The sequence below is a fragment of the Dokdonella sp. genome (assembly GCF_035511235.1).
GTDB lineage: Bacteria > Pseudomonadota > Gammaproteobacteria > Xanthomonadales > Rhodanobacteraceae > Dokdonella.
The window spans coordinates 57,672-113,698 of the sequence record NZ_DATKFQ010000020.1 but is presented as its reverse complement, the minus strand read 5'-3'; the positions used below and the strand labels follow the sequence as shown (position 1 = coordinate 113,698).

The 56,027-nt window shown below is 69.9% G+C and carries 51 protein-coding genes, 1 tRNA gene, 1 other RNA gene and 2 riboswitches (2 of these 55 cut by a window edge); of the genes, 30 read left to right on the top strand and 23 right to left on the bottom strand.

What is annotated here, in order from left to right:
* Positions 1-413, bottom strand: the 5' portion of a protein-coding gene (locus tag VMR06_RS09830) for a YkvA family protein (RefSeq protein ID WP_325375696.1). It extends 115 nt beyond the left edge of the window; 413 of the gene's 528 nt are visible here — the first part of the coding sequence; it begins with the start codon at positions 411-413; its stop codon lies beyond the left edge, outside the window.
* 46 nt (positions 414-459) lie between these two features.
* Positions 460-2,325, bottom strand: a complete 1,866-nt coding sequence (locus VMR06_RS09825) for a sigma-54-dependent Fis family transcriptional regulator (protein WP_325375694.1) — start codon at positions 2,323-2,325, stop codon at positions 460-462.
* 237 nt (positions 2,326-2,562) lie between these two features.
* On the opposite strand from VMR06_RS09825, the gene adh reads away from it, so the two are divergent.
* The 3 genes from adh (at position 2,563) to VMR06_RS09810 (ending at position 6,235) form a co-directional block, all read left to right on the top strand.
* Positions 2,563-4,083 (top strand): aldehyde dehydrogenase, encoded by a 1,521-nt coding sequence (gene adh / locus VMR06_RS09820; RefSeq protein ID WP_325375692.1) that lies wholly within the window; start codon positions 2,563-2,565, stop codon positions 4,081-4,083.
* Positions 4,084-4,573: 490 nt separating this feature from the next.
* Positions 4,574-5,791 (top strand): porin, encoded by a 1,218-nt coding sequence (locus VMR06_RS09815; RefSeq protein ID WP_325375690.1) that lies wholly within the window; start codon positions 4,574-4,576, stop codon positions 5,789-5,791.
* Between the two features lie 60 nt (positions 5,792-5,851).
* Positions 5,852-6,235: a DUF779 domain-containing protein gene (locus tag VMR06_RS09810; RefSeq protein ID WP_325375688.1), complete on the top strand. Its 384-nt coding sequence runs from the start codon at positions 5,852-5,854 to the stop codon at positions 6,233-6,235.
* 31 nt (positions 6,236-6,266) lie between these two features.
* On the opposite strand, the gene VMR06_RS09805 is transcribed toward VMR06_RS09810, so the two are convergent.
* The 6 genes from VMR06_RS09805 to VMR06_RS09780 all read right to left on the bottom strand — a co-directional run bounded on the left by VMR06_RS09805 (position 6,267) and on the right by VMR06_RS09780 (position 12,983).
* A complete protein-coding gene (locus tag VMR06_RS09805) occupies positions 6,267-6,728 on the bottom strand; it encodes an NfeD family protein (RefSeq protein WP_325375686.1) in 462 nt (153 codons plus the stop codon).
* A 158-nt stretch (positions 6,729-6,886) separates the two neighbouring features.
* Positions 6,887-7,846, bottom strand: a complete 960-nt coding sequence (locus VMR06_RS09800) for an SPFH domain-containing protein (protein ID WP_325375684.1) — start codon at positions 7,844-7,846, stop codon at positions 6,887-6,889.
* 174 nt (positions 7,847-8,020) lie between these two features.
* Positions 8,021-9,331 carry a sensor histidine kinase gene (locus VMR06_RS09795; RefSeq protein ID WP_325375682.1) on the bottom strand — a complete coding sequence of 437 codons (1,311 nt, stop codon included), beginning with the start codon at positions 9,329-9,331 and terminating at the stop codon, positions 8,021-8,023.
* A complete protein-coding gene (locus VMR06_RS09790) occupies positions 9,306-10,595 on the bottom strand; it encodes a glutamate-5-semialdehyde dehydrogenase (RefSeq protein ID WP_325375680.1) in 1,290 nt (429 codons plus the stop codon). Before VMR06_RS09790 ends, VMR06_RS09795 begins: the two co-directional genes overlap by 26 nt.
* Complete coding sequence (gene proB / locus VMR06_RS09785) at positions 10,592-11,740, bottom strand: glutamate 5-kinase (RefSeq protein ID WP_325375678.1); 1,149 nt, start codon at positions 11,738-11,740, stop codon at positions 10,592-10,594. The genes VMR06_RS09790 and proB overlap by 4 nt, the downstream gene beginning before the upstream one ends.
* Before the next feature lie 112 nt (positions 11,741-11,852).
* Positions 11,853-12,983, bottom strand: a complete 1,131-nt coding sequence (locus VMR06_RS09780; protein ID WP_325375675.1) for a PQQ-dependent sugar dehydrogenase — start codon at positions 12,981-12,983, stop codon at positions 11,853-11,855.
* 180 nt (positions 12,984-13,163) lie between these two features.
* Here VMR06_RS09780 and VMR06_RS09775 point away from each other — a divergent pair, with 180 nt between their 5' ends.
* The 6 genes from VMR06_RS09775 (at position 13,164) to rpiA (ending at position 15,630) form a co-directional block, all read left to right on the top strand.
* Positions 13,164-13,382: a TIGR02449 family protein gene (locus VMR06_RS09775; RefSeq protein WP_325375673.1), complete on the top strand. Its 219-nt coding sequence runs from the start codon at positions 13,164-13,166 to the stop codon at positions 13,380-13,382.
* A gap of 6 nt (positions 13,383-13,388) precedes the next feature.
* Positions 13,389-13,685 carry a cell division protein ZapA gene (locus VMR06_RS09770; protein WP_325375670.1) on the top strand — a complete coding sequence of 99 codons (297 nt, stop codon included), beginning with the start codon at positions 13,389-13,391 and terminating at the stop codon, positions 13,683-13,685.
* Between the two features lie 7 nt (positions 13,686-13,692).
* Positions 13,693-13,882: non-coding RNA, 6S RNA (ssrS, locus tag VMR06_RS09765), on the top strand.
* 25 nt (positions 13,883-13,907) lie between these two features.
* Positions 13,908-14,516: a 5-formyltetrahydrofolate cyclo-ligase gene (locus VMR06_RS09760; protein WP_325375666.1), complete on the top strand. Its 609-nt coding sequence runs from the start codon at positions 13,908-13,910 to the stop codon at positions 14,514-14,516.
* Between the two features lie 14 nt (positions 14,517-14,530).
* Entirely contained in the window at positions 14,531-14,983 is a 453-nt protein-coding gene (locus VMR06_RS09755) for an EVE domain-containing protein (RefSeq protein ID WP_325375716.1), read from the top strand.
* The gene (gene rpiA, locus VMR06_RS09750) at positions 14,980-15,630 is read left to right on the top strand and encodes a ribose-5-phosphate isomerase RpiA (protein WP_325375663.1); all 651 of its coding nucleotides are present in this window, start codon (positions 14,980-14,982) and stop codon (positions 15,628-15,630) included. The genes VMR06_RS09755 and rpiA overlap by 4 nt, the downstream gene beginning before the upstream one ends.
* 37 nt (positions 15,631-15,667) lie before the next feature.
* Here rpiA and VMR06_RS09745 read toward each other — a convergent pair whose 3' ends face one another.
* A complete protein-coding gene (locus VMR06_RS09745; RefSeq protein ID WP_325375660.1) occupies positions 15,668-16,084 on the bottom strand; it encodes a rhodanese-like domain-containing protein in 417 nt (138 codons plus the stop codon).
* 120 nt (positions 16,085-16,204) lie between these two features.
* Here VMR06_RS09745 and mtnA point away from each other — a divergent pair, with 120 nt between their 5' ends.
* Positions 16,205-17,236, top strand: coding sequence for an S-methyl-5-thioribose-1-phosphate isomerase (gene mtnA, locus VMR06_RS09740; RefSeq protein ID WP_325375658.1), 1,032 nt, complete (start codon positions 16,205-16,207; stop codon positions 17,234-17,236).
* Between the two features lie 46 nt (positions 17,237-17,282).
* Positions 17,283-17,744, top strand: coding sequence for a GtrA family protein (locus tag VMR06_RS09735; protein ID WP_325375656.1), 462 nt, complete (start codon positions 17,283-17,285; stop codon positions 17,742-17,744).
* A 10-nt stretch (positions 17,745-17,754) separates the two neighbouring features.
* On the opposite strand, the gene VMR06_RS09730 is transcribed toward VMR06_RS09735, so the two are convergent.
* A complete protein-coding gene (locus VMR06_RS09730) occupies positions 17,755-18,219 on the bottom strand; it encodes a hypothetical protein (protein WP_325375654.1) in 465 nt (154 codons plus the stop codon).
* A gap of 89 nt (positions 18,220-18,308) precedes the next feature.
* Complete coding sequence (gene pyk / locus VMR06_RS09725; protein ID WP_325375652.1) at positions 18,309-19,775, bottom strand: pyruvate kinase; 1,467 nt, start codon at positions 19,773-19,775, stop codon at positions 18,309-18,311.
* 405 nt (positions 19,776-20,180) lie between these two features.
* On the opposite strand from pyk, the gene VMR06_RS09720 reads away from it, so the two are divergent.
* A complete protein-coding gene (locus VMR06_RS09720; RefSeq protein ID WP_325375649.1) occupies positions 20,181-20,885 on the top strand; it encodes a hypothetical protein in 705 nt (234 codons plus the stop codon).
* 370 nt (positions 20,886-21,255) lie between these two features.
* On the opposite strand, the gene VMR06_RS09715 is transcribed toward VMR06_RS09720, so the two are convergent.
* The 4 genes from VMR06_RS09715 to thiC all read right to left on the bottom strand — a co-directional run bounded on the left by VMR06_RS09715 (position 21,256) and on the right by thiC (position 26,280).
* Positions 21,256-21,918 (bottom strand): DsbA family oxidoreductase, encoded by a 663-nt coding sequence (locus VMR06_RS09715; RefSeq protein WP_325375647.1) that lies wholly within the window; start codon positions 21,916-21,918, stop codon positions 21,256-21,258.
* Positions 21,919-22,233: 315 nt separating this feature from the next.
* The gene (locus VMR06_RS09710; protein ID WP_325375645.1) at positions 22,234-23,235 is read right to left on the bottom strand and encodes a DUF2333 family protein; all 1,002 of its coding nucleotides are present in this window, start codon (positions 23,233-23,235) and stop codon (positions 22,234-22,236) included.
* Positions 23,236-23,589: 354 nt separating this feature from the next.
* Complete coding sequence (locus VMR06_RS09705; RefSeq protein ID WP_325375643.1) at positions 23,590-24,189, bottom strand: ferritin-like domain-containing protein; 600 nt, start codon at positions 24,187-24,189, stop codon at positions 23,590-23,592.
* 219 nt (positions 24,190-24,408) lie between these two features.
* Positions 24,409-26,280: a phosphomethylpyrimidine synthase ThiC gene (gene thiC / locus VMR06_RS09700; protein WP_325375641.1), complete on the bottom strand. Its 1,872-nt coding sequence runs from the start codon at positions 26,278-26,280 to the stop codon at positions 24,409-24,411.
* 91 nt (positions 26,281-26,371) lie between these two features.
* Positions 26,372-26,467, bottom strand: a riboswitch (TPP riboswitch).
* 104 nt (positions 26,468-26,571) lie between these two features.
* A riboswitch (S-adenosyl-L-homocysteine riboswitch) is annotated at positions 26,572-26,652 on the top strand.
* A 16-nt stretch (positions 26,653-26,668) separates the two neighbouring features.
* Between thiC and ahcY the strand changes: the two genes are divergently transcribed.
* The 5 genes from ahcY (at position 26,669) to VMR06_RS09675 (ending at position 32,424) form a co-directional block, all read left to right on the top strand.
* The gene (ahcY, locus tag VMR06_RS09695) at positions 26,669-28,108 is read left to right on the top strand and encodes an adenosylhomocysteinase (RefSeq protein WP_325375639.1); all 1,440 of its coding nucleotides are present in this window, start codon (positions 26,669-26,671) and stop codon (positions 28,106-28,108) included.
* A 295-nt stretch (positions 28,109-28,403) separates the two neighbouring features.
* On the top strand, positions 28,404-30,035 hold the full coding sequence (locus VMR06_RS09690; RefSeq protein WP_325375637.1) for a tetratricopeptide repeat protein: 1,632 nt from the start codon (positions 28,404-28,406) through the stop codon (positions 30,033-30,035).
* A gap of 8 nt (positions 30,036-30,043) precedes the next feature.
* Entirely contained in the window at positions 30,044-30,874 is an 831-nt protein-coding gene (gene metF / locus VMR06_RS09685; protein ID WP_325375635.1) for a methylenetetrahydrofolate reductase [NAD(P)H], read from the top strand.
* Positions 30,875-30,882: 8 nt separating this feature from the next.
* Positions 30,883-31,362 (top strand): hypothetical protein, encoded by a 480-nt coding sequence (locus VMR06_RS09680; RefSeq protein WP_325375633.1) that lies wholly within the window; start codon positions 30,883-30,885, stop codon positions 31,360-31,362.
* Between the two features lie 141 nt (positions 31,363-31,503).
* The gene (locus tag VMR06_RS09675) at positions 31,504-32,424 is read left to right on the top strand and encodes a branched-chain amino acid transaminase (RefSeq protein ID WP_325375631.1); all 921 of its coding nucleotides are present in this window, start codon (positions 31,504-31,506) and stop codon (positions 32,422-32,424) included.
* A gap of 146 nt (positions 32,425-32,570) precedes the next feature.
* Here the strand turns inward: VMR06_RS09675 and VMR06_RS09670 are convergent, their stop codons facing one another.
* The 6 genes from VMR06_RS09670 to rimK all read right to left on the bottom strand — a co-directional run bounded on the left by VMR06_RS09670 (position 32,571) and on the right by rimK (position 38,793).
* Positions 32,571-33,857 (bottom strand): HAMP domain-containing sensor histidine kinase, encoded by a 1,287-nt coding sequence (locus VMR06_RS09670; protein WP_325375629.1) that lies wholly within the window; start codon positions 33,855-33,857, stop codon positions 32,571-32,573.
* Positions 33,841-34,527: a response regulator transcription factor gene (locus VMR06_RS09665; protein ID WP_325375627.1), complete on the bottom strand. Its 687-nt coding sequence runs from the start codon at positions 34,525-34,527 to the stop codon at positions 33,841-33,843. Before VMR06_RS09665 ends, VMR06_RS09670 begins: the two co-directional genes overlap by 17 nt.
* A 283-nt stretch (positions 34,528-34,810) precedes the next feature.
* Positions 34,811-36,616: a M56 family metallopeptidase gene (locus tag VMR06_RS09660; RefSeq protein WP_325375625.1), complete on the bottom strand. Its 1,806-nt coding sequence runs from the start codon at positions 36,614-36,616 to the stop codon at positions 34,811-34,813.
* Positions 36,613-37,008 (bottom strand): BlaI/MecI/CopY family transcriptional regulator, encoded by a 396-nt coding sequence (locus VMR06_RS09655; protein WP_325375623.1) that lies wholly within the window; start codon positions 37,006-37,008, stop codon positions 36,613-36,615. The genes VMR06_RS09660 and VMR06_RS09655 overlap by 4 nt, the downstream gene beginning before the upstream one ends.
* A 167-nt stretch (positions 37,009-37,175) precedes the next feature.
* Positions 37,176-37,682: a hypothetical protein gene (locus VMR06_RS09650; protein WP_325375621.1), complete on the bottom strand. Its 507-nt coding sequence runs from the start codon at positions 37,680-37,682 to the stop codon at positions 37,176-37,178.
* A 199-nt stretch (positions 37,683-37,881) separates the two neighbouring features.
* Positions 37,882-38,793 (bottom strand): 30S ribosomal protein S6--L-glutamate ligase, encoded by a 912-nt coding sequence (gene rimK / locus VMR06_RS09645; protein WP_325375619.1) that lies wholly within the window; start codon positions 38,791-38,793, stop codon positions 37,882-37,884.
* Positions 38,794-39,203: 410 nt separating this feature from the next.
* Between rimK and VMR06_RS09640 the strand changes: the two genes are divergently transcribed.
* Positions 39,204-39,932 carry a DNA-formamidopyrimidine glycosylase family protein gene (locus VMR06_RS09640; protein ID WP_325375617.1) on the top strand — a complete coding sequence of 243 codons (729 nt, stop codon included), beginning with the start codon at positions 39,204-39,206 and terminating at the stop codon, positions 39,930-39,932.
* 86 nt (positions 39,933-40,018) lie between these two features.
* Here the strand turns inward: VMR06_RS09640 and VMR06_RS09635 are convergent, their stop codons facing one another.
* Complete coding sequence (locus VMR06_RS09635) at positions 40,019-41,416, bottom strand: serine hydrolase domain-containing protein (protein ID WP_325375616.1); 1,398 nt, start codon at positions 41,414-41,416, stop codon at positions 40,019-40,021.
* Between the two features lie 110 nt (positions 41,417-41,526).
* Here VMR06_RS09635 and VMR06_RS09630 point away from each other — a divergent pair, with 110 nt between their 5' ends.
* A complete protein-coding gene (locus tag VMR06_RS09630; RefSeq protein ID WP_325375614.1) occupies positions 41,527-42,045 on the top strand; it encodes a MarR family winged helix-turn-helix transcriptional regulator in 519 nt (172 codons plus the stop codon).
* 407 nt (positions 42,046-42,452) lie between these two features.
* Here the strand turns inward: VMR06_RS09630 and VMR06_RS09625 are convergent.
* Positions 42,453-42,526: transfer RNA gene (locus tag VMR06_RS09625), tRNA-Gly, on the bottom strand.
* A gap of 239 nt (positions 42,527-42,765) precedes the next feature.
* Between VMR06_RS09625 and VMR06_RS09620 the strand changes: the two genes are divergently transcribed.
* From VMR06_RS09620 to bamA, 11 genes are all read left to right on the top strand, one after another.
* Positions 42,766-45,096: a DUF6600 domain-containing protein gene (locus tag VMR06_RS09620; protein ID WP_325375612.1), complete on the top strand. Its 2,331-nt coding sequence runs from the start codon at positions 42,766-42,768 to the stop codon at positions 45,094-45,096.
* A gap of 103 nt (positions 45,097-45,199) precedes the next feature.
* Positions 45,200-45,400, top strand: coding sequence for a sulfur carrier protein ThiS (gene thiS, locus VMR06_RS09615; RefSeq protein ID WP_325375610.1), 201 nt, complete (start codon positions 45,200-45,202; stop codon positions 45,398-45,400).
* Between the two features lie 42 nt (positions 45,401-45,442).
* The gene (locus VMR06_RS09610) at positions 45,443-46,249 is read left to right on the top strand and encodes a thiazole synthase (RefSeq protein WP_325375608.1); all 807 of its coding nucleotides are present in this window, start codon (positions 45,443-45,445) and stop codon (positions 46,247-46,249) included.
* Positions 46,246-46,956 (top strand): tRNA (guanosine(46)-N7)-methyltransferase TrmB, encoded by a 711-nt coding sequence (trmB, locus tag VMR06_RS09605; protein WP_325375606.1) that lies wholly within the window; start codon positions 46,246-46,248, stop codon positions 46,954-46,956. The genes VMR06_RS09610 and trmB overlap by 4 nt, the downstream gene beginning before the upstream one ends.
* A 127-nt stretch (positions 46,957-47,083) precedes the next feature.
* On the top strand, positions 47,084-48,931 hold the full coding sequence (locus tag VMR06_RS09600) for an SLC13 family permease (protein ID WP_325375604.1): 1,848 nt from the start codon (positions 47,084-47,086) through the stop codon (positions 48,929-48,931).
* An 85-nt stretch (positions 48,932-49,016) separates the two neighbouring features.
* Complete coding sequence (frr, locus tag VMR06_RS09595) at positions 49,017-49,574, top strand: ribosome recycling factor (protein WP_325375602.1); 558 nt, start codon at positions 49,017-49,019, stop codon at positions 49,572-49,574.
* Between the two features lie 20 nt (positions 49,575-49,594).
* Complete coding sequence (uppS, locus tag VMR06_RS09590) at positions 49,595-50,335, top strand: polyprenyl diphosphate synthase (protein WP_325375600.1); 741 nt, start codon at positions 49,595-49,597, stop codon at positions 50,333-50,335.
* Entirely contained in the window at positions 50,332-51,168 is an 837-nt protein-coding gene (locus tag VMR06_RS09585) for a phosphatidate cytidylyltransferase (RefSeq protein ID WP_325375598.1), read from the top strand. The genes uppS and VMR06_RS09585 overlap by 4 nt, the downstream gene beginning before the upstream one ends.
* On the top strand, positions 51,165-52,343 hold the full coding sequence (locus VMR06_RS09580) for a 1-deoxy-D-xylulose-5-phosphate reductoisomerase (RefSeq protein WP_325375596.1): 1,179 nt from the start codon (positions 51,165-51,167) through the stop codon (positions 52,341-52,343). The genes VMR06_RS09585 and VMR06_RS09580 overlap by 4 nt, the downstream gene beginning before the upstream one ends.
* Before the next feature lie 8 nt (positions 52,344-52,351).
* Positions 52,352-53,698, top strand: a complete 1,347-nt coding sequence (gene rseP / locus VMR06_RS09575) for an RIP metalloprotease RseP (RefSeq protein ID WP_325375594.1) — start codon at positions 52,352-52,354, stop codon at positions 53,696-53,698.
* 81 nt (positions 53,699-53,779) lie between these two features.
* Positions 53,780-56,027, top strand: the 5' portion of a protein-coding gene (bamA, locus tag VMR06_RS09570; RefSeq protein WP_325375592.1) for an outer membrane protein assembly factor BamA. The gene runs 146 nt beyond the window's last position; 2,248 of the gene's 2,394 nt are visible here — the first part of the coding sequence; the start codon lies at positions 53,780-53,782; the stop codon falls past the right edge of the window.

The window sequence follows — 56,027 nt, the reverse complement described above, 5'->3', positions numbered from 1 at the left end:
CTCAGCGTGCGCCGCATCGAGCAGAAGCGCTCGTAGGCCGACAGCACGCGGCGCAGGCGGCGCACCAGCAGCTCGAGCACGATCGCATCGTCGAGCAGGCCGATGATCTGGATGTCGTCGGCGATCAGGTCTTCCGGATCGCTGAAGTAGGCCAGCGTCGCCAGCACCTCCTGGCGCTCGGGCGCCGGCAGCGCCCAGGCCTCGTCCTCGAGCATGACGATCAGGCGCTGCACATGGACCAGACGCTTGCGGATGTAGCTCGGCACCGAGCCGGCGCACAGGCCGTCCAGCGCGTGCTTGGCGCCGTCGATGACGTCCACTTCCTCGACCTGGGCGGCGGTCCGCCGCGAGGCCTCGAGCGCGTGCGCGAGCAGCTCCAGGTCGGCCGGTTCCAGTTCGATCGTGATGCGCATCGGATCAGCCTAGCCGCGCCGCCGAGCCTGCGTCAAAGGCGGATCGTCAGGGCCTGACGCGCCGGTACAGCGTGCTGCGGCTGACACCGAGCCGGCGCGCGGCGGCCGAAACGTTGCCGCCGCAGGCATCGAGTGCGTGCCGCATCGCCGCCTCGGTGAGCGCATGCAGATCGGCGTGGGCATCGGGACTCGCGGGCGGCTGCGGCGGCAGGCGCCGCAGCTCGGCCGGCAGGTGCTCGGGCTCGATCACGGCCGCCGGCGCGAGAATCCGCAGCGCGCGCAGGGTCCCGGTCAGCTGGCGGTAGTTGCCGGGCCAGGGCGCCGCGCACAGCACGTCCAGCGCAGCGTCGCCGATCGCGATGCCGGCCGCCTCGCCGCCGAGCTCGCGCCACAGCCGGCGGATCAGGCCGGCGCGGTCGTCCAGCTCGCGGACCGGCCGCAGCCGCAGCACGTGCTGGGCGATGCGGAAGTACAGATCGGCGCGGAAGCGGCCGGCCTCGACTTCGCTCTGCAGGTCGCGGTGGGTCGCGCAGATGATCGCAAAGTCGACCGGCACCGCCGGTCCGCCGCCGAGCGGCGAAACCGAGCGTTCCTGCAGCACGCGCAGGAAGCGGCTCTGCAAGGCCAGCGGCATGTCGCCGATCTCGTCGAGGAACAGCACGCCGCCATCCGCTTCGCGCAGCAGACCGGGCGCGCCTTCGCGGCGCGCGCCGGTGAACGCGCCGCCGACGTAGCCGAACAGCTCGGCCTCGATCAGGCCCTCCGGAAACGCCGCGCAGTTGATCGCGACCAGACGGCCGTCGCCGCGCCGGCTGCGCCGATGGATCTCGCGCGCGAAGACTTCCTTGCCGGTGCCGGTCTCGCCGATCAGCGCGAACGGCAGATCGGCGTCGAGCAGACGCAGCGCGAGCTCGAGCACGCGGCTCTGCTCGGCGTCGAACAGCGGTGCCGGCGGCGTGCGGACCGCAGCCGGCGCGGCGGTGCCGTGCGGCGCAGCCGCCATCGTCGCGCGCGTGCGCGAACCGCCGCTGCGCAGGCAGGCGTGCAGCGTGGTGCCGGCCTGGCTGCGCAGTTCGACCGGCTCTTCGCCGCGCGGCATCGGCGAGGCGAACAGCTCCGCGTAGCGGCGGCGGCCGAGCTCGTCCCAGGACAGGCCGGTCAGCGCCAGCGCGTGCCGGTTGGCGCCGACGATGCGATCGCCGTCGAACGCCAGCAGGCCCTCGCGCGGAGTGCCGATCAGGCCCGGCACGGCATGCAGGCGCACGACGTGGCCGCCGGCGAAGCTGTGCATGAACAGGCGGTGCTCGATCTGCTCGACCGCGAAGCGCACCATGCCGAGCGCATGCGTGTGATGGACCGAGGCCTCGCCGGACAGGTCGAGCACGCCGGCGAGCTGGCCGGTCGGATCGAGGATCGGCGCGGCCGAGCAGCTGAGCATGCGATGCGGCCGGAAGTAGTGTTCGCCGCCGCGCACCTCGACCGCGCGGCGCTCGACCAGCGCGGTGCCGATCGCATTGGTGCCGATCGCCGTCTCGCTCCACGGCACGCCGGGCCGCAGCGCGACGCGCGCGGCCTTGTCGAGGAAATCGGCATGGCCGAGCGCGTCGAGGATCACGCCATCCGGCGCGGTCAGTACGACGATGCTGCCGGTCGCGCGCGCGTCGGCGTAGAGCGCCTCGACCTCGGGCCGGCACAGCTGCTGCAGGCGCTCGTGGCGCTCCTTGAACTCGCCGAGCGCGGCGCCGGCGGCCGGCTCCACGTGCAGGCGTTCGTCGGCCGAGAGGCCGTGGTCGCGGCAGCGCCGCCACGACTGCAGGATCAGCTCCGGAACCAGGCCGTGCGGCAGCAGGCCGGCGTCGAAGAAGCGGCGGCGCGCGGTCTCGAGGGTGCCGGCGGAAGCGGGTCGTTTCATCGGGTGTCGCAATCTGCGACAGGTGTCCGGGCGGGTGTTCCGATAGACAACACATCGCCCGCGGCGGCGCAAGAGGCCGCCGACGGCGACACCTGCTGCGCCGCAGCGCGTACGACCCGTCGCGCTCGGCAGGGCACGCGCTGGGGTTTGACACGCTGCAGCACGGCGACTGCCAGCGGACGCATGGCACGTTCCCTGCTCCGTCGCTGTCCGTCATCCCGACCCGGCGAGAACCCCATGACCAAGCTCGAACTCCAGCAACTGACCCAGCGTCCGCCGTTCAAGGCGCGCTACGGCAACTTCATCGGCGGCCAGTGGCGCGATCCGATCAACGGCCGCTACTTCCAGAACGTCACGCCGGTCACCGGCCAGCCCTGCGGCGAGATTCCGCGTTCGGACAAGGACGACATCGAAGCCGCGCTCGACGCCGCCCACGCGGCCAAGGATGCCTGGGGCCGCAGCAGTGCCGCCGAGCGCGCCAACCTCCTCAACAAGATCGCCGACCGCATCGAGCAGAACCTGACCTTGCTCGCGCACGCCGAGACCTGGGACAACGGCAAGCCGATCCGCGAGACGCTCAACGCCGACCTGCCGCTGGCGGTGGATCACTTCCGCTATTTCGCCGGCGCGGTGCGCGCGCAGGAAGGCGGCATCAGCGAGATCGACCACGACACCGTCGCCTATCACTTCCACGAGCCGCTCGGTGTGGTCGGCCAGATCATCCCGTGGAATTTCCCGCTGCTGATGGCGGTGTGGAAGCTCGCGCCGGCACTGGCCGCCGGCAACTGCGTGGTGCTCAAGCCCGCCGAGCAGACCCCGGCCAGCATCCTGGTCCTGGTCGAGATCATCGCCGACCTGCTGCCGCCGGGCGTGCTCAACGTCGTCAACGGCTTCGGCCTGGAAGCCGGCAAGCCGCTGGCGTCGAGCCCGCGCATCGCCAAGATCGCCTTCACCGGCGAGACCACGACCGGCCGCCTGATCATGCAGTACGCCTCGCAGAACCTGATCCCGGTCACGCTCGAGCTCGGCGGCAAGTCGCCGAACATCTTCTTCGCGGACGTCATGGCCGAGGACGACAACTTCCTCGACAAGGCGATCGAGGGCTTCGTGATGTTCGCGCTCAACCAGGGCGAGGTCTGCACCTGCCCGAGCCGCGCACTGATCCAGGAGTCGATCTACGACCGCTTCATCGAGAAAGCGCTCGAGCGCGTGGCCGCGATCAGGCTCGGCTCGCCGCTCGATCCGGACACGATGGTCGGCGCGCAGGCCTCCGGCGAGCAGCTGCAGAAGATCCTGGCCTACATCGACATCGGCAGGCAGGAAGGCGCCGAGGTGCTGATCGGCGGCGAGCAGAACGTGCAGGGCGGCGAGCTCGCCGGCGGCTACTACGTCAAGCCGACCGTGTTCAAAGGTCACAACAAGATGCGCATCTTCCAGGAGGAGATCTTCGGCCCGGTGCTGTCGGTGACCACCTTCAAGGACGACGAGGACGCGCTGGCGATCGCCAACGACACGCTGTACGGCCTCGGTGCCGGTGTATGGAGCCGCGACGGCAACCGGGCCTATCGCTTCGGCCGCGCGATCCAGGCCGGCCGCGTCTGGACCAACTGCTATCACGCCTATCCGGCGCATGCCGCGTTCGGCGGCTACAAGCAGTCGGGCATCGGCCGCGAGAACCACAAGATGATGCTCGACCACTACCAGCAGACCAAGAACCTGCTGGTCAGTTACAGCCCGAAGAAGCTCGGCTTCTTCTGAGCGGAGGCCCGCGGCGCCGCGAGCGGCGCCGCGGGCCTCGATCGGTGCCGGTCCGCTGCGCGACATCGGCGGCGGGCAGAGGCGTTCCGCCGCTCCGGACGTCGCCGCGCGCCGCTGCGCGGCCACCTGGCAGCGGCCGCGTCGCCACTGCAGCCGCGTGCACGTGCGGGGCTTCTGCGGGCGACAGGAAAAAATCCTGTCGCATCGCAATATGACGCGAACGGCGCGGCGTCTGCCGTCAGAGCCGCGCCGCGCCGCGTCGGCGTCGCCGGCCCGCAACGGCCCGGAAACGAAACAGTCATGAACGTTTACTGTGCAGGAATCCAACATCGCGCTAACAAGTGCCGATGACGCATGACAGCATGCCGACCCCGCGATTCGGCCCGTGCGCCCGTGCAGTCGATGACTCGCTGCAACACGCGCTGCCGTGGCACATCGCTTGCGTAGAGGACCACCGGGTTCAATCCGAGCCCTTGGGAGGGATCATCCTATGCGTAGTCAGATACAGCACACGGCCTCGACGCGTCCGATTCGCGCCGAGCGCGCCGGTCATTCTTGCGCACTGCGCCATGCGCTGGCACTGGCCGTGACGGCCTTGTGCGCCGCACCGGCCGCGCAGGCGGTCGAGATCGAAGCCGGCGACTGGACGATCGACGTCGGCGGCTTCATCAATGCCTACTACACCGCGACCGACTGCGGCAACGAGATGGTCGGCGGACTCGCGCTGGCGGGGCAAGCGCTCGGCTGCGGCGGCGAGGACAAGCGCACCACGATCGGCAACGGCCTGCTCCCCAATGCACTGGTCACCAAGTTCCGCACCTCGCAGGGCGGCTATGACATCGGCGGCACGATCGCGATCATGGCGCATACCGCGACGTCGAGCTCGATCGATGCCAACAGCGGCGTCGACGTACGCCAGGCGTTCTTCACGATCGGCGACGACCGCATCGGCACGTTCAAGCTCGGCCGCGACTACGGCATCTTCGGCGCCAACGCGATCCTCACCGACATGACCCTGCTCGGCGTCGGCATGCCGATCCAGGCCACCCAGCGCGGCCGCGTCACGCTCGGCCACATCGGTTCGGGCTACAGCTGGCTCGGCAACTACGGCCAGATGACCTGGACCTCGGCACCGGCCGGCGGCTTCGTCTTCAGCGCCGGCCTGATGAGCCCGGTCGACAACGGCATCGACCACGTCTCCAAGTCCGAACCGCAGCTGCAGGCCCAGCTGGCCTGGAGCAACGAGGGCTTCAAGGTCTGGGCCGGTGCCAAGACGCAGCGCTTCCATCCGGCCGAGGACGCCGATCCGGCGCTCGAGGCGTTCACGATGACCGGCGCCGAAGTCGGCGCATCGTTCACGGCCGGCCGTTTCGCGGCGCTGGCCAACGTGCAGAGCGGCAAGGGCCTGGGCATCCTCGCCGACGGCGACCAGGAGGACACCAAGTCGACCAACTGGCTCGCGCAGGGCACGTTCGCGGCGACCGACAAGCTCAAGCTCGGCCTCAACTACGGCGTCAGCCGCAACCGCGACGACGAGCCAGCCACCGGCGGCCTCAAGCAGAACAGCAACGCCACCGCGGGCGCGTACTATGCGCTGACCAGCAGCGTGACGTTCGCGTTCGAACTCAGCCAGACCCGCTCGAAGGGATTCGACGGGGAAACCGTCAAGATGAACGGTGCGTCCTTTGGCGGCATCGTGTTCTTCTGACGCCCCCGCGGTCCGCGGCCGATCCGGCCGCGGACCGACCGCACCGGCACGATCGAGCCCATGACCCCGACTCCGACTCCGTCCCAGGTCACCGCGACGCCGGCGACGCTCACCCTGATCGACCGCCTGCGCGAGCGCCACGGTCCGCTGCTGTTCCACCAGTCCGGCGGCTGCTGCGACGGCTCCTCGCCGATGTGCTATCCGCAGGGCGAGTTCCTGATCGGCGACGCCGACGTCGAGCTCGGCGCGATCGGCGGCGCGCCGTTCTACATCAGCCGGCCGCAATTCGAATACTGGAAGCACACCCAGCTGATCATCGACGTCGTCGAGGGCCGCGGCGGCATGTTCTCGCTCGAGAACGGCGAAGGCGTCCGCTTCCTGGTCCGCTCGCGCCTGTTCGACGACGCCGAGTTCGCGGCGCTGCAGGCGGCCGGCCGGGTCTGAGCGCGCCGCTGCGCGGCGGATCCGGGCGGGCTCAGGGCGTCGCGGGCACGCGCACCTTCAGCGTGGTGCCGTTGATGCCGACCACCTCGACGGTCGCGCCGACCGGCGCATCGACGCCCTCGGCGAGCCAGACCGTATCGCCGACGCGGACCTTGCCGCGGCCGTGGACGATCGCCTCGGCGACGACCAGCTGCCGGCCGAGCATGCGCTCGCCCTTGCGGTTCAACAGCGGCTGATCGTCGCGCTGCTCGGCGGCCGGCCGGATGTACTTCCAGTAGACCACGCAGGTCGCCAGCGACAGCAGCGCGAACGCGATCGCCTGCACGAGCGGCGCCAGATCCGGGAACAGCAGCGTCAGCACGCCCATCAGCGCCGCCGACAGGCCGATCCACAGCAGGAAATAGCCCGGCGCGATGATCTCCGCGCCGATCAGCACCAGGGCCGCGAGCCACCAGCCGTAGTGCAGCGACAGACCGTCGGACAGCCAGTTCATCGTTCACGCTCCTGTAGCGGTGTGTTGAGCCGCGGACGGTGTCCGCAGCCCGGTCGAACCGGGCACGCGATGCCAGCGCGTCCGCTCCGGATCGTTCGCCTGCGCAACGCGATGCCGCTGCGTTTCGTGCATGACGCGTACGGCCGCACGCCCGCCGCTCAACGGACCTGCGGCGGCGGTACGCGGCCCGGCGGCGGTGGCGGCGGTGCGGCCTGCCGGTCGAGCGCGCTGCGCGCGATCTCGGTGATGCCGGCCAGCGAGCCGAGCACGCCGGTCGCCTCGATCGGCAGGATCAGCGTCTTCTGGTTCGGCGCGCTGGCCAGCGCCTGCAGCGCCTCGACGTACTTGTTGGCGACGAAGTAGTTGATCGCGTTGATGTCGCCCTGTGCGATCGCCGCCGACACCATCTCGGTCGCCTTGGCCTCGGCCTGGGCCAGACGCTCGCGCGCCTCGGCCTCGCGGAACGCGGCCTCCTTCTTGCCCTCCGCTTCGAGGATCGCCGACTGCTTCTCGCCGTCGGCCTTGAGGATCGCCGCCTGGCGGAAGCCTTCGGCGTCGAGGATGTTGGCGCGCTTCTCGCGCTCGGCCTTCATCTGCCGCGCCATCGCATCGACCAGATCGCGCGGCGGCGAGATGTCCTTGATCTCGATGCGGTTGACCTTCACGCCCCAGGGATGGGTCGCCTCGTCGACGACGCCGAGCAGCTTGGCGTTGATCGCGTCGCGCTGGCTCAGCGACTCGTCCAGGTCCATCGAGCCGAGCACGGTGCGGATGTTGGTCATGATCAGCGCCAGCGCGGCCTGTTCGAGGTTGGACACCTCGTAGGCGGCCTTGGCGGCGTCGAGCACCTGGTAGAACACCACGCCGTCGACGCGCACGACCGCGTTGTCCTTGGTGATGACGTCCTGCGAGGGCACGTCGAGCACCTGCTCCATCATGTTGATCTTGCGGCCGACGTTCTGGATGATCGGCACCAGCAGATGGAAGCCCGGCGTCAGCGTATGGGTGTACTTGCCCCAGCGTTCGACGGTCCATTCCCAGCCCTGCGGCACGATGCGTACGAGCTTGAACAAGAGGATCGCGGCGAGCGCGACGATCGCGGCTATGACGTACGGCATGGTCGGCTCCTGCGTGACTGTGCGTCACGATAGCAGGCGCGCGTTGCGCGAAAAAGGCGCGATGCAGCGGCGCGAGCGGTGCCCTGCCGATCGGCGGCATGCGATCGGCCGGCGCCGGTACCGGTCGACGCGACCGCCGCCGGAGGCGCGCCTGGAGCGCATTGCGCGCACCGCTCAGTCCGGCTGCGGCAGCAGCAGGCTGACCTCCAGGCCGCCGTCGACGCGATTGGCGAGCTGGACGCGGCCGCCGTGCGCCTCGGCGATCTCGCGCGCCAACGAAAGGCCCAGACCCGATCCGCTGCGCTTGGTCGAATAGAACGGCAGCAGCGCATGGGCCAGCACGGTCTCGCTCATGCCGGGGCCGCGGTCGCGCACGTCGATGCGCAGCTCGCGCCCGGACCGCGACACGCGCAGCTCGACGCCCTCGGGCGGACCGCCCGCCTCGTGCGCATTCTTGAGCAGGTTGATCAGCACCTGCTCGATCTGGGTGCGGTCGAACCAGCCCGGCTCGGCGGGCGGCGGCCCGGCCGGCGTGAATGCGTACTGGGCGGCCAGCGCCTCGAGCAGCGGCGCCCAGGCGACCGCCTGCGGCTGCGGCTGCGGCAGCCGCGCGAAGCGCGCATAGCCCTGGATGAAGGATTCCAGGTGACGCGCGCGGTCCTCGATCGTCTCGAACACCGTCGCCAGGCGCGCGATGTCGCCGCGGCGCGCCAGTTCGCGCCCGGAATGCGACAGCGAACTGATCGGCGCCAGCGAATTGTTGATCTCGTGGCTGATCACGCGGATCACCTTCTTCCACGTCGCCACTTCCTGCCGCGACAGCTCGCGCGTCATCCGCCGCAGCATGACCATGCGATGCGCGCGCCCCTGCAGCTTGAAGTCGCGCTGGGACAGATGGAAGGTTTCCTCCTCGCCGTCGATCTCGGCCGAGAACAGGCGATCCTCGCGATCGGCCAGCGCCGCGCCGAGCTGCTCGGGCGCATCGGCGACGATCGCGTCGAAACGCTCGCCGTTGAGTGCGCGGCCGTGGTTGAGCAGCGCGCGCGCGGCCAGATTGGCGTGGACGACGTGACCGCCCGACTCGATCAGCACCATCGCCGTCGGCGAGTGCTGCACCAGGGTGTCGAGCATCAGCTCGCGCTCGACCAGTCCGCGGCGCTGCTCGCGCAGCACCTGGCCGAGCTGGTTGTGCGCGGCGACCAGATCGCCCATCTCGTCGCGGCGGCGATCGGCGATCGAGAAGCTGAAGTCGCCGTCGCGGAACGCGACCGCGCTGCCGGACAGGGCGCGAATCAGCTCGACCACCGGCCGCGCCATCAGCCGCGCCGCCAGCATCGCGACCGGCAGCACCACGGCGAATGCGACCACTGCGGCGGCCCAGGGCAGCGGCAGCCAGACCAGCAGCGCGGCGGTCAGGCCCGCGGCCAGCGCGGCCGCGGACGCCATCGCCGCGGCGAGCTTACCCTCGAGCGACAGGAGGCGCATGGCGGACCTGGCCTTCGCCGCGCACGATCGTGCGCTCGATCGTCAGCGCCTCCAGCCCCATCGGGCCGTAGGCATGCAGGCGCGTGGTCGAGATGCCGATCTCGGCGCCGAGGCCGAGCTCGCCGCCGTCGCTGAAGCGCGAGGAGGCGTTGATCATGACGACCGCCGAGCGCAGTGCGCGCTCGAAGCGGCGCGCCGCGTCCGCATCGGCGGTCGCGATGACCTCGGTATGGTCCGATCCGTAGCGGCGGATGTGGGCGATCGCCATGTCGAGATCGTCGACGATGCGCACGGCGAGGATCAGGTCCAGGTACTCGGCCGCGTAGTCGTCCTCGTCCGCGGCGGCGACGTCCACATCGACCGCGCGCGTGCGCTCGCAGCCGCGCACCGCGACGCCGTGCGCACGCAGCGCGGCCAGTGCGCGCGGCACGAACGCGGCCGCGACGTCGCGGTGCACCAGCAGCGTCTCGAGCGCATTGCAGGCCGAAGGACGCGTCGTCTTGCCGTCGATCAGCAGTGCCAGCGCGAGATCCAGATCGGCCGCGGCGTCGACGTAGAGATGGCATACGCCCTTGTAGTGCTTGATGACCGGCACCCGCGCGTGCTCGGCGACGAAGCGGATCAGGCCTTCGCCGCCGCGCGGAATCACCAGGTCGAGCAGGTCCTCGGCCTGCACCAGCTCGCGGATGCGGTCGCGCTCGGGCTCGTCGATGAAGCTCAGCGCCGCGCGCGGCACGCCGGCCGCGTCGAGCGCGCCGTGCAGCGCCGCGACGATCGCCAGATTCGACGCGCGCGCCTCGCTGCCGCCGCGCAGCACGACCGCGTTGCCGGCCTTCAGGCACAGGCTGGCGGCATCGGCGGTCACGTTCGGACGCGCCTCGTAGATCATCGCGATCACGCCAAGCGGGATGCGCACGCGCTCGACGCGGATGCCGTTGGGGCGGATCTCGCTGCGCGTGACGACGCCGACCGGATCGGGCAGGCCGGCGACCTCCTCGACCGCATCGGCAACTGACGCGAGCCGGCCCGGATCGAGCCGCAGGCGATCGACCAGGGCCGCCGCGCGGCCTTGCTCGCGTGCCGCCTCGACGTCGTGCGCATTGGCGGCGAGGATCGGGTCGGCGGCTGCGCGCAATGCCGCAGCCATCGCGCGCAGCAGGCCGGCACGCTGGCCGGCATCGAGCGCGGCGACCGCGATGGCGGCCTCGCGCGCGGCGATCAGCCGGTCGCGCAGCGGAACGGTGGCGGACGCGGGCGCGCTCATGCCAGCGCCAGATCGTCGCGATGGACGATCTCCGGTCCGTAGCTGAAGCCCAGGCGCGCGCCGATCTCCTCGCTGCGCGCGCCGATCAGCGCACGGATCTCGCTGGCGCCGTACTGGGCGACGCCGCGCGCGACCGCGCGCACGCCGCGGCGGCTCGACACGCCGATCTCGACGACGTCGCCGCGCACGAACTCGCCGCTGACCTCGACCACGCCGCGCGGCAGCAGCGAGGCGCCGCGCTCGGCCAGCGCGCGCGCGGCACCGGCGTCGATGCAGACGCGGCCGGCCGCCAGCGGCGCGTTGCGCAGCCAGGTCTTGCGCGCGCCGGGCCGGCTGCGCGAGGCGGCGACCAGGGTGCCGACCAGGCGGTCGCGCGCGAATGCGTCGATCGAGCGCGCCGAGGTGCCGTTGACGATCGCGGTCGGGATGCCGGCGTCGGCGGCGCGCGCGGCGGCGTCGAGCTTGGTCGCCATGCCGCCGGTGCCGACCGCGCTGCCGGCGGCGCCGGCCATCGCGCGCACCGTCGGCGTGATCCGGGCAACGCGATGCAGCGGCCGCGCATCCGGATGACGGCGCGGATCGGCGTCGTAGAGGCCGTCGATGTCGGTCAGCAGCACGACCAGGTCGGCGCCGATCACCATCGCCACGTGCGCGGCCAGATTGTCGTTGTCGCCGAGCTTGAGCTCGTCGACCGAGACGGTGTCGTTCTCGTTGATGATCGGCACCACGCCCATCGCGAGCAGCGCGCGCAGCGTGCTGCGCGCATTGAGATAGCGCTTGCGGCTGCGCAGGTCGTCGTGGGTCAGCAGCACCTGCGCGACCGGCCGGTCGAAGAAGCGCTGCCACAGCGCAACGACGCTGGTCTGCCCGACCGCGGCCAGCGCCTGGCGCGCCGACAGCGCGCCGGCATCGGGCATGCGCGCCTGCAGCAGCGCGCGGCCGGCGGCGACCGCGCCGGAGGAGACGATCAGCACCTCGCGGCCGCTCTCGATCAGGCCGGCCAGCGCGTGGCCGATGCGCAGGGCGTGGCGCGTGCTGACGCCGCCCGGGCCGGTCAGCAGGCTGCTACCGATCTTGACGACGACGCGCCGCCAGGACGGCAGCCGCTGCTCACGGAACGCGGAAGGAGTCGAAACGGTGGTCATCGCGGGGCACGGGCCGGAAACGCCACGAAGCCTACGCGAGGAACGCTCCGCGCGAAACGGGCAGCGGCCGCAGGCCGCGGCGGCGCCGCGCGCGCGGCGCAAAGTCGCCAGCTCAGCCGCCGTAGCTGATCCGGTACAGGGCCCCGGCCAGATCGTCGGAGACCAGCAGCGAGCCGTCGGGCATCACCTGCACGTCGACCGGCCGGCCCTGCGCCTGCTCGTTCTTCTGGAAGCCGTCGACCAGCGGCTCGTAGCCGACGATGTGGTCGCCGTCGAGGCGCGCGGCCATGACGCGGTAGCCGGACTTCTTGGAGCGGTTCCACGAGCCGTGCTCGGCGACGATCAGCGCGTTGCGATACGCCGCCGGGAACTGCGTGCCGGTGTAGAAGCGCAGGCCGAGCGCGGCGACGTGCGCGCCGAGCACGCGCACCGGCGCGACGAAGTCCTTGCAGGCCTTGCCGGCACCGAACTCCGGATCGGGCAGGTCGCCCTGGTGGCAGTACGGGTAGCCGTAGTGGGCGCCGCGGCGGTCGACGCGGTTGATCTCGTCGCCGGGCCCGTCGTCGCCGAGCATGTCGCGGCCGTTGTCGGTGAACCACAGCCTGCCGGTGGCCGGATGCCAGGCCAGGCCGACGCTGTTGCGCACGCCGAGGGCCACGTCCTCGCGGCCGCTGCCATCGGCGTTCATGCGCACGATCTTGGCGTAGTCGTCGCCGCGGTCGCAGATGTTGCACGGCGCGCCGATCGGCACGTAGAGCTTGCCGTCGGGCCCGAACGCGATGAATTTCCAGCCGTGATGCTTGTCCTTCGGGAACGCGTCGCTGACCAGCTCGGGCTTCGGCGGCTTGGCCAGGTCGCGCTCGACGTCGCGCAGCACGACGATGCGGTCGATCGCCGAGACGTACAGATCGCCGTCGTGGAACGCGACGCCGACCGGCTGCTCCAGCCCGCTGGCGACGACGTACACACGGCCGCCGCGGCGGCCGTCCTCGGCCGGCTCGACCGCGTAGACCTTGCCGGCCTGGCGCGAGCCGACGAAGACCGTGCCGCGCGCGCCGAGCGCGATCGCGCGCGCATCCGGCACCCGGTCCGACCACAGCTCGATGCGGAAGCCCGGCGCCAGCTGCAGCGTGTCGAGCGCCGCGGCAGCCTGCACCGGCGGGACGGCGGCGGCGAGCGCGGCAGCGCCGGCCAAGACCGCGGCACCGAGGCGGCGCGCGAGCGAAAGAACGGGACGCATCATGGCAGGCTCCTGCAGGTCTCGGGACGGATGATCCCGGACTGTGCCACGGCGATCCTGGCCGGCGCGCGAACGGCCCCGCGCGGCGGCGCCGGAACGTCCGCGCGACCGGCCGGGCGCGGTCCGTCCCGGGCGCAGCGGCGCCCGGAAAAAACGCCGGGGTCCGGTGCTATAGTCCCGGCCATGTCCGCCACCGACCCCACCCAGACGCAACTGGCCGAGATCACCGAGCGCGTCGATCGCCTGGTGGAGCTGTGCCGGCGGCTGAGCGAGGAGAATCGCGTGCTGCGGCAGAGCCAGGAACACCTGGCGTCCGAGCGCGCGCAGTTGCTCGCGCGCAACGAGCAGGCGCGCAGCCGGGTCGAGGCGATGATCCTGCGCCTCAAATCGCTGGAGCAGTAGGACCCGATGAGCGAACCGGTCACCGTCCGCATCCTCGATCGCGAGTTCCTGATCGCCTGCACGCCCGAGGAACGGCCCGGCCTGATCGCGGCCGCCGCCTATCTCGACGGCAAGATGCGCGAGATGCGCAGCCGCAGCAGCGCGCTCGGCATGGACCGCATCGCGGTGCTGGCCGGCCTCAACATCGCGCACGAACTGCTGAACCAGCAGCGCAGCAGCGCCAGTCGTGAAGATCAGCTGGCTCAGGATCTGCGTTCGCTCAAATCGAGGCTTGATGCCGCTTTCCCCGGGTCACTACAATAGACCCCGGTGTCCTCTGCAGTGTGCGATCGCGCACCTTACATATTGCCTTGCTCCTATTGAACGACTCCGGGACGACCACGCAGCTGCCGGTGCGCATGTCCGCCACGAGCGGAAAGCCTGAAGGCGCTGCCGACTCTTCCCACCTGATCCTTTGGATCAAGGTCGTTTGATGCGCACCGCCACAGCGCGGAGGACGCCACCCCTCTTCCCGCCTGCGACGCGATGAACACCGCCGACGATCGACAGGCCCTGCGCAGCCGTCTGCGCGAACGCCGCTCCGCGCTGAGTCCGCGCGAGCGCATCGCCGCCGCCGACGCGCTGGCGCAACAGCTGCACCAGCTGCCCGACTTCCTGACCGACGTGCGCATCGCCGGCTATTGGGCCGTCGACGGCGAGCTGTCGCTGCACGCGCTGCTGCCGGGCCTGCGCGAACGCGGCCAGCAGTACCACCTGCCGGTCGTGCACGCCGACCGCCGCCTGCGCTTCGCGCCATGGTCGGCCGGCACCGCGGTGGCACCGAACCGCTACGGCATCCCCGAACCGCAGGTCGACGCGCAGGCCCTGCTGCCGCCGCACCGGCTCGACCTGGTCCTGGTGCCGCTGCTCGGCTTCGACCGCCGCGGCGGCCGCCTCGGCTACGGCGGCGGCTGGTACGACCGCAGCTTCGCCTGGCTGCGCGAGCGCACCGAGCCGGCCGATACGCTGCTGGTCGGCGTCGCCCATTCGGTGCAGGAGCTGCCCGCGATCGCCCCGGCGCCGTGGGACGTCCCGCTCGACTACGTCGCCACCGAACGCGAACTGATCGCCTGCTGGCCCGAGGAAACGCCGTGAGCCGCTACTGGCTGATGAAGTCCGAACCAGAAGAATTCTCGATCGACGACCTCGAGCGCGTCGGCGTCGAGCCGTGGAGCGGCGTGCGCAACTACCAGGCGCGCAACTTCATGCGCGACGGCATGCGCATCGGCGACGGCATCCTGTTCTATCACTCCAACTGCGCCGAACCGGGTGTCGCCGGCCTGGCCGAGGTCAGGAGCGAGGCCTATCCGGACCCGACCCAGTTCGAGCGCCGCAGCGACTACTACGACCCGGCCAGCACGCGCGAGTCGCCGCGCTGGCTGCTGGTCGACGTCGGCTTCCGGCGCAAGCTCGAGCGCGTCGTCACGCTGACCGAACTCAAGGACCGCGACGAGCTCGGCGATTTCGCGCTGACCCGGCGCGGCAACCGCCTGTCGGTGCTGCCGGTCACGCGCGCGCAGTGGGACTTCATCCTGTCGCTCGAGAAGAAGGGGACGCCATGAACACGATCCAGAACGAAGGCAAGCGCCTGGCCGGACGCGCGGCGATGCGCTACGTCGAACCCGGCAGCGTCGTCGGCGTCGGCACCGGCTCGACGGTCGGCTACTTCATCGAGGCGCTGGCCGAGCGCCGCCACGACATCGAGGGCGCGGTCTCCAGCTCCGAGCAGTCCACGCGCCTGCTGCTCGAACACGGCATTCCGGTGCTCGATCTCAACGCGACCGGCGAGCTGCCGCTCTACGTCGACGGCGCCGACGAATGCGATCCGCACAAGCGCCTGATCAAGGGCGGCGGCGGCGCCCTGACGCGCGAGAAGATCATCGCCGCCGCGTCGCGGCGCTTCGTCTGCATCATCGATCCGGCCAAGCGCGTGGACGTACTCGGGCGCTTTCCGCTGCCGGTCGAGGTGATCCCGATGGCGCGCAGCCACGTCGCCCGTGCGATCGTCGCGCGCGGCGGCCAGCCGGTCTGGCGCGACGGCGTCGTGACCGACAACGGCAACTGGATCCTCGACGTGCACCACTGGTCGATCACCGATCCGGTCGCGCTGGAGACCGAGCTCAACCAGATCGCCGGCGTGGTCTGCGTCGGACTGTTCGCGCGCCGGCCGGCCGACGTCGTGCTGATCGGCGATCGCGAGATGGACTGAACGGGGCGCCGGCGCCGGATCGCGCGCGCCTGTCCGCTCAGCGACCGCCCGGACCGGGCGCCGCGCCGCGTTCGACCGAACGGCCCTCGGCGGCCCAGCCCGGATAGTCGCCTTCCAGATACGCCACGTCGAAACCGGCCGCCTCGAGCGAGGCGCCGGCCAGCCGTGCGCGCCGGCCGCTGCGGCAGTACAGCACGATCTCGCGCGGCGCGCCGAGCTCGCCCAGACGCGCCGGCACCTGGTCGTGCGGAATCGTCAGCGCGCCGGGCAGCCGGCCTTCGCCGAATTCCTCGGCGCTGCGCACGTCGAGCACGGTCGGCGGCGCCGGTCCGTCCAGACGCGCCGCCAGGGCCTCGGCCGAGATCGTCTTCTCGGCCGCCGCCGACGGCCCCGGCGCGCCGAACACCGCTGCCACCGACATCACCACCGTCATCACTGCGGTCAGACCTCGCATCACCGGACTCCTCGCACGCGGCCTGCGCCGGATGCGTCACAATAGGGCCTGACACTATACGGCAGCGCGCCGGCGACCGGCCGCCCTGCCCGATCGACTTTCCGCCCGCCTTCGCTGCCGATGATCGCCACCGACTCGCATGACTCCATCCGCGCCGTGCTCTGGCAGGGCGACCATCTGCGCCTGCTCGACCAGCGCCGCCTGCCGTTCGAGGAGACCGCGATCGACTGCCGCAGCGCCGATGAGGTCGCCCAGGCGATCACCGATCTGGTCGTGCGCGGCGCGCCGGCGATCGGCATCGCCGCGGCCTGGGGCGTCGTGCTGGCGGCGCGCCAGGATCCGGGCACGCTGCCGGCCGCGCTGGAGCGGCTGCGCGCGGCGCGGCCGACCGCGGTCAATCTGATGTGGGCACTGGACCGCATGAAGCGCGCGATCGCCGACGGCGCCGATGCCGACGCGCTGGCGGCCGAGGCGCAGGCGATCCAGGACGAGGACCTCGCCGCCAACCGCCACATGGGCGAGCTCGGCGCGGCGCAGTTCGGCGACGCGCCGGTCGGCGTGCTGACCCATTGCAACACCGGCTCGCTGGCGACCGCCGGCTACGGCACCGCGCTCGGCGTGATCCGCGCCGGCTACGCGCAAGGCCGGATCGCGCGCGTCTATGCCGGCGAGACGCGACCCTGGCTGCAGGGCGCGCGGCTGACGATGTGGGAGCTGACCCGCGACGCGATCCCGGCCACGCTGATCGCCGACTCGGCCGCCGCGCACCTGATGAAATCCGGCGCGATCGACTGGGTCGTGGTCGGCGCCGACCGCATCGCCGCCAACGGCGACACCGCCAACAAGATCGGCACCTACCAGCTCGCGATCGCGGCGCGCCACCATGGCGTGCGCTTCATGGTCGTCGCGCCGTCCTCGACGGTCGACCTGACCACGCCGACCGGCGAGGCGATCGAGATCGAGCTGCGCGCCGCGACCGAGCTGCTCGGCTACGGCGGGCAGCGCACCGTGGTCGACGGCGCCCAGGCCTGGAATCCGGTCTTCGACGTCACGCCGGCCGAGCTGATCGACGTCATCGTGACCGAGCGCGGCGTCGTCGAGCAGCCGGCGCGCCACGGCATGGCCGGCCTGTATGCGGCCGGCGCCGCTTGAAGCGCGCATGCCGGCATGACGCCCACCACGGCAGCGAACCGCGGCGATGAGGTCTGAGCTCGATCCGCGCATGCGGCGGGCCGCGGCCGTGCGCGTGCTGGTGCTGTTCGCGGTCGGCGGCGTGATCGGCTTCGTCATCGACGCGGCGATCGTGCAGGTGCTGGTCAAGTGGAGCGGCTGGAATCCCTACGCGACGCGCCTGCTGTCGTTCCTGGTCGCTGCGACCGGCACCTGGCTGTTCAACCGCACCTATACGTTCAGCGCCGACCGCCGCTACGGGCTGTTCGGCGAATGGGCACGCTACCTGCTCGCGATGAGCGGCGGCTTTGCGGTCAACTACGGCACGTATTCGTTCCTGGTGTTCCACCATCCGGCGATCCGCGAGCAGCCGGTGATCGCGGTCGCGGCCGGCTCGCTGGCCGGCATGGTCGTCAACTTCGTGTCGTCGCGGTTCTGGATCTTCCGCAAGCGGCGGCCGGAGGGCGATACGTCCTTGCCGCCGCCGTGAGCGCCGATACTCAGCGGTCGGCGTAGCGCAGCTTCTCGATCACGCAGGGCTTCATCAGCTCGGTACGCGCGGCCGGGTCGGACGGCAGGTTCAGCGGAAAGATCAGCCAGCTGAATACCGGATCGCGGCCGCCGTTGGTGGCCGTCGGCTCGAACTTCAGATGCGCGCCGATGCTGAGCGCGAGCTTGGCCAGATCCGGCCCCTCCGGCACGATGCGCTGCACCTTGACCGAACGGGTGCTGCCGGTGCCGTCGACGACGAACGACACCGTCGCGCAGGTCGGCACGTCCATGCCCTTGCCGAACATCGGCGCGTCGCCCTGCACCGATTCGTTGACGAGCACCCAGTACTTGGCCAGATCGTCCGGCGCGACCACGCGCGGCTGCCGCTGCGCGGACGCCGCGGCGGACGCGAGCGCCAGCGTCGCGACGGCGGCGAACGCGAGCGGGCGGCGGATCGGGGAAGAACGGGACATGACCTGCTCCGGCGCAAAAAAACGAGAGCGCGATTGTAGCGCTTCGCGATGCGGCGGCCGCGCGCTTCGTGCGTGCGTCGAGCCGCCGTTCAGAGGTCGCCGAGGCCTTCGGCCAGCCCGTCCGGACCGACCCGCAGCAGCTTGAGCGTATTGGTGCCGCCGAGCTGGCCGGTGTGGTCGCCGGTGGTCAGGATCACGCGATCGCCTTCGGCCAGCAGGCCCAGGCCGAACAGGTGCTGGATCGCCGCGCGCGCGGCCTGCATCGGCCCGACGTTCTGCGGGTCGAAATCGATCGGATAGACGTCGCGATACAGCAGCATGCGACGCCGCGAGGCGGCATGCCGCGACAGCGCGAAGATCGGCACGCTCGAGCGATGCCGCGACAGCCAGCGCGCGGTCTCGCCCGATTCGGTCAAGGCGATGATCGCGCGCGGACCGACGCGCCCGGCCAGCACCATCGCGGCCAGCGCGATCGCCTGATCGGTGCGCTCGATCGTCGCCGCGCGCGGCCCGAGGTCCTCCTGCGGCTCGAACTGGCGCTCGGCACCGAGGCATACGCGGCGCATCGCGGCGACCGCCTTGTCCGGATGACGGCCGGCGGCGGTCTCCTGCGACAGCATCACGGTGTCGGTGCCGTCGATCACCGCATTGGCGACGTCGAGCACCTCGGCCCGCGTCGGAATCGGCGACTCGACCATCGACTGCATCATCTGCGTGGCGGTGATGACGATGCGGTTGCGCTCGAGCGTCTCGCGGATGATCTTCTTCTGCAGGCCCGGCAGCTCGGCATCGCCGATCTCGACGCCGAGGTCGCCGCGCGCGACCATGACCACCTCGCTGGCGTCGATGATCTCGCCGAGCACGCCGATCGCCTCGGTGCGCTCGATCTTCGCGACCAGGGCCGCCGAGCCGCCGGCCTCGCGCAACAAGGCGCGCGCCTGGTCCATGTCCTGGGCATTCTTGACGAACGACACCGCGAGGAAGTCCACGCCGATCGAGGCGGCCAGGCGGATGTCGGCGCGGTCCTTGTCCGACAGCGCCGCGACGCTGAGGCCACCGCCCATGCGGTTGATGCCCTTGCGGTCCGACAGCCGTCCGCCGACGGTCACCCGGCAGCGGATCTCCTGATCGGCTACCGCGGCGACCTCGAGCGCGATCAGGCCGTCGTCGAGCAGCAGCACGTCGCCGGGAATGACGTCGCGCCACAGGTCGTGGTAGCCGACGCCGACGCGGTGGCGGTCGCCGGCCGGCGCGTCGGGCCGGCAGTCGAGCGTGAACGAATCGCCGGCCTCCAGATCGACGCTGCCGGCCGCGAAGCGCTCGACGCGGATCTTGGGGCCCTGCAGATCGCCGAGGATCGCCACCTCGCGCCCGAGCGCCGCGGCGGCCGCACGGACCGCTTCGGCGCGCGCGCGATGATCGTCCGGCTGGCCGTGCGAGAAGTTGAGCCGGACCACGTCGACGCCCTCGGAGAGGATGCGTTCGAGCATCGACGGCGCATCCGTCGCCGGCCCGAGCGTGGCGATGATCTTCGTGCGGCGCAGTTGCGTCGTCATGCGGCAGCATTCCTCTATCGCGCGGGATCGCGCCCAAACCTAGCACAGCGCCGTGACCGGCCGGACCGCTGCGCGCTCTTGCCGCGGTCGGGCGCGCCGCCGAGGGCGCGGACTGCACCGGCCGCCGCGCAGGGCGCCGAGCGCCGCGCCCGACCGGCCCCTCCGGAGGGCGGCCGGCTCGATGGCGGTGGCCGGCCGCGGCACCGATCGGCGCCGGCGGACGACGACCGCCGGCCGCCCTGGGCGTCGCGACAATTTGCCGTCCTGGAAATGAGCTGCGATGCAGCAATATGGATCGCGAGAAGTTTGTTTATTCGCGAAACAGCGCTCATTCTGACAATGGTGCATAGCACCAAAATCAACGAGCCACGCGATGTCCGCCTTTCCGCATCGAGGAGACGTTCCATGAACATCGTCAAGCCCCTGGCCGCATCGATCGGCCTGCTCTGCGCCGGCGCCGTGCAGGCCGCACCGCTGGCGTCCGACATCCCGGCCATGGCGACCGCGCAGGTGCGCAAGGTGGTCCAGGTCGGCGACGACGTGATCGTCGTCAGCCTGGTCGCAGCCGACGGCCAGACCCGCGCCGACAACGTCGGCATCACGCGCTACGGCGCCGACGGCACCCCGGTCGCCTGGCGCAGCGCCGGTGCCTGGAATCCGGGCGGCGGCGCCGCGATCGTGTTCCCGAACAGCGCCTGGCACTTCACCGCGATCCGCGACGTGCAGGTGTTCAAAGATCATCTGTGGGTGCTGGCCGACTCGGCAGTGGTCGACGGCGACGGCGCCAGTCGGCGCAGCACCGACATCCTGACGTTCAGCACCGCCGGCGAGTTCAAGGGCGGCCACTTCAACGTGATCCATCCCGGTCCGTCGCAGGACGTGATCGGCGCCGGCATGGCGTTCAAGGCCGCGGCCGACGGCGAGGGCGCCGACCGTCTGCTGGTCGTCGCCGGCTGTCCCGAGGACGGCCAGTCGGGCGACCGGCTGTGCCTGCAGCGCTTCCTGCTGAGCACGCGCGAGGACTGGTATCCGTCGTTCGCCGGCGACGGTTCGACGCAGACGCGCTGGACCCTCACCGACCGCGGCGTCGCCTCGACCGCGCCGCGCTGAGCGGCGGTCCGGCCGCGAGGCGCGCGCCTCGCTGACGGCACGCGGCGGACTTCGGTCCGCCGCGTGTTTCCGCTCGCGCTACCCGGTTGCGCGAGGCGCGCCAGCCGAGCAGCGCCGCGGCCAGCAACACGCCGCCGCGAGCAGGAACGCCGCACCCGGCAGCGCCAGAGCCGAATCGACGTCGACCGACATCGCAAACCCAGCCGAAGCATAGCGGCGAGAGCCCGCGGCAACGCTGGCCACGCTCATGTTGGCCCCCTGCAGCTGGCCTGATCGCTCTCGAACACGCGCTGCATCACCAGCGACAGCAAGGTCGGCGTCGCCCGTTCCCTCAGCCCGGCGACGCGCGGCTGGCGCGTGTCACCGGGCGTCAGGCGATGCCAGCAAGCTGGCGCAGCGCCTGCTCGAAGACCTCGGGCGGCTGCCCGCCGCTGATCAGGTGACGTTCCTGGAGGATCACCGCCGGTACCGAGCGGATGCCGCGCTCGGCGTAATAGGCCTCGCGCTCGCGGACCTCGGCCGCGTAACGGTCCGATCCGAGGACGTCGCGCACCGTCTGCGCGTCGATGCCGGACGCGACCGCCAGGCGCGCCAGCGTCGCCGGCGCGGCGATGTCCTCGCCTTCGGTGAAATAGGCCTTCAGCAGCGCATGGGCGAAGGTGCGCGCGGTGTCCGGGCCGATCTGCGCGGCCGCGCGCAGCAGCCGGTGCGCATCGAACGTCGCGACGATCCGCGTACGCGGCCCGAACGCGAAACCCACCGCTGCGCCGCGTGCGGCGATCGCAGCCTGGTTGCGCGCGATTTCGGCCGGCGAGATGCCGTACTTGCGCACCAGATGCTCGACCAGATCCTCGCCGTCCGGGCCGAGACCCGGATTCAGCTCGAACGGCTGGAAATGCAGATCGACGGCGACCGCATCGCCGACGCGCTCGATCGCGCGTTCGAGCGCGTGCAGGCCGATCGCGCACCACGGGCAGACCGGATCGAGCACGACATCGATCCGCACGCGGACGGGAATATCGGTGACGGACATCGGGTGATCGCCTCGGCGGAGCGGCACCGCGCCGCGACGGTCCCGCTATGGGGGCGCCGGATGCGCGATCAACCGGCGCGCTCAACCGGGCGCGTCGCCGGCGGCCGGCCGCATGCAGCGCGCCCGAAGTCACGGCTGACGAACGCCGCGGTGGACGCATGCGAAGCGGCGCGGATCGAGGGCGCTCCCTCGCACATCGCAGCGCGCAGCACCGGCCTCCGCCGCGGGCCTGGACGCACGCTGCGTGCCGGGGCACCGCGTCAGACGCGGCGACTCGGCCCGGCGCACCGGACGCACGCCTCGGCGCGCCCGCGCTCAGCCGCGCCGCAGCAGCGTGCGCAGCTCGATCAGCGCGGCATTGGCGCGCGAGACGTAGTTGGCGAGCACCAGCGAGTGGTTCGCGAAGAATCCGTACGGCGAACCATTGAGAATCATCGGACTCCAGATGCGGTGCTGCGCCTCCTCCAGCTCGCGGATCACCTGCTCGAGGCTGGCGACCGCGTTCTTGTCGCGCAGGACCGGTCCGAAGTCGATCGCGATCGCCTCGAGCTGCTCGCGCAGCGCCCAGGTGTAGCCGCGCGCCTCGTAGAAGTTGTCGTCGATCTTCAGCCACGGCGTCTTGACCAGCAGCGGGCCGCCCGACGTCGCCGCGCCGTCGCCGGGATCGCCCAGGCTGGTTTCCAGTCGCACCTGACCGACGCTGGCCGACAGGCGCTGCGACAGCGAGCCGAGGCGGCCGGACGCGACCTGCAGATAGTCGGCCAGATTGTCGGCACGCGCGAAGAACTGCGCATTGCCGCGGCCCGGATCGGCCAGGCGGGTGGCATAGCTTTCGACCAGCTTGATCGCCTTGCGGTACTGGCCCTCCGAACTCGGCAGCAGCCAACGGTCGTTCGGCGAGCTGAACAGCGGATCGGCCTCCTGCAGGTCCTTGTCCTCGGCCGACTGGCTCTGCGAGCGGCTGAAATCGTTGCGCAGCGCGCGCGCCAGATCGCGCGTCGCGGTGAGCACGCCGAATTCCCAGTTGGGCACGTTGTCCATCAGCACGCCGGGCGGCAGCTTGTCGTTGCTGAGATAGCCGCCGCGCTTGTCGAGCAGGGTCTCGGCCGAGCGGATCAGCGTGGCGACGGTGACGTAGCCGGTGGCGAGCGACTGGCCGGGCTGCAGGCGCGCCTGTGCCGAGGGCGCCACATCGAAACGGGCCGGCTCGTGGTCCCACCAGATCATCAGCGCGATGATCGCCAGCGCGTAGACCGCGAGCAGGATCAGGAGCGGGCGCAGCCAACGGAACCGGCGAGACGGAACGGTCGATTGCATCGAACACCTCCGGACATGTCGCGAGAAGAAGGACAGACTAGCAGACCGCCACCGTGGCGAGGCCTGTACGGCCGGCGCCGGCGAGGCCAGCCGAGTCGGCGCTGCCAAGGCGGCTGCGTGCCGCCGGCTGGTCGACGGATCCTGCGCATTCGGCCGCCCATCCGGCGTAACGGCGGCGCCGGCGACCGGATGCCGGCGCCGTGGCGCAGATCGGGCGAACGCTCGTACGGCAGCGCACGCGATCTCGCCGCATCCGGTCACCTTGCCAGTGAAGTCGCACCGGACGAACCCGCCGCCGGCTGCGACCGATCCCCGGCGGCGCCCGGCCCGGCGATCCGGCGGGCGCCGCGCCGCTCAGACCACGTTCGCCGCTGCCGGCTCGCCCTTGCGGCCGAGATTCTCGAGCATCGTGCCCAGATCCTCGGCATGCTCCTCCTCGACCGCGAGGATTTCCTCGAGCATGCGCCGCGTCGTCGGATCGTCGTCGCCGAGGTACCGGATGATCTCGCGGTAGCTGTCGATCGCGATGCGCTCGGCGACCAGGTCTTCCTTGATCATCTCGATCAGATCGCGGCCTTCGACGTACTCGGAATGACTGCGCGTCAGCAGACCCTCCGGCGAGAAATTCGGGGCGCCGTCGAGCTGGGTGATCCGCTCGGCGATCCGGTCGGCGTGCTCCTGCTCCTCGCCGGCGTGCTCGAGAAACTCGGCGGCGACGCTCTTGGCGTGGATGCCCGAGGCCATGTAGTAGTGGTACTTGTAGCGCAGCACGCAGACGATCTCGGTCGCCAGCGCCTCGTTGAGCAGTTTGATGACGGTCTGGCGATCGGCCGAATAGCCGGCGGTCACCGCGCCCTGCTCGATGTGCTCGCGCGCACGCCTGCGGATCGTCTCGATGTCGGTGAGAAACGGCTTCTCGCCGGCCGCCGGACTTCGATTCGGTTGCGATGCCATACCTGCCTCCTGGGTGGGTGGGGTCGCGCCGCCGTAGGACCGGTCGGTCGGGCCGGACGCGTTCAGGCACGTTAATCCGCCACGCGCGAAAGGAACGTGAACGGGCGGCGCGATCGCGCGCGTGCCGCGCCGGCACCGCGGATGCGATTGCGCGCTTCGTCGGCGTCGCGCGCGCGGGCTCTGCCGCCCGCGCGGCCGTGAGGAGTGCCGCCGGCCGGATCAGTCCGGCCGGTAGATCTCGCCGCCCTGCGCGCGGAACTCGGCCGCCTTGGCCGCCATCGCCTCGTCGACCTGCGCGGCCGTGCCGTGCTCCTTGGCGTAGTCGCGCACATCCTGGGTGATCTTCATCGAGCAGAACTTCGGCCCGCACATCGAGCAGAAATGCGCAGTCTTGTGCGCGTCCTTGGGCAGGGTCTCGTCGTGGAACTCCTTGGCCTTCTCCGGATCGAGGCCGAGGTTGAACTGGTCCTGCCAGCGGAACTCGAAGCGCGCCTTGCTGAGCGCGTTGTCGCGCGCCTGCGCGGCCGGATGGCCCTTGCCGAGGTCGGCGGCGTGGGCGGCCAGCTTGTAGGTGATGATGCCGTCGCGCACGTCCTGCTTGTCGGGCAGGCCCAGGTGCTCCTTCGGCGTCACGTAGCAGAGCATCGCCGTGCCGTACCAGCCGATCATCGCCGCGCCGATCGCGCTGGTGATGTGGTCGTAGCCGGGCGCGATGTCGGTGGTCAGCGGCCCCAGCGTGTAGAACGGCGCCTCGTGGCACTTCTCGAGCTGGCGCTCCATGTTCTCCTTGATCAGTTGCATCGGCACGTGGCCGGGGCCCTCGATCATGACCTGCACATCGTGCTTCCAGGCGACCTGGGTCAGCTCGCCGAGCGTGTCGAGCTCGGCGAACTGCGCGGCGTCGTTGGCGTCGGCGATCGAGCCGGGACGCAGGCCGTCGCCGAGCGAGAACGCGACGTCGTAGGCCTTCATGATCTCGCAGATCTCCTCGAAACGTTCGTAGAGGAAGCTCTCGCGATGATGGGCCAGGCACCACTTGGCCATGATCGAGCCGCCGCGCGAGACGATGCCGGTGACGCGGCCGGCGGTCAGCGGAATGAACGGCAGGCGCACGCCGGCGTGGATCGTGAAGTAGTCCACGCCCTGCTCGGCCTGCTCGATCAGCGTGTCGCGGAACAGCGCCCAGGTCAGGTCCTCGGCGACGCCGCCGACCTTCTCGAGCGCCTGGTAGATCGGCACCGTGCCGATCGGCACCGGCGAGTTGCGGATGATCCACTCGCGCGTCTCGTGGATGTGGCGGCCGGTCGACAGGTCCATCACCGTGTCGGCGCCCCAGCGGATCGCCCAGACCATCTTCTCGACCTCCTCGGCGATCGAGCTGGTCACGGCCGAGTTGCCGATGTTGGCGTTGATCTTCACGAGGAAGTTGCGGCCGATGATCATCGGCTCGCTCTCGGGATGGTTGATGTTGTTCGGGATGATCGCGCGGCCGCGCGCGATCTCCGCGCGCACGAACTCCGGCGTGATGATCTTCGGGATCGCCGCGCCGAAGCTCTGCCCGGGGTGCTGCTTGAGCAGGTGCATCTCGCCGATCGCCTCGAGCCGCTGGTTCTCGCGGATCGCGACGTACTCCATCTCCGGCGTGACGATGCCGCGCCGCGCGTAGTGCATCTGGCTGACGTTGGCGCCGGCGCGCGCGACGCGCGGCTTGGGCACGTGCGGGAAGCGCACCGCGTCGAGCTGCGGCGCGGTCGCGTGCCGCCGCGTGAACGGCGAGCTGAAATCGGCCAGGCGCACGGTGTCGGCGCGCTCCTCGATCCAGGCCGCGCGCAGCGCCGGCAGCCCGGACACCAGGTCGACGCGGTAGTCCGGATCGGTGTACGGACCGGAGGTGTCGTAGACCGTGAACGGCGCATTCGACTCGGCGCCGAACAGGCTCGGCGTGTCGGCCAGCGCGATCTCGCGCATCGGCACGCGCAGGTCGCCGCGCGAGCCTTCGACGTAGATCTTGCGCGAGCCGGGAATCGGCCGCGTCACGGTTTCGGAAAGGGCTTCGGCCTGGCGCAGCAGCGGGGCGGGAACGGCGTTCATCGGCGATGCGTCCTGTCTGGGAGGCGCGCGCCGGCGGACGGCACGCAGGGAGACGACACGAGGACGAAGCCGGGGCGCCGGCGACGGTGCGACCCGTGCCGGCGAAGACTCCCTACACCGGTGCTAACCGGATCAGGTTCGAAGGGACTCTCTCAGCCGGCCTGCGCCGGCACCCCCGCTTCTCGAGCCGCATTCAACCACGAGCGGCGCCGCGAAGGAACCGGCGCGGTCCCCGCCGGCACCCTTCATCCTTCCATCGCGAATAAGCGATATACTCCGCGACCTTCAATGCCCACCGAGGGGCGCTGCGACCGTCGCTCCGCCGACGACCAGGCTCGGTGAGCCGTCCCTTTCAAACCGCGCCTGCCGATCGCACGGAGTTTTCCCGATGAACGCTGTCGTCAAGAACACCCCCAGCCAGGACTACAAGGTCGCCGACATCGCGCTGGCCGACTGGGGCCGCAAGGAAATCGACATCGCCGAGCACGAGATGCCGGGCCTGATGTCGATCCGCAAGAAGTACGCCGCCACTGCACCGCTCAAGGGCGTGCGCGTGACCGGATCGCTGCACATGACGATCCAGACCGCGGTGCTGATCGAAACGCTCAAGGACATCGGCGCCGACGTGCGCTGGGCCTCGTGCAACATCTTCTCGACCCAGGACCACGCCGCCGCCGCGATCGCCGCCACCGGTACGCCGGTGTTCGCGTGGAAGGGCGAGACGCTCGAGGAGTACTGGGACTGCACGCTCGACGCGCTGAGCTTCCCGGACGGCGCCGGCGGCTTCCTCGGCCCGCAGCTCGTCGTCGACGACGGCGGCGACGTGACCTTGCTGATCCACAAGGGCTACGAGCTCGAGAACGGCGGCACCTGGGTCGACACGCCCTCGTCGAACCACGAGGAGCAGGTCATCAAGAACCTGCTCAAGCGCGTCGCCAAGGAGCGCCCGGGCTTCTGGGGCCGCGTCGTCAAGGACTGGAAGGGCGTCTCCGAGGAGACCACGACCGGCGTGCACCGTCTCTACCAGCTGGCCCAGGCCGGCAAGCTGCTGGTGCCGGCGATCAACGTCAACGACTCGGTCACCAAGAGCAAGTTCGACAACCTCTATGGCTGCCGCGAGTCGCTGGCCGATGGTCTCAAGCGCGCGATGGACGTGATGCTGGCCGGCAAGGTCGCGGTGGTCTGCGGCTACGGCGACGTCGGCAAGGGCTCGGCGCACAGCCTGCGCGCCTACGGCGCACGCGTCGTGGTCACCGAGATCGACCCGATCAACGCGCTGCAGGCGGCGATGGAAGGCTTCGAGGTCAACACCGTCGAGAGCACGCTCGGCGTCGGCGACATCTACGTCACCACGACCGGCAACAAGGACGTGCTGACGCTCGCGCACATGCAGCAGATGAAGGACCAGGCGATCATCTGCAACATCGGCCACTTCGACAACGAGATCCAGGTCGACGCGCTGAACACCTCCGGCGCGGTGCGCCTGAACATCAAGCCGCAGGTCGACAAGTACACGTTCGGCGACGGCCGCTCGATCTTCCTGCTGGCCGAGGGCCGCCTGGTCAACCTCGGCTGCGCGACCGGCCATCCGAGCTTCGTGATGTCCAACTCGTTCTCGAACCAGACGCTGGCGCAGATCGACCTGTGGGCCAACAAGGACTTCTACGATCCGAAGGTCTACATCCTGCCGAAGAAGCTCGACGAGGAAGTCGCGCGTCTGCACCTGGAGAAGATCGGCGTCAAGCTGACGCGCCTGACCGCCGAGCAGGCCGACTACCTCGGCGTGCCGGTCGAAGGCCCGTACAAGCCCGACCATTACCGCTACTGACCGGTCCGGTCGCGGGTCCGGCCCTTCGCCGGACCCGCTCACCGATCGGTACGGGACCGCACGGATCCGGCGCCTTTCAGGTCCGGTCGCTGGACGCGGCGAGGCGTCGTATCCTGCGCTGCGACGCCTGTTTTCCGTCGTTCGCCAGGGGGCATACGATGATCGATCCGCTGCTGACGCTCCGCCGATTCCATTGCGTCGCCACGACCGGCCCCGGCCGGCGAGGCCGTTCCGCCGCGCACGTCCATGTGCGTACGGGCCGCGCCGTTCCGTGCCGCCCCGAGGAGGCCTGAGCATGCGCAGCGACGACCAGATCGTCTTCGACGAAGCACGTCAGCTGATCCGCGACGGCGACTTCGGCGGCGCACTGATTCCGCTCGAGGCGCTGATCGCGGTACATCCGCGTTCGGCCGCGCTGCGCTGGCATCGCAGCCGCTGCCTGCGCGCGCTGGACCGCGACGCGGAGGCGGTCGCCGATCTCGACACGGTGCTCGCGCTCAGGCCCGACTACGTGCCGGCCCTGGTCGCGCGCGCCGAGCTGGCAGAAGCCGAGGACGCCGGCGACGAAGCCATCGCGCTGCTGCGGCGCGCGCACGCGATCGACGCCGGCGATGCCGATGTCGCGTTCCGGCTGGCCCTGCTGCTGGCCGATCAGGCCGAGGCGCCCGACGAGGCGATCGCCCTGCTGACGCGTGCGATCGCGACCGACCCGAGCCGGCAGGAGGCCTGGCGTCTGCGCGCCGACCTGCGCCACCGCCTGGCATCGGCGCCGGCCGATGACGCGGACGTCGTCGGCGATCCGCTCGGCATGCGCTACGACCGGACGCAGCTCGAGGCCGCGCTGGCCGACTACCAGGCCGCCGCCGCGATCGCCGACGACCTGCGCGTGGACCTGCGCATCGCCGACGTCGCGCAGCGGCTGGGCCGTTACGAGGAGGCGGTCGTGCACGGCGACGCGGTCCTGGCGCGTCTGGCCGTCGACGATCCGGTGCGCCCGCACGTGCAGGAGCTGCGCGACCGCGCGGCCGCCGGTCCGGACGGCGAACGCGAGCACTACGCGCGGATGATCGAGGCGGCGCTCGGCGAGGCCGGCGGCGCCGACCGCAGCTTGCAGGACGATGTGGCGCACGCGGCCCTGCGCCATGCGGCCGACCAGATCCGCAAGGGCGCCGATCTCTCCTCCGCACTGGAGACCTCGGTGCCGGAGTCGCCGGACGACGCCAGCGCGGCCTACATCGCCCATCAGATCCACAACCTCGCCCACGAACCGCCGCCGGGTCTCGAGCCGGCCCTCGCCAGCGAGTTCCCGGGCTACCAGCAACGCCACCTAGCCGCCGTGCGCCGCACGATCGAGCCGCTCGGCTACGTCCATCTGACCGATGCGGAGGCGAAGAATCTCGGCCAGACGCTCGGCCAGCGCGTGCTGATCGGGCTCTACGTGCATCCGCAGTACGGCACCGCCGCCGCCTATGCGATGCGTCCGAAATGGCCGGGCCTGCTCGGCTTCCTGGCCCTCTTGCTGACCGGCAAGTGGCGCGCGCAGCGCATGCTCGAATGCGTATCGCGCTTCGCCGACGGTACGTTCCTCGCGACGCGCGAGGCCGGCGCCGACGTGTTCGACTACGCCGCCGCCGAGTCGTTCCACCTCGAGAAGCTCGCCGACGGCAGCGGTCCGCGCGCGGTCGCCGAGCGCCACGCGGCGCGCGTGCGCGAGCGTCTGGCCGACCTGCCCGGATCGGCCGTCGACGTGCCGACGACGCTCGACGCGATCGAGGGGCAGTGGATCGAGTCGAACCAGCTCAAGGCCGAGTACCGCCGTTCGATCGACTACGTGACCGACGCCGAGCTGCGCGGTCTGCTCGGCAAGCACTACGACCGCTATGCCGAGAAGGTCCGCGCCAGGCTCGCCCTGATGACCACCGAGTGACGCCCCCCATGCCCCCGATCAGTTTCGAGTTCTTCCCGCCCAAGACCGACGAGCAGCGCGCGACGCTGGAGAAGACCGTCGCCGCGCTGCAGCCGCGGCGGCCGCAATACGTCTCGATGACGTTCGGCGCGGGCGGCTCGACGCTGAGCTACACGCTGGAGGCCGTGCGCGACCTGCTGGGCCACGGTCTGGACGCCGCGCCGCATCTGTCGTGCATGGGCGGCAGCCGCGCCGAGATCCGCGAGCTGATCCAGAGCTACCGCGCACTCGGCGTGAAGCGCATCGTCGCGCTGCGCGGCGACCTGCCGTCGGGCATGGCGAGCTTCGGCGACCTGCGCTATGCCAGCGATCTGGTGGAGTTCATCCGGGCCGAGAGCGGCGACCATTTCCACATCGAGGTGGCCTGCTATCCCGAAGTGCATCCGCAAGCCGCCGATGCGCATGCCGACCTGCTGCACTTCAAGCGCAAGATCGATGCCGGCGCGAACGGCGCGATCACGCAGTACTTCTATAATCCCGACGGCTATTTCCGTTTCGTCGAGGCGGCGCAGCGGCTCGGCGTGGACGCGCCGATCGTGCCGGGCATCATGCCGATCTCGAACTTCTCGCAGCTCAAGCGCTTCTCGGAACTGTGCGGCGCGGAGATTCCGCGCTGGCTCGCCAAACGGCTGGCCGCGTACGCCGACGACGCCGACGCGATCCGCGAGTTCAGTTCCGACGTCGTGGCGGACCTGTGCCGCACCCTGCTCGAACGCGGCGCGCCGGGCCTGCACTTCTACACGCTCAATCGGGCCCGGCCGACACTGTCGGTGCTCGACCGGCTCGGCGCGCTCGACTGAGCCGGCGCATGCGCGCCGTCCTGACGCTCGCGGCGCTGCTGCTGGCCGGCGCGGCGGCGGCCGAGGACGCCGCGGTGCGCCGCTGCATCGGTCCCGATGGACGCAAGGTCTTCACCGACCGGCGCTGCGAGGATGCGCTCGCCGGCGGCGCGGCCGATGCCGTGCCGGATGGTGCGACGGCGTCGGCGCGCGCCGGCGACTGCACCGACTCGCCTGCCGACCTGCGCAACCGTCTGGCGCGCGCCTGGCGCCAAGGCAATCCGATCGAACTCAGCGGCCTCATCCTCTGGGACGGCCACGGCGCGCAGGCCGCGCGTGCCGAACTCGAAATGCTGGCGGCGCAGCTGCGCGAACCGCTGCTGGCGGCCGAGCTGGTGCCGTTCGACGCCGAATCGGCCGAGCTGACGGTCCGCGCCGGCACCCGGACGATCTGGACGCGCACCTGGCGGCTGCAGCGCGTGCTCGGCTGCTGGTGGCTGATTCCCTGACACGCGGCGCTGTCCGTACGGCGCTGCGGCCGCGGCGTTGATGCCGAATCGGAAAGCTTCTTTTTCCCGCGCCCCGGCCCCGCCGTCGGCCGGGCCGCTATCATGGCCGTTCGAGCTTCTTCGCCCCTTCGAGGACCCCCGATGAGCGTTTCCTACCCCGAATTCGTCTGGCAGAACGGCGCGATCAAGCCCTGGGCGCAGGCCACCGTCCACATCATGGCGCATGCCCTGCACTACGGCTCCTCGGTCTTCGAAGGCATCCGCAGCTATCCGACGCCGGACGGCCAGGCGATCTTCCGCCTGACCGACCACATCAAGCGGCTGTTCCAGTCAGCCAAGATCTACGACATCGAGATCCCGTACACGATCGAGCAGATCAACGCGGCCTGCCGCGAGGTGATCAAGGCCAACCAGCTCGAGCGCGCGTATCTGCGTCCGTTCGCGTTCCGTGGACTCGGCGGCTTCGGCCTGTCGGCCGATACGCCGACCGAGGTGGCTGTGGCGTGCTGGAACATGGGCGCGTATCTGGGCGCCGACGTGCTCGAGAAGGGCATCGACGCCTGCGTGTCGAGCTGGCAGCGCTTCGCGCCGAACACGATTCCGGCCGGCGCCAAGGCCGGCGGCAACTATCTGTCGGGCCAGCTGGTCGCGCGCGAGGCGCGCCGCCTCGGTTTCGGCGAGGGTATCGCGCTGGCCTCGACCGGCCTGCTCAGCGAGGGCGCCGGCGAGAACCTGTTCCTGGTCTTCGACGGCGCGCTGCACACCACGCCGGTCAGCGCCGCGCTGCTGAACGGCATCACGCGCAATACGCTGATCACGCTCGCGCGCGAGGCCGGCATCGAGGTCGTCGAACGCGACCTGCCGCGCGAGTATCTGTATCTGTGCGACGAGCTGTTCATGTGCGGCACCGCCGCCGAGATCACGCCGATCCGCTCGGTCGACGGCAAGCCGGTCGGCGACGGCACGGTCGGCGCGACGACGCGGCGCATGCAGCAGCTGTTCTTCGGCCTGTTCGACGGCAGCACGCATGACCGTTGGGGCTGGCTCGAGCCGGTCGGCTGAAGCCAGACGCAGGACGGGCGGCCGCTCGGCCGCCCGTCGAGTCCGCTACGTCGAGTCTCCTACGAGCAAAGACACCTCGACGCGGCCGACCACGAGGGGGACATCGGCATCGGCGACGCGGCGGCGACCGCCCGCCGCCGGCTCGATCAGCGGCGATCGAACTGCAGCACCGCGACCGCGCCGCCCTGCGGCCGCGGCGCCAGCGACACCGTCCAGCCGTACAGCTCGCACAGACGCAGCACGATCGCCAGCCCGAGTCCGGCGCCCTTGCCGCCGGCATCGCCGCGCACGCCGCGCTGAAACAGCCGCTGCGCGTCCTCGGCCTTGATTCCCGGCCCGGTGTCCTCGACCGCGACGCGGCCGTGGCCGACCACGACGGTCACCTCGCCCTGCTGCGTGTACTTGAACGCGTTGCCGATCAGGTTGCTGAGCGCGACCGCGACCACCGAGGACGGTGCCGACACGGTGATCGGCTCCTCGTTGACGACGTGCACCTGGACCGGCTTGCTGCCCAGGTGCGGCCGGTTGACGTCGACCACCTGCTCGACGACGCGACCGACGTCGGTGATCTCGCCATTGGACGGCCCGCGCCGTTCGCGCCGCGACAGCAGCAGCAGCGCATCGGTCAGTTCGGTCGACTGGCGCACCGCGCGCTCGATCCGCTTCATGCGGTCGCGCGCCTTGTCCGGCAGCTCGGACGCCAGCAGCAGCTCGGTCGTCGTCGCGATGACCGCCAGCGGCGTGCGCAGTTCGTGGCTGACGTCGGCGTTGAACTCGCGGTCGCGCTCGACCAGGTCGGTCAGGCGATCGGCGTAGTCGTCGAGCGCGCGCGCCAGCTGGCCGACCTCGTCGTCGGCGAAATGCGGCGCAAGCGGCTCGCGCAGGCCGGTGCGCTGGAAGCGCTCGAGCCGCGCGGCCAGGTCGCTGACCGGACTCATCACGCGGACCGACAGCCAGCGCCCGATCAGCCACGACAGCACGATGAAGCACAGCACGACGCCGGCCAGCACGACCAGCAGCTGCTGCGCGCTGAGCTTCTGCGCGCCGACGTCGAAGCGCAGAAAGGCCCAGTATTCGTCGGACTTGTAGACGGCCAGCTTGTACGAGCGCAGCTTGCCGTCGCCGTCGAAGTCGGCGATGTCGTAGACGCCGGTGCCGTACTTCTGCGCGTCGAACGGGACGTTCGCGAACTTGCGCGCGCTGTAGATCTCCGCATCGAACAGCGAGATCTTGTAGGCCGCGTCCGGCGACGGATTCTGCCGCTTGAACTCGACGAAGTTCGCGACTTCGCGCAGCAGGGTCCGGTTGATCAGCTGGTCCTCGAGCCGCGCGCGCATGTACAGGCTGGCGACCGCGAACAGGGCCGTCAGACCCAGGCCGAACACCGTGAACGAGATGATGATGCGGCTGCGCAGCCTACGCCGGTACCGCATCCGGATCGACCATGCGGTAACCGATGCCGTGGCGGGTCTGGATCAGCGGCTTGTCGAACGGCTTGTCGATCGCCACGCGCAGACCGTGGATGTGCACGCGCAGCGAGTCGCTGTCGGGCAGCTCCTCGCCCCAGACCCGGGTTTCCAGATCCTGACGCGTCACCACGGCCGGCGAGGCCTCCATCAGTGCCTGCAGCAGCTTGAGGCCGATCGGGTTGAGCTGGATCGACTTGCCCTCGCGGACGACGACCAGCGTGTCGAGGTTGAAGGTCAGGTCGGCGACCTGCAGCAGGCGGCTCTTGGGCCCCTTGCCGCGACGGCCGAGCACCTCGATGCGCGCCGACAGCTCCTGCAGCGCGAACGGCTTGACCATGTAGTCGTCGGCACCGGCCTCGAAGCCGACCAGCTTGTTCTCGAGCGCGTCGCGCGCGGTCAGCATCAGGATCGGCGTCTGCCGGCGCGCGTCCTGGCGCAGCTTGCGGCAGACCTCCAGACCGTCCATGCCGGGCAGGCCGATGTCGAGCACGATGACGTCGAAATCGTTGACGACGGCCAGATGCAGGCCGGTCACGCCGTCGCCGGCGAAATCCACGACGTGTCCCTTGTCGGCCAGAAAATCGCCGACATTCGCGGCGATGTCGCTATTGTCTTCAATGACGAGTATGCGCATGGGCAGGAGAATAGCCGGAGGTCGTGGGCTGTGGATAGACCGCCGCGCCGGAGCGGAGTTTCCCGCGGGCCGCAGCGCGTGCACGACACGAGAATGCAGCAAAAGAAATGGCCCAAGGAAGCGCCATTGGGGGAACGCGCTTCGCTTGGGCCGAATAAAGCTACTGCCCCGATTACCGTAATCGACCCGTCGCTGATGAAGTGAAGCGTCGGGCCACGACTACAGTGGGTGGACTGTAAGGAGAAACGGCTTAAATGGCCGTTAAGTGCGCTTCAGCGTTGCGTTAACCGGCCGCGCCGCGCAGAACCAGGAAGGCGTCGGCGGTCAGCAGCTCGCTGCCGCGCATGAACTCGACGGTCGTCTCGACCGGCGTCCACGGCCGGCAGATGCGCGTGCCGGTACGCGACTGGCACGGCACCTCGATGCGCGTCTCGATCAGGCGCGGCTCGCTGCCGTCGGGCACGAACACCGGACGGACCACTGCGCGGCGATCGAGCAGAGGGCCCTCGCGCTCGAACTGCCACAGCTTGACCTCGCGGCGCGCCTGGACCGCGAGCGGACTGAACGGATCGCCGCGGACCACGCGCGAGCCGAGCACGCGGCCCTGATCGGTGAGGTGCAGCTCGAGCTCGACCGGCTGTATCCCATCGGCGAACGCCTCGCCCGAGGCCATCAGGTCCGGCGTCGCCCAGACCGCCTGGCCGGATCCGGCTGCGACCTGCGCCTCGGTATCCGCGCTCGGAGCCGCGGCCGAGGACTCGAGCTGCAGCGTCGGCCATTCCGCCGCGATACCGGCTGCAGCGGCCTGCGGCGCTGCCGAGACCGGCGCTGCAGCCGCCGCGGCAGCGGCCGGAGCCGGAGCACCGCTCCCGGGCAGCGTCGCCGCCACCGTCGAGTCCGCATCCGCCGGCGGCGCTGCGACGGGCTCAGCCGTGTCGGCTTCGGTCGCCGCCAGCTCCGGTATGACGATGTTGAACGCGACCGGCTCGGCGGCGACGTCGAAATCGGCGGCGATCCGCAGCGAGGCGAACGGCAGCGGCCGCGCGGCCGCGACCTCGACGGCCGGGCCGGTTCCGGCAGTGCGCCCGCGATCGACCGCGGTCACGACGACGGCCAGCAGCGCCGCCACCGCGATGCCCTGCAGCAGCGACGGGCGCAGCGCGGCGGGCCGGTGGTCCGACTCGATGATGCCGACGATCCGGCGCACGCGATCGAGCAGATGGCCGCCGGTCGCGGCCAGCGTCAGCCGCGCCGGGCGCTGCCGCCATTCCTCGAGCTCCGCCAGGGTGCGCGCATACAGATACGGTTCGTGCCGCGTCGAACGCAGCACCAACCGGTCGCAGCACAGCTCGCGGTCGTTGCGGACCTCCTGCGAGATCCAGTGCACGACCGGGTGATAGAACAGCAGGGTCTCGACGACGGCCTGCAGCAGGTTGGCCCAGTGGTCGAAACGGCGCAGATGTCCGACCTCGTGGGCGAGGATCAGCTCGAGCTGCTGGCGCGGGAAGCGCAGCACCAGGGCCGCCGGCAGCAGGATCACCGGACGGAACCAGCCGGCCAGGGTCGGCGTGTCGATGCGGTCGGTGACCCGTACGCGCAGGTCGCGCAGATAGCCGAGCTTGGCGGCCAGCGTGCGGCCCATGCGCTGCAGCTCGGGATCGAGAATCGCATGGAAGCGCACGACGCGATCGAGGCTGCGCCACTGCTGGAAGCTGCGCAGCGCCATCACCAGTACGCCGGAGAGCCAGAGGGCCACCAGCCAGGACAAGGCCTGCCCGGACAGCCCGGGCTGTACCGCTCGCGCGGCGCCGACCGCGAACCCGGAGGCCACTGCCATGGCTGCGGCAGGAGCGGGCCCGGCATCCTGCGCGCCGAGTATCAGCAGGCAGGTCGCGATCGGACACAGCGCCGCCAGCACGATCGCGCCCATGCCGCATGCGTAGCGCAGTTCCGGGTTCGATTCGCGCGCCAGCCGCCTCGCGCCGAGATAGGCGACACCGATCAGTGCGCCCTGCCACAGGAAGTGCAGCAGAGACCAACCGAGCGCATGGACCAGCGTCAGCCAGTCGAACGGCGGCAACGCGTTCACCGCGATCGACGCTCCATCTGGTCGAGCAGCGCGCGGATCTCGTCGAGTTCCTCTCGTGTCGCGCGCGGCTTGCCGCCGAGAGCCTGCAATACCAGCTGCGAGGAAGACCCGTCGAACACGCGCTGCACGATGTCGCTCAGGAACCGCTTCTGCGTGCGCTGCTTGTCGACGGCGGCGCGGTAGACGTGGGCCCGCTGGGAATCGTCGCGTTCGACCAGACCCTTCACGTGCATGATCTGCAGCAGTTTCAGGGCGGTCGTGTAGCCGACACCGTCTCCGCCGTGCAGGGCCTCGTGGACGTCGCGGACCGTGGAGGGTCCGTTGTCCCAGAGGACGCCCAGGATGCTGAGCTCGGCCTCGGTCGGCTTGGGTGGATCAAGGCGCTTTCGCACGAAGCTTGGTTCCCCGATTGAAACAAGCACTTAACGGATCGATGCGCCCAAGCGTATGCCAAGTTCCGGGCGGCGTCCACTCGGGCCGATCCATCCCTTTTTCGATGGTGCGTGGAGCTGCCGAAGCCCGCGAACAGCGCGCGGGCCTCGGCACGGGCCGGGCTTCCTCAGAAACCGCCGCCGGGACGCATGCCTTCCTGGTTCTGGTGGCCGGTCGTCTGGCGACGATAGGCCTCGCGCGAGTCCTCGCGCGCCTTGGCGATCTCACGCTTGGTCTGGCAGACCTTTTCCTTGCGGTTGGAGCCGGCGATCTTGCGGTACTCGCAGACGAGCTGCTGGTCGTCGTAGCCGACGAGGATCGAATTGGCCTCTTCCTGGGCGTTCATCAGCTGGACCTTTTCCTGGTCGTTCATCGCATCGAGCGAACCCTTGCGCTGCAGCAGGCTGCCGATGAAGTCCAGCTGTGCGTCGACCTTCTGACGGTTGGCGGCGCTGATGTTGCCGTAGCGTCCACCGGCCTGCATGTCCTTGCGGACCTCGGCGGCCTGGGCGGCGAAGGCTTCGGGCGTGGTGGCGGCGATGGCGTTCTCGGTATTGCTCTTGCGCGCGGCGAAAGCCGGGGCCGACACCGCGATCAGCGCGGCCAGACCCAATGAAATGACTCGAAACGACATGGAAACTCTCCTGACAGAAATATGCGACATCTCTTGAACGAGTGACCGGGACAGCCCCCGACTGCCGGCGCAGGTCCATTGCGCTTACGGCTGCTACGGCGGGCCCGATGCCGGACGCGACGATGCGCTACCCCAGAATCCGGACTCGGCCATCGTAGGACCGGTTCGCGACGGCTGTCAACGACAATCTTCGTAGATGTCAAGTGCGCGCGCGCCGCGCGGATTTGCCCGGTGCCGGCGTGGCGCCGGCCTCGATGTGACGGATGACACTGGCGGCGACGTCGATGCCCGTGGCTGCCTCGATGCCTTCCAGTCCCGGCGAGGCGTTGACTTCCAGGACCAGGGGGCCGCGCTGCGAGCGCAACAGGTCGACGCCGGCGATGTCCAGACCGATCGCGCGGGCCGCCTTCAGCGCGGTGCGCTTCTCCTCGGCCGAGAGCGTCACGGCGGTTGCGCTGCCGCCGCGATGCAGATTGGCGCGGAATTCGCCCTCCGGCGCCTGCCGCTGCATCGCCGCGACGATCTTGCCGCCGACCACGAAACAGCGCAGGTCCGCGCCGCCGGCCTCGGCGATGAACTCCTGCACGAGGAAATTGGCGTACAGGCCGCGAAACGCCTCGATCACGCCCTGCGCGGCCGAGCGCTTCTCGGCCAGCAGCACGCCCTGTCCCTGCGCGCCCTCGTTGAGCTTGATGACGTGCGGCGGACTGCCGAGCATCGCCAACAGGTCGGCCGTGTCGTCCGGGTTGTCGCCGAACACGGTCGTCGGCAGGCCGATCCGTTCGCGCGCGAGCAGCTGCAGCGAGCGCAGCTTGTCGCGCGCGCGCAGGATCGCGTCGGAGCCATTGACGGCGCGCACGCCCATCATCTCGAACTGGCGCACGACGGCCGTGCCGTAGAACGCGATCGAGGCGCCGATGCGCGGGATCACCGCGTCGAAGCCGCCCAGTACGCGGCCCTTGTAGTGCATCTCGAACGCGCCGGGCGCGATGCGCAGGTAGCAGCGCAGCGGATCGAGCACGCGCGCCTGGTGGCCGCGCGCGCGCGCCGCCTCGACCAGCCGTGTCGTCGAGTACAGGGACGCGTTGCGCGACAGGATCGCAATCTTCATCGGGGGCAGCTCGGAGCGATCCGTGGGACGTGGCGAAGCCGAGCGCTGCGGCGGTCCGCCGCCCACCCCATCGGGGCGGATGCTTCGTGGCGCGCCCGAGGATCTGCGGGCTCGTCCGGCGGCGATTATCACATGCGGCGTACGCGGCGTGGGAGCGGGCCGCGGCATCGCGACCCGCTGCTGGTCCTGATGTCTGTCGCGGACACGCGGCTCGTCCGCGCGAGCAGGCACCATCCGGCATGCCCCTGCCGGCCGTCTCGGCGAGCCATCGGCTGGTCGCCGAACGCGATCCGCGTGCCGGGCCGGCGTTAACTCGGCGGACATCCCGCGCCGGCTAAGGTGCCGTCACGTCGAGGCGGCATGCCATCGCCCACGACGTCATCTGCAACCTGCCTCGTCACCGAACCGCAATGCCCGAAGGTCCGTCGATCGTGATCCTGCGTGAAGCGGCGGCCAAGTTCCGCGGCAAGACCGTGCGCCGCGCATCGGGCAACAGCGCGCTCGACCTGACCCGCATGGAAGGATGCCGCGTCGTCGCGTTGAGGGGCTGGGGCAAGCATTTCCTGATCGAGTTCCGCGGCTTCAGCCTGCGCGTGCATTTGCTGATGTTCGGCACGTATCGGATCGACGAGCGCAAACCGGCACCCGCCCGCGTGGCGCTGCGGTTCGACGATGGGGAGCTCAACTTCTATTCGGCGTCCGTCAAGTACATCGAAGGCCCACTCGAGGACACCTACGACTGGCGCGCGGACGTACTCGATCCGCAGTGGGATCCGAAGCTGGCCCGGCGCAAGCTCAAGGCGCAACCCGAAACGCTGGTCTGCGATGCCCTGCTCGACCAGCAGGTCTTCGCCGGCGTTGGCAACATCATCAAGAACGAGGTGCTGTTCCGGATCGGCGTTCATCCCGAATCGCGCATCGGCGACCTGCCGCCGCGAAAGCTCGGCGAACTGATCGCCGAGGCACGGCAATACAGCTTCGACTTCCTCGAATGGAAGAAACGCTTCGTGCTGCGCCAGCACTGGCTCGTCCACACCAAGCGGACCTGTCCCCGCTGCGGCGGCCCGATCACCAAGATCTATCCGGGCACCACGCGGCGACGCACGTTCTTCTGCAGCCGGTGCCAGACGCGCTATTGAACGCGGTGACCGGTGCCGGTACTGGGCCGCCCGGCGCGCAACGAAGCGACATTCACGTAGCTATCCGCTTGGGGCTCGGAGCAGCGCTAGGCGTAGGGCAGGCGTGCACCGATGTAGTCGGCCACATTGGACGCGCTGGGGTGACCGCGGTTGGCGAGCACTACGGTGCGGTAATTGGACTTCGGATAGATTGCAAAATCGGCGTTGACCCCAGGCGCGCCCCCGCCATGTCCGTACCATGGCGCTCCGTTGCGCTGCGCAACCCGCAGTCCCCGCGACCACTTTGCCGCTCCCGCCTGGATCGTCCCTTCGGTCAATCGGGTGAAGCCGGCAGCATCGAGCAGACGGCCATCCGTCAATGCATTGCCGAAGCGATGCAGGTCACCAAGGGTCGAGTAGCCACCACCAGCCGGAGACCCATCGTAGAAAGGAAGATCGCGCAGTCCGGTTTCTCGAGCGCCGACGAGCGGACGGGCCGTGTTGGACGCTTCTGCGGCAGAGGACGTGGCGTGCATCCCCGACACGTCGAAAACGCGCTCCTTGATCAAGGACTCCCAGTTCCTTTCCGAGACCTGCTCTATGATCGCGCCCAGCAACATGAAGCCGAAGTTGCTGTATCCCCAGCGAGACCCCGGCGGAAAAAGCGCCTCACGCCTGCCGAAAACCCTGACGTAATCGGATGGCCGCCTAAGCTCCGGCTTCCTCTTCTCGTACTCCTCTCCGAAGAAATCTCCAGTACCGCCACTATGCGAGAGCAGGTGCTCGACCGTCACCTGGCGAGCAAGCCTTGTGTTTGGATACTCGGGCAGAAGCGTGGCGAGGGTGTCGGTCAGCTTCAGGTGTCCGTCCTGGATCAGTTGCAGCACCGCCACGGCGGTAAACATCTTTCCCATCGAACCGATGCAGAACCGCGTCCCGGTCGATGTGCGGATCGCGGACGCGACGGACGTCAGACCGTACGCCTGTTGAAACAATACCTCTTGACCGCGAGCCACCAACACGGCGCCGCAGAATCGCCCCGCGTCCGCTTCGGTGCTCAGCTTTCGATTGAGCGCTTCCAGCGCGGCCTCTTCATCGAGCCGCATCACGCGAAAATCTGCAGGCGCTGGCGCCCCGCTGAAAACGAGGTCATCGATGCGACCGTCTCCCGCTGTCAGCACCACCTTGGAGTAGCGATCCCAGCGGCGGTCGCGCACCCAGGCCGTGATCTCATCGGGGCCGGTCTGCTCCTGCCGCAGCAGCACGAAGCCACCGGACACCTCGCGCATACCCAAGTCGTCGTCCAGGAATTGGACGAGCGCCGGCATGTGGGACCGCACGAAGGCGGCGTACTGGCTGAGCCTGGGACCGTTGAATGCAGCGAGCCAACGCTCGAACCAGCGTACCGCCGCGACCGGAGATGCCCGGTCAGGCGCAGCCAATGCGCTGCCGGGAAGGCATGACAACGCGAGGACATGCGTTAGGAAGCTGCGGCGGCTGGTCACGGGTACTCCGAGATGTGCACATCCAAGTCCGCGGTCAATGAGCCGCCGCACTTGCGAAAAATATAGGTAGGCGCCTAACATTTGTCAACCCGACAACGGGAGCCGAGGGTATGGATTACAGCCGAACGAAGGGCGGAGCCGCACTGGGCGCGCGCCTGCGGCGGGTATCGGAGCAAATCGACCGTGACGCGACGCGCGTCTACGCATCGCTCGGGATCGAATTCGAGCAGCGATGGTTCGGAGTGCTCAATCAGCTGGCGATCAATCGCACCATGACGGTCAGCGAGCTGGCCCAGACCTTGCTCATCACGCGAGCTTCGGTCAGTCAGACTCGCCAGTCGCTGGAAGACGCCGGATTGGTGATCTCGCGCGACCATCCATCGGATGCACGGCAGCGCAACCTGTCGTTGACGCCGAAGGGCAGAAGGCTGGTCGATCGACTGGCCGCCCTTTGGCAAGCAATGGATGCCGCAGCTCGACAGGTCGATGAAGAGGCGGGCTTCGTGGTGGCGACACTCGACAGGCTCGAAGTGGCGCTCGCGGGCAAATCGATGTTTGCGCGCATCACCGAGCAGTTGGCCAATCAGGATCCGATCCTGCTGTCCGCGAAGCAGCCGGGCGCCTCATGACGGGCCTTGCCGCTCCTCGCGACCTCTCGACGTCACGACTCGACGGGTTCCAGCACTTCGGCTGTCGCTCACGCAGCCAGCGCCACTTCCGCAGCCTCACGTTCCGCCACCCTGAGGTTCGATTCCGCCCGCCCGGCCCGCCCCGAGCGGCCTCGCGCCATGCGCAACGCCCGCTTTTGCTCGAGTTCGGAGAAATTGCGTCTCGCACACCGGATGCGGCTCGCCGGAGAACAGCGGCGTCAGCGGCCTTGGAATGCCCGGTGTACTGGCACCGCCCAGCGATGGCGTCAGGGCAGCAGCCCGGGGGAAGTCGTACAGCACCGGCTGCCCCCGGCCTCGGCCTGCTTGACGATCGAGATATGGGAGGCAGGGAGCTTGCGGCGGCGCGGAATCTCGGAACGGTCAAATGGAGCGGGTGAAGGGAATCGAACCCTCGTCAGTAGCTTGGGAAGCTACAGCTCTACCATTGAGCTACACCCGCCCGGCCGGACCGCGCCGATGGGCGGTCCGGACGCGAAGAGTAGCGGTGCCTGCCCGGCACCTGCAAGCCAAATGTAAAGAAGCGCAGCGCTCGGTAAACGCGGGTGTCGGGCGGCTTCGGGAAGGTGATCGTTCAGCGGCCGTCGGCTGAACTAGCAGCGCGTTCGGCGGCCCCGGGCGCGGGCTGTGGCCAGTACACCGGACGCGCCCAGAACGGCCGATCCTTGCAGGAGTCACTCCATGAATATGCGACCCCGCTCGCCCTTCCCGATGGTTCGGGCGGCGCTGGCGCTGGCCCTCACCGTCCTGGCCGGCGCTGCGCTGGCGGATCCGCCCGGCCGCGTGGCCCGGATGAGCTACATCAGCGGCAACGCGAGCTTCCAGCCCGGCGGCGACGACCGCTGGAGCGAGGCGATGATCAACCGCCCGCTGGTCACCGGCGACCGTCTCTATACCGACAGCGACTCGCGCGTCGAGCTCGAGGTCGGCACCGCGGTGCTGCGCATGGACGATCGCACGAGCCTGGCCTTCCTCGACGTCAATGACGACATCGTCCAGGTCGAACTGACCCAGGGCACGTTGAATCTGCAGGTCAAGCGCCTGTTCGACGGCCAGACCTACGAGGTCGACACGCCGACGCTGGCGTTCGTCGTCGACCGCCCCGGCAACTACCGCATCGACATCGCGCCGCAGGGCGACTCGACGATGGTCACGGTGTTCGAGGGCGCGGGCTCGGTCTACGGCCAGGGCGGTGCCAGCTATCGCGTCGACGACCGCCAGTCCTACCGGTTCCACGACGCCTCGCTACGCGATTACGAGGTCATGGATCTGCCGCGCAGCGACAACTTCGATCGCTGGTGCTTCGAGCGCGCCGACCGCTATCAGCGCTCGGTCGCACGTCAGTACGTATCCGAGGAAGTCATCGGCTATGCCGACCTCGACGGCTACGGCAGCTGGACCTCGCACGCCAGCTACGGCTCGGTCTGGTTCCCGACCACGGTCGCGGTCGGCTGGGCACCGTATCGCTACGGCCGCTGGTCGTGGATCGATCCGTGGGGCTGGAGCTGGGTCGACGACGCGCCGTGGGGCTTCGCGCCTTCCCACTACGGCCGCTGGGTCTACGTCGGCAACCGCTGGGGCTGGTGCCCGGGTCCGCGCCATCTGCGGCCGGTCTATGCGCCGGCGCTGGTCGGCTTCATCGGCGGGCGCAACTGGAGCGTATCGATCTCCAGCGGCGGCGGACCGGTCGGCTGGTTCCCGCTCGGTCCGCGCGATGTCTACGTGCCGTGGTACCGCAGCTCGCGCACGTACTTCACCAACGTCAACGTGACCAACATCCGCAATACGACGGTGATCAACAACACCTACATCACCAACGTCTACAACAACTATGCGGCGGGCCGGCCGGCCGGCATCGACTACGCGTATCGCCGCGATGTCCATGCGGTGACCGCGGTGCCCGACAACGTGTTCAACAGCTCCGGCCGCGTCGGCTCGGCGCGCCTGAATCTCGACCGCAACAGCCTGGCGCGCGCCGAGGTCGTCAGCCGCGTGCCGGTACTGCCGACCCAGGCCAGCCTGGCGCCGCGCGGCGGCGCCCGCGACCTGCCGCAGCGCGCGGCCTCGTTCGACCGGGCGGTCATCGCCCGCAACGCGCCACCGCCGGCGCCGGCACCGTTCGAGCAGCGCAAGCTCGCGATCGAACGCAACGGCGGTCAGCCGCTGCAGACCCAGGAGCTGCGCCAGCTGGCCGATCGCGCGCCGAAGACCGCAGCGGCGTCGCGCCAGGAGCGCATCCAGGTGGTCGGCAACGGGGCGGCACAGCGCGCACCGCAGGCGCTGCCGCCGAAGAGCGCGGCACCGGGCCGCATCGAACGCGCGCCGGAGCGCGCGGCCGCAGTCGGCGCGAAAGCGCCGGCGACGGATCCGTCGCGAGCACCGGCCACCGCCACGCCCGATCGGCGCGCAGTGGCACCGGAACGCGCGCCGACCGCGACGCAGCGCAGCGAGCGTGCGCTGCCCTCGTCGGGCTATGCGCCGCGCGGGGAGCGGGCGCCGGCTGCGAAGATCGAGCGCGGCGGCACACCGGCGGCCACCCCGCGCACCGAACGCGCACCGGCGGCGGCGCCGCGCGTCGAGCGGGCGCCCCAGGCGGCGCGTCCGCCGGTCGAGACCCGCAAGCAGCCGACGCCGAGCGAGCGCCCAGCGCGCACGATGCAGCCGCGCGAACCGGCGCAGCAGCGGGCGCCGGCGCCGGCGGGCCGCCAGTACGAGCCGCGCAAGGCCGAACCGGCCGTACGCGAACCGGCGCCGGCGCGCAGCTACCGCCAGGCGGCCCCTGAGCCGCGCCGGATCGAGCAGGCCCCGGCGCGCCGCGTCGAACCGCAGCCGCGCGCCGAGCCGGCGCCGCAGCGCATGGAGCGCAGCGCCCCGCAGGCCGCGCCACGCGTCGCGCCGCCGCCGCAACAGAAGCGCGCGCCCGAACCGCGTCAGCAGGCGGCGCCGCCGCAGAAGCAGCAGCGCGTCGAGCGGTCGCGCGACAACGACGGCAAGGGCAAAGACGATCGCTGAGACTGGCGCTCGGTTCGGGCTGGATCGAAGGGCCGCCGCGTCGACGATGCGGCGGCCTGTTTCGTTCCAGGCAATGCCGGACCGGCGCCGCTACAATAGGCCGATGCATATCGTGCTCAACGGCCAACCGTACGAGTGTCCCGCGCCGACGACCGTCGCCGCGCTGCTCGAGGCGATCGGCCTCGGCCACAAGCGCGTCGCGGTCGAGGTCAACCAGCGCATCGTGCCGCGCAGCCATCATGCCGCGCTGGAGCTCGAACCGGACGACCGCGTCGAGATCGTGCACGCCATCGGCGGCGGTTGAGCCGCCGTCCCTTCCCTTAGCTTTCCGACCACGCTCACCGTCATGACGCCTGCCCCTTCCGCCGGCACCGCGGACGACTCGTTCGTCATCGCCGGCCGCACCTATCGATCCCGCCTGCTGACCGGCACCGGCAAGTACCGCGATCTGGACGAGACGCGCCGGGCGACCGAGGCCGCCGGTGCCGAAATCGTCACCGTCGCGATCCGGCGTACCAACATCGGCCAGGATCCGGGCCAGCCGAACCTGCTCGACGTGCTGCCGCCGTCGCGCTACACGATCCTGCCCAATACCGCCGGCTGCTACACCGCCGAGGAAGCCGTGCGCACCTGCCTGCTCGCGCGAGAGCTGCTCGACGGCCACACCCTTGTCAAGCTCGAGGTGCTCGGCGACCAGCGCACGCTGTTCCCGGACGTCGTGCAGACGCTGGCCGCGGCCGAGCGCCTGGTCGCCGAGGGTTTCGAGGTGATGGTCTACACCTCGGACGATCCGCTGCTGGCACGGCGGCTGGAAGCGATCGGCTGCGTCGCGATCATGCCGCTGGCGGCGCCGATCGGGTCGGGCCTGGGTATCCAGAACCGCTACAACCTGCTCGAGATCGTCGAGAACGCGAAGGTGCCGGTGCTGGTCGATGCCGGCGTCGGCACCGCCTCGGATGCGGCGATCGCGATGGAGCTCGGCTGCGACGGCGTGCTGATGAACACCGCGATCGCCGGCGCCCGCGATCCGGTGCTGATGGCGCATGCGATGAAGCTGGCGGTCGAGGCCGGCCGTAGCGCGTTTCGCGCCGGCCGCATTCCGCGCAAGCGCTATGCCTCGGCCTCGAGCCCGATCGACGGGACGATCGGATGACGCCGGAGGAGCCGATCGCCGAACACGACCGGCAGCGCCGCCTGCGCAGCTTCGTGCTGCGCCAGGGCCGCATCACGCCGGCGCAGGCGCGCGCGTTCGACGCGCACTGGGCGCGCTACGGCCTGGACTACACCGGACACACGCGCGACCTCGACGCGGCATTCGGCCGCCGCGCGCCGCGCGTGGTTGAGATCGGCTTCGGCAACGGCGAGCAGCTGCTGCACGCCGCCGCCCATGAGCCGGACCACGATTTCATCGGGATCGAGGTGCATCGCCCGGGCGTCGGCCGCCTGATGAACGGCCTCGCCGCGGCCGGCCTCGACAACGTGCGCCTGTACAACCACGACGCGGTCGAGGTGCTCGAGCACGAGATCGCGCCGGCGTCGCTGGCGCAGGTGCGCATTTACTTCCCCGATCCGTGGCCGAAGAAGCGTCATCACAAGCGGCGGCTGATCCAGCCCGCCTTCGTCGAGTTTCTCGCCGGCCGCGTCGCGCCGGGCGGCCTGCTGCATCTGGCGACCGACTGGGCCGACTACGCCGAGCAGATGCTGGCGACCGTGGACGCATCGCCGTCGTGGTCGAACCGTGCCGGTCCGGGTCACTACAGCCCGTGTCCCGACTGGCGCATCGAGACCCACTTCGAACGGCGCGGCACGCGTCTGGGCCACGGCGTCTGGGATCTGCTCTACGAACGGACCGGTAGCTGAGGACGCTCGCGACGGCGACGCAGCCGGCGTCCGATGCCGGACAGCGCCGCCGATGAGCGCTATCCTTTCGCGGCTGCCCTGACGATCACCGCCCTAGACGGCCGGAACAACCAGAACCGATGCTCTGATGGATGCCGGCCTGACGCTGACCACCGAGATGATGCTCGTGCTCGGGCTGGTGGTCTTCACCGTCCTCATGCTGATCCTCGAATGGATCCGGGCGGATCTGGTCGCCCTCCTGGTCATCGTGGTGATCGGCATCACGCGGCTGATGCCGGTCGAACAGCTGTTCGACGGCTTCGCCGGCAACGCGGTGATCTCGCTGATCGCGGTCATGATCATGGGCGCCGGACTCGACCGCACCGGCGTGCTCGGCAAGGCCGCCTCGTTCGTGATCCGCCTCGCCGGCGGCGTCGAGCAGCGCCTGGCCGTGGCGATCAACACGATCGTCGGCAGCCTGTCGGCGGTGATCCAGAGCCAGGCGCTGTCATCGCTGTTCCTGCCGGTGGTCAGCCGCGTCAGCGCGCGTACCGGCGTGCCGCTGCGCCGGCTGCTGCTGCCGATGGCCTGCTGCATCCTGTGCGGCACCAACATCACGATGATCGCCAACTCGCCGCTGATCCTGCTCAACGACCTGATCGCCAGCGCGAACCGCAACCTGCCGCCGGGCGCGCAAAGTATCGAACCGTTCCGCCTGTTCGCGATCGCGCCGGTCGGCATCCCGCTGCTGATCGTCGGCGTCGCGTTCTTCGCGGTCCTCGGCCGGCGCCTGCTGCCCGACGAGGAGGACAAGCAGAACGTCACGCCGGGGCGCACCGAGAGCTACTTCGCCGATACCTACGGCATCGAAGGCGACGTCTTCGAGCTGACCGTCACCGCCGAGAGCCCGCTGGTCGGCATGAGCGTCGGCGAGACCGAACAGCTGCACGACGCGCCGCTGATCCTGGCGCTCAAGACCGGCAACGAGGCGCGGCTGGCGCCGCCGGCCGACCAGATGATCTGGGTCGGCAGCGTGATCGGCGTGCTCGGCCGCCGCGACGCGGTCGCCGATTTCGCCGACAACCATCTGTGCCGCATGCAGGTGCGCCTGCGCAACTTCGGCGACATGTTCAATCCGACGCGCGCCGGCATCTCCGAGGCGGTGATTCCGCCGACCTCGCACTGGATCAACCAGAAGATCGAGGACCTGCGCATCCGCAAGCGCCTGGGCATCAGCGTGCTGGCGGTCACGCGCGGCGGCGAGGTGTTCCGCGAGGACGTACGGCACCTGACGCTGCGTCCCGGCGACATGCTGGTCCTGCACAGCCTCTGGCGCGATCTGCCGCCGGCCTCCGAGTCGCGCGACTTCCTCGTCGTCACCGACTATCCGAAGGAGGAGCAGCGGCCGAGCCGGATCTGGTACGCCACGGCGTTCTTCGGCCTGGCGCTGGCGCTCGGCCTGTTCACCGACCTCAAGCTGTCGGTCGCGATGATGACCGGTGCGGTCGGCATGCTGCTGGCCGGCGTCCTCAGCATGGACGAGGCCTACAAGGCGATCAACTGGAAGACGATCTTCATCCTGGCCTGCCTGATCCCGCTGGGCTGGGCGATGGACTCCACCGGCACCGCGGCCTGGCTCGCCCAGGAGGTGATGGTCCACCTGGACGGCATGCCGCAGTGGCTGATCCAGGCTGCGCTGGCGGTGCTGACGCTGTTGTTCGCGCAGGTCATCTCGAACGTCGGCGCGGCGGTGATGATGGTGCCGATGGCGATCAACATCGCGCTGGCCTCGGGCGGCAATCCGGCGGCCTATGCGCTGATCGTCGCGATCTCCACGTCCAATACGTTCTTTCTGCCGAGCGCGAACCCGGTGCTGCTGGTCGTGGCCGGCCCCGGCGGCTACCGCAACCGGGACTTCCTGCGCGTCGGCATCCCGCTGACGCTGCTGATGCTGGTGACCACGCTGATCGCGGTCAATCTGATGTTCGGCCGCTGAGCCTCGCCGCGCCGCCGCATTCCCGCGGACGGCGGCGTTGCTATACTCCGTCGGCTAAGACTCAAGCACTTGGGGTGGCCGCATCATGCTCAACGACATCAAGAACGACGCGCAGACGCGCATGAACAAGAGCGTGGACGCGCTCCGCCACGACCTGACCCGGCTGCGCACCGGCCGGGCCAGCGCCTCCCTGCTCGAGCCGCTGAAGGTGTCCTACTACGGCAGCGACATGCCGCTGAGCCAGGTCGCCAGCGTCGCCGTCTCCGACGCGCGCTCGCTGACGGTCACGCCGTGGGAGAAGCAGATGGTCGCGCCGATCGAGAAGGCGATCCTCGCCTCCGACCTCGGCCTGACGCCGACCACGGTCGGCAACGTGATCCGCATCAACCTGCCCGCGCTGACCGAGCAGCGCCGCAAGGAGCTGTCCAAGCACGTCGCCCACGAAGGCGAGAACGCCAAGGTGGCGATCCGCAACGTGCGCCGCGACGCGATCCAGCAGGTCAAGGAGCTGCTCAAGGACAAGCAGATCTCCGAGGACGACGAGCGCCGCGCCGAGGACGACATCCAGAAGCTGACCGACCGCTTCGTCAAGGAGGTCGACGCCGTCGTCAAGGCCAAGGAAGACGAGCTGATGGCCGTCTGAGCGGCAGCGCCGACCGCCCGATGACCGCCCCGCCGACGGCCTCGAAGCCGACCCACATCGCCATCGTCATGGACGGCAACGGACGCTGGGCCGGCCGTCGCCATCGGCCGCGCAGCTTCGGCCATCGCGCCGGCCAGAAGGCCGTGCGCACGGCGATCGAGTTCTGCATGCGCCAGGGCATCGCGGCGCTGACGCTGTTCGCGTTCTCGAGCGAGAACTGGAAACGGCCGGAAGAGGAAGTCGGCGCGCTGATGCAGCTGTTCCTGCGTGCGCTCGAGAAGGAAGTCGCCGAGCTGCACGAGCACGGCGTGCGCATCGATTTCATCGGCGATCTGAGCGCATTCGCACCGGAGCTGCGCACGCGCATGGCCGAGTCGGCGGCCAAGACCGCCGCCAACACGGTGCTGCGGCTCAACATCGCGGTCAACTACGGCGGACGCTGGGACATCGTCCAGGCGGCCCGCCGCGCGGCGGTCGAAGCGGCCGCCGGCCGGCTCGATCCGGAGCGGCTCGACGAGGTGACGCTGGCACCGTTCTTCTGCCTGGCCGACCTGCCGCCGGTGGACCTGTTCATCCGCACCGGCGGCGAACAGCGGATCAGCAATTTCCTGCTGTGGCAGGCCGCCTACAGCGAGCTCTACTTCACCGACGTGCTGTGGCCGGACGTCGACGCCGGCGTGCTCGAACAGGCGCTCGACGTGTTCGCGCGACGCGACCGCCGCTTCGGCCAGACCCCGTCCCAGGCGCGCCGGGCCGGATGAGCGCGCTTCGTCAGCGCGTCGGAACGGCGCTGGTGCTGGCGCCGCTCGCGGTCGCCGCGATCGTGCTGCTGCCGACCGGCGCGATCGCCCTCGTCGCGGCCGCCGCATTCGGCATGGCGCTGTGGGAATGGACGCGCATGATCGGCATGTCCTCGCGCTTCGCGCGCGCGGCTGCACTGGCCGCGTTCGCGGCGCTGCTGGCCCTGCTGTGGTGGCAGCGCGATACCGCGGTCGGCTGGGGTGCGGTCGTCGCCGGCGCGGCGTGGTGGCTGCTCGCGCTGGTCTGGCTGCGCCATTTCTCGTTCGCGGCGGCGCCGACGCCCGAGAACGCCGCGATCAAGCTGGCCGCCGGCGTCGTCGCGATCGCCCCGGCCTGGACCGCACTGCTGCACATCCACGGCAGCGAACCGCGCGGCCACCTGTGGACGCTGTTCGCACTGCTGCTGGTCTGGGCCGCCGACACCTTCGCGTATTTCGCCGGGCGGCAGTGGGGGCGCGCCAAGCTCGCGCCGCGCATCAGCCCCGGCAAGACCATCGCCGGCGCCTGGGGCGCCCTGGCCGGCACCGTGCTGGTCGCCGTGGTCGGCGGCTGGCTGCTCGGCGAGCGCGGCATCGCGCTGGCGCTGCTGATCCTCGTCGCCCTGATTACCACGGTGTTCTCGATCGTCGGCGACCTGTTCGAAAGCCTGATCAAGCGCCAGGGCAATACCAAGGACTCGGGCAGCCTGTTCCCGGGCCACGGCGGCCTGTTCGACCGGCTCGACAGCGTCTTCGCAGCCCTGCCGGTGTTCGCCGTCGGCAAGGCCGCGCTCGACCTGATGACCGGACCGTGAAACGGGTCGCCGTCCTCGGCGCGACCGGCTCGATCGGCACCAGCACGCTGGATGTCGTCGCGCGCCACCCGGAGCGTTTCCAGGCCAGCGTACTGGCCGCGCACCGCAACGTCGAGGCGCTGGCCGAGCTATGCGTCCGGTTCCGGCCGGAACTGGCGGTCATCGCCGATCCGGCCTGCGAGCCGGAGCTGCGCGCGCGGCTGGTCGCCGCCGGCGTCCGCACCCGCGTGCTGGCCGGACCGGATGCGCTGGTCGAGGCGGCCGCCGGCGATGCGGCCGACATCGTCGTCGCGGCGATCGTCGGCGCGGCCGGCCTGCCCTCGACGCTGGCCGCCGCACGCGCCGGCAAGCGCCTGCTGCTGGCCAACAAGGAAGCGATCGTCATGGCCGGTCCGCTGCTGCTGGCGGCGCTCGCGGCCGGCGGCGGCGATCTGCTGCCGATCGATTCGGAACACAACGCGATCTACCAGTGCCTGCCGCAGCGCCGGGCCGGCGAAGGCGCGGCCGGCGTGCGCCGCCTGCTGCTGACTGCCTCGGGCGGCCCGTTCCGCGGCTGGAACGCCGAGCGCCTGCGCACGGTCACGCCCGAGCTGGCCTGCGCGCATCCGAACTGGCGCATGGGCCGCAAGATCTCGGTCGACTCGGCCACCCTGATGAACAAGGGCCTGGAGGTCATCGAAGCGCACTTCCTGTTCGGCGCGGCGGCCGACGCGATCGACGTGGTCGTCCATCGCCAGAGCATCGTGCATTCGCTGGTCGAGTACCTGGACGGCTCGGTGCTGGCCCAGCTCGGCCAGCCGGACATGCGCACCGCGATCGCCTATGGCCTGGCCTGGCCGGACCGCATCGAGGCCGGCGTGCGCCCGCTCGACCTGGTCGCGCTGGCGCGGCTCGACTTCGAAGCGGCCGACGGCGAGACGTTCCGCTGTCTGCCGCTGGCGTACGCAGCGCTGCGCGCCGGCGGCAACGCGCCGGCCGTGCTGAACGCCGCCAACGAGGAGGCGGTCGCCGCGTTCCTCGACGGCCGCCTCGATTTTCCCGGCATTGCCGCGATCATCGAGGAAACCCTGCAGAACGTCCCGCATCGTGGCGTGGACGGGCTCGAGGCCTTGTTTGACGACGATTTAACTGCGCGTCGGCAAGCGCAACGTATCATTGCTGCCCGGTTCAGCTGATTGCGCCTATGCAAACCTTCTTCGGCTCGGTCTGGTGGCTGATCGTGACCCTCGGGTTGCTGATCACGTTCCACGAATACGGCCATTACGTCGTCGCGCGCTATTTCGGCGTCAAGGTGACGCGTTTCTCGATCGGCTTCGGCAAGCCGCTGTGGTCGCGCCACAACCGCGAGGGCACCGAGTTCACGATCTCGGCGATCCCGCTCGGCGGCTACGTCAAGATGCTCGACGAGCGCGAAGGCGACGTGGCGCCGCAGGACCTGGCCGGCGCCCACAACCGCAAGCCGGTGCTGCAGCGCATGGCGATCGCCGCGGCAGGACCGGCGTTCAACCTGATCTTCGCGATCGCCGCGCTGTGGCTGATGTTCATGGTCGGCCGGCCGGACTACCAGCCGGTCATCGCCGAGCCGGCCGGCCTCGCGGCCGAGTCCGGCTTCGCGGCCGGCGACCATTTCCTGGCGCTGGACGGCGAGCCGGTCGAGGCCTGGAGCGAGGCGATCATGTCGATCGCGCACTCGGCGCTGGCCCGGCGCGACGTGCAGGTCGAGGTGCGCGACGCCGGCGGCGACCGGCGCGACCGTACGCTGCAGCTGAGCCGCCTGCCCGAGGGCATCGAGGGCAGCCAGGCGCTCGACGCGGTCGGCCTGCAGCTGCGCGCGCCCCGGATCGCGGCCACCGTCGGCGGCCTGGCCGGCGACGGCGCGGCCGCGGCGGCGGGCATCGAGGTCGGCGACCGGATCGTCTCGATCAACGAGCAGCCGGTCCGCCAATATGCCGACATCAGCCCGCTGATCCAGCAGCAGGCCGCCGCCAATCCGACCCTGGCCGTGCGCGTGGAGCGCGACGGCGCGAGCCTGAGCGTACCGGTCACGGTGCGCCCGCACGAGGGCGCCGACGGCAGCCGGCGCTGGGTCATGGGCATCGAAGCGCCCGACGCCCACGACGCGGTGCTGCGGCACGGGCCGCTGGCGGCGGTCCCGGCAGCCCTGGCCGACGCCTGGAAATCGACCAAGAACACCGTTTCGGTGATCACCCGCATGGTCACCGGCGAGGTCTCGGCCAAGAATCTGTCCGGCGTCATCACGATCGCCCAGGTCGCCAATTCCTCGGCCCAGATGGGCATCGCCTGGTTCCTGTCGTTCCTGGCGGTAATCTCGCTGAACCTGGCGATCCTCAACCTGCTGCCGGTGCCCGTGTTGGATGGCGGACATCTGCTGTATTACCTTATCGAGCTGATAAAGGGCAGCCCGGTCAGCGAACGGACCCAGATCGCCGGCCAGTACGTGGGCCTGATCGTGCTGGTCGCGATGATGGGGTTGGCGTTCTACAACGACATCCTGCGGCTCGCGTCCTAAGAACCGCGGACTGCCCGACAATAACGAACCCGTGGCGCGCGCCCCTGCCACGGGACCGAGCGTGCCTCTACGGAAGTGACGATGAAGCGTATAGCTGCCCTGATCCTGTTTGCCTGGCTGTCGAGCCAGGATGCACTGGCCTTCGACGCGTTCACGGTGTCCGACATCCGTATCGACGGCCTCTCGCGCATCGCGGCCGGCACGGTCTTCACGTATCTGCCGGTCGAGAAAGGCGACACGATGAACGCCGAGCGCGCCGAACAGGCGATCCGCGCGCTCTACAAGACCGGATTCTTCAACGACGTCCAGCTCTCGCGCCAGGGCGACATCCTGGTCGTGGCGGTGCGCGAGCGGCCGCAGATCTCCAAGATCTCGATCCGCGGCAACAAGGACCTCAAGGAAGAGGATCTGCGCACCGGCCTCAAGGGCATCGGCCTGGTCGAGGGCGAGACCTTCGACCGGCTCAAGCTCGACGAGGTGCAGGCCGAGCTGACGCGCCAGTACTACAACCGCGGCAAGTACAACGTCTCGATCAAGACCGCGACGGTCAATCTCGACCGCAACCGCATCGAGGTCGCGATCAACATCGCCGAGGGCAAGCCGGCGAAGATCAAGCACATCAACATCGTCGGCAATACGACGTTCCCGGACCGCACGATCAAGGACCAGTTCGAGTCCGGCACGACCAACTGGACCTCGTGGTATTCGCGCAACGACCAGTACTCGCGCGAGAAGATGTCCGGCGACCTCGAGAAGCTCGCGTCCTATTACCTGGACCGCGGCTACGTCGACTTCAACGTCGATTCGACCCAGGTCTCGATCAGCCCCGACAAGCGCCGCATGTTCGTCACTGCGAACATCCGCGAGGGCGAGATCTACACCGTCAACGACATCAAGATCACCGGCAACCTGGTCCTCAACGAGGAGGACCTGCGCAAGCTGCTGACGATCAGCGTCGGCGAGACGTTCTCGCGGCGCAAGGTCGAGCAGTCCTCGGACGCGATGACCGCGGTGCTCGCCAACATCGGCTACGCGTTCGCCGAGGTCGTGCCGCTGCCGGACGTGCACAAGGACAGCCGCGAGGTCGGCCTGACCTTCCTGGTCAATCCGGGCAAGCGCGTCTACGTGCGCCGCATCACCTTCAAGGGCAACACGACCACCGAGGACCAGGTTCTGCGCCGCGAGATGCGCCAGCTGGAGGGCTCGTGGTACTCGCAGGCGGCGATCGACCGCTCGAAGATCCGCCTGCAGCGCCTGGGCTTCTTCAAGACCGTCACGATCGAAACGCCGAGCGTGCCTGGCAGCGACGACCAGATCGACGTGCAGGTCGCGGTGGAGGAGCAGTCGTCCGGCTCGCTGAACTTCGGCCTCGGCTACTCGCAGCTGCAGGGCATCATCGGCAGCGTGTCGGTCACGCAGAACAATCTGTTCGGCACCGGCAACCGGGTCAGCGTGACCGCGCAGCAGAGCTCGTACTACACGCGCTACGACCTGTCGTACTTCGAGCCGTATCTGAACGACGACGGCCTCGGCCTCGGCTACAACATCTCGCACAGCGAGATGGACCAGGGCGAAGCCAACCTCGCCTCGTACCTGACCAACCGCGACGCGTTCAGCACCTATCTCGGCATTCCGATCAGCGAGTCGGACACGATCAACGCGCAGATCGGCCTCAGCAAGACCAGCATCACCGCCTACAGCGGCATCACGCCGGACCGCATCATCAATTACCTGCACAACCTCGGCAATCGCACGCTGCACAGCTGGGACACGCAGCTGTCGTGGGTGCACGATACGCGCAACCGCTACTGGAACCCGACGCGCGGCTCGGTGCACCAGATCTCGCTCAACATCGTCCTGCCCGGCTCGACGGTCGAGTACTACAAGCTGTTCTACAAGTACGGCCAGTACTTTCCGATCACCGACAAGCTGACGTTCTTCGGCAACCTCAGCCTCGGCTACGGCGACAGCTATCGCGATCCGAAGAGCGTGCTGCCGCGCAGCGATCCGCGCTACATGCAGATCAACGGCCTGCCGTTCTACGAGAACTTCTATGCCGGCGGCGTCGCCGACGTGCGCGGCTTCCGCGACAACACGCTGGGCCCGTGGGAGCTCTATCCGGGCTGTACCGGCGACCAGATCGGCCCGATCGGCAACACGACGCGGCCGAGCCGCTACTGCCGCCAGCCGATCGGCGGCGCGTTCAAGACGGTCGGTTCGGTCGAGGTGATCTTCCCGACGCCGTTCATGAAGGAGAACAGCGAGACCACACGTCTGTCGTGGTTCCTCGACGTCGGCAACGTGTTCCAGAACTACGACGCGTTCTCGG

What these genes read in the sequence shown, in the direction of transcription:
- VMR06_RS09825 (WP_325375694.1), bottom strand. Translation starts at nt 2,325, where the DNA reads ATGAAACGACCCGCTTCCGCCGGCACCCTCGAGACCGCGCGCCGCCGC.
- adh (WP_325375692.1), top strand. Translation starts at nt 2,563, where the DNA reads ATGACCAAGCTCGAACTCCAGCAACTGACCCAGCGTCCGCCGTTCAAG.
- VMR06_RS09815 (WP_325375690.1), top strand. Translation starts at nt 4,574, where the DNA reads ATGCGTAGTCAGATACAGCACACGGCCTCGACGCGTCCGATTCGCGCC.
- VMR06_RS09810 (WP_325375688.1), top strand. Translation starts at nt 5,852, where the DNA reads ATGACCCCGACTCCGACTCCGTCCCAGGTCACCGCGACGCCGGCGACG.
- VMR06_RS09805 (WP_325375686.1), bottom strand. Translation starts at nt 6,728, where the DNA reads ATGAACTGGCTGTCCGACGGTCTGTCGCTGCACTACGGCTGGTGGCTC.
- VMR06_RS09800 (WP_325375684.1), bottom strand. Translation starts at nt 7,846, where the DNA reads ATGCCGTACGTCATAGCCGCGATCGTCGCGCTCGCCGCGATCCTCTTG.
- VMR06_RS09795 (WP_325375682.1), bottom strand. Translation starts at nt 9,331, where the DNA reads ATGCGCCTCCTGTCGCTCGAGGGTAAGCTCGCCGCGGCGATGGCGTCC.
- VMR06_RS09790 (WP_325375680.1), bottom strand. Translation starts at nt 10,595, where the DNA reads ATGAGCGCGCCCGCGTCCGCCACCGTTCCGCTGCGCGACCGGCTGATC.
- proB (WP_325375678.1), bottom strand. Translation starts at nt 11,740, where the DNA reads ATGACCACCGTTTCGACTCCTTCCGCGTTCCGTGAGCAGCGGCTGCCG.
- VMR06_RS09780 (WP_325375675.1), bottom strand. Translation starts at nt 12,983, where the DNA reads ATGATGCGTCCCGTTCTTTCGCTCGCGCGCCGCCTCGGTGCCGCGGTC.
- VMR06_RS09775 (WP_325375673.1), top strand. Translation starts at nt 13,164, where the DNA reads ATGTCCGCCACCGACCCCACCCAGACGCAACTGGCCGAGATCACCGAG.
- VMR06_RS09770 (WP_325375670.1), top strand. Translation starts at nt 13,389, where the DNA reads ATGAGCGAACCGGTCACCGTCCGCATCCTCGATCGCGAGTTCCTGATC.
- VMR06_RS09760 (WP_325375666.1), top strand. Translation starts at nt 13,908, where the DNA reads ATGAACACCGCCGACGATCGACAGGCCCTGCGCAGCCGTCTGCGCGAA.
- VMR06_RS09755 (WP_325375716.1), top strand. Translation starts at nt 14,531, where the DNA reads ATGAAGTCCGAACCAGAAGAATTCTCGATCGACGACCTCGAGCGCGTC.
- rpiA (WP_325375663.1), top strand. Translation starts at nt 14,980, where the DNA reads ATGAACACGATCCAGAACGAAGGCAAGCGCCTGGCCGGACGCGCGGCG.
- VMR06_RS09745 (WP_325375660.1), bottom strand. Translation starts at nt 16,084, where the DNA reads ATGCGAGGTCTGACCGCAGTGATGACGGTGGTGATGTCGGTGGCAGCG.
- mtnA (WP_325375658.1), top strand. Translation starts at nt 16,205, where the DNA reads ATGATCGCCACCGACTCGCATGACTCCATCCGCGCCGTGCTCTGGCAG.
- VMR06_RS09735 (WP_325375656.1), top strand. Translation starts at nt 17,283, where the DNA reads ATGAGGTCTGAGCTCGATCCGCGCATGCGGCGGGCCGCGGCCGTGCGC.
- VMR06_RS09730 (WP_325375654.1), bottom strand. Translation starts at nt 18,219, where the DNA reads ATGTCCCGTTCTTCCCCGATCCGCCGCCCGCTCGCGTTCGCCGCCGTC.
- pyk (WP_325375652.1), bottom strand. Translation starts at nt 19,775, where the DNA reads ATGACGACGCAACTGCGCCGCACGAAGATCATCGCCACGCTCGGGCCG.
- VMR06_RS09720 (WP_325375649.1), top strand. Translation starts at nt 20,181, where the DNA reads ATGAACATCGTCAAGCCCCTGGCCGCATCGATCGGCCTGCTCTGCGCC.
- VMR06_RS09715 (WP_325375647.1), bottom strand. Translation starts at nt 21,918, where the DNA reads ATGTCCGTCACCGATATTCCCGTCCGCGTGCGGATCGATGTCGTGCTC.
- VMR06_RS09710 (WP_325375645.1), bottom strand. Translation starts at nt 23,235, where the DNA reads ATGCAATCGACCGTTCCGTCTCGCCGGTTCCGTTGGCTGCGCCCGCTC.
- VMR06_RS09705 (WP_325375643.1), bottom strand. Translation starts at nt 24,189, where the DNA reads ATGGCATCGCAACCGAATCGAAGTCCGGCGGCCGGCGAGAAGCCGTTT.
- thiC (WP_325375641.1), bottom strand. Translation starts at nt 26,280, where the DNA reads ATGAACGCCGTTCCCGCCCCGCTGCTGCGCCAGGCCGAAGCCCTTTCC.
- ahcY (WP_325375639.1), top strand. Translation starts at nt 26,669, where the DNA reads ATGAACGCTGTCGTCAAGAACACCCCCAGCCAGGACTACAAGGTCGCC.
- VMR06_RS09690 (WP_325375637.1), top strand. Translation starts at nt 28,404, where the DNA reads ATGCGCAGCGACGACCAGATCGTCTTCGACGAAGCACGTCAGCTGATC.
- metF (WP_325375635.1), top strand. Translation starts at nt 30,044, where the DNA reads ATGCCCCCGATCAGTTTCGAGTTCTTCCCGCCCAAGACCGACGAGCAG.
- VMR06_RS09680 (WP_325375633.1), top strand. Translation starts at nt 30,883, where the DNA reads ATGCGCGCCGTCCTGACGCTCGCGGCGCTGCTGCTGGCCGGCGCGGCG.
- VMR06_RS09675 (WP_325375631.1), top strand. Translation starts at nt 31,504, where the DNA reads ATGAGCGTTTCCTACCCCGAATTCGTCTGGCAGAACGGCGCGATCAAG.
- VMR06_RS09670 (WP_325375629.1), bottom strand. Translation starts at nt 33,857, where the DNA reads ATGCGGTACCGGCGTAGGCTGCGCAGCCGCATCATCATCTCGTTCACG.
- VMR06_RS09665 (WP_325375627.1), bottom strand. Translation starts at nt 34,527, where the DNA reads ATGCGCATACTCGTCATTGAAGACAATAGCGACATCGCCGCGAATGTC.
- VMR06_RS09650 (WP_325375621.1), bottom strand. Translation starts at nt 37,682, where the DNA reads ATGTCGTTTCGAGTCATTTCATTGGGTCTGGCCGCGCTGATCGCGGTG.
- rimK (WP_325375619.1), bottom strand. Translation starts at nt 38,793, where the DNA reads ATGAAGATTGCGATCCTGTCGCGCAACGCGTCCCTGTACTCGACGACA.
- VMR06_RS09640 (WP_325375617.1), top strand. Translation starts at nt 39,204, where the DNA reads ATGCCCGAAGGTCCGTCGATCGTGATCCTGCGTGAAGCGGCGGCCAAG.
- VMR06_RS09630 (WP_325375614.1), top strand. Translation starts at nt 41,527, where the DNA reads ATGGATTACAGCCGAACGAAGGGCGGAGCCGCACTGGGCGCGCGCCTG.
- VMR06_RS09620 (WP_325375612.1), top strand. Translation starts at nt 42,766, where the DNA reads ATGAATATGCGACCCCGCTCGCCCTTCCCGATGGTTCGGGCGGCGCTG.
- thiS (WP_325375610.1), top strand. Translation starts at nt 45,200, where the DNA reads ATGCATATCGTGCTCAACGGCCAACCGTACGAGTGTCCCGCGCCGACG.
- VMR06_RS09610 (WP_325375608.1), top strand. Translation starts at nt 45,443, where the DNA reads ATGACGCCTGCCCCTTCCGCCGGCACCGCGGACGACTCGTTCGTCATC.
- trmB (WP_325375606.1), top strand. Translation starts at nt 46,246, where the DNA reads ATGACGCCGGAGGAGCCGATCGCCGAACACGACCGGCAGCGCCGCCTG.
- VMR06_RS09600 (WP_325375604.1), top strand. Translation starts at nt 47,084, where the DNA reads ATGGATGCCGGCCTGACGCTGACCACCGAGATGATGCTCGTGCTCGGG.
- frr (WP_325375602.1), top strand. Translation starts at nt 49,017, where the DNA reads ATGCTCAACGACATCAAGAACGACGCGCAGACGCGCATGAACAAGAGC.
- uppS (WP_325375600.1), top strand. Translation starts at nt 49,595, where the DNA reads ATGACCGCCCCGCCGACGGCCTCGAAGCCGACCCACATCGCCATCGTC.
- VMR06_RS09585 (WP_325375598.1), top strand. Translation starts at nt 50,332, where the DNA reads ATGAGCGCGCTTCGTCAGCGCGTCGGAACGGCGCTGGTGCTGGCGCCG.
- rseP (WP_325375594.1), top strand. Translation starts at nt 52,352, where the DNA reads ATGCAAACCTTCTTCGGCTCGGTCTGGTGGCTGATCGTGACCCTCGGG.